37 protein-coding genes, 13 pseudogenes and 1 riboswitch (1 of these 51 running past the window's edge) are annotated in these 57,671 nt (G+C 62.4%); of the genes and pseudogenes, 27 read left to right on the top strand and 23 right to left on the bottom strand.

Going from position 1 to position 57,671, the window contains the following annotated elements; translation table 11 throughout:
• Positions 1 to 132, bottom strand: partial view of a carbohydrate kinase family protein gene (locus tag YO9_RS0109440; RefSeq protein ID WP_016997251.1) — the beginning only. Its footprint begins 798 nt before the window's first position; only the first 132 of its 930 coding nucleotides appear in the window; it begins with the start codon at positions 130 to 132; its stop codon lies beyond the left edge, outside the window.
• 215 nt (positions 133 to 347) lie between these two features.
• Here YO9_RS0109440 and YO9_RS0109435 point away from each other — a divergent pair.
• Positions 348 to 1,761: pseudogene (locus YO9_RS0109435) on the top strand (glyceraldehyde-3-phosphate dehydrogenase).
• Positions 1,762 to 2,008: 247 nt separating this feature from the next.
• On the opposite strand, the gene YO9_RS0109430 reads toward YO9_RS0109435, so the two are convergent.
• Together YO9_RS0109430 and YO9_RS0109425 are read right to left on the bottom strand one after the other, a co-directional pair.
• Positions 2,009 to 2,509: a GNAT family N-acetyltransferase gene (locus tag YO9_RS0109430; RefSeq protein WP_031273006.1), complete on the bottom strand. Its 501-nt coding sequence runs from the start codon at positions 2,507 to 2,509 to the stop codon at positions 2,009 to 2,011.
• Between the two features lie 373 nt (positions 2,510 to 2,882).
• Complete coding sequence (locus tag YO9_RS0109425; protein WP_016997247.1) at positions 2,883 to 3,863, bottom strand: helix-turn-helix transcriptional regulator; 981 nt, start codon at positions 3,861 to 3,863, stop codon at positions 2,883 to 2,885.
• A gap of 95 nt (positions 3,864 to 3,958) precedes the next feature.
• Here YO9_RS0109425 and YO9_RS0109420 point away from each other — a divergent pair, with 95 nt between their 5' ends.
• Positions 3,959 to 4,276: a VOC family protein gene (locus YO9_RS0109420; RefSeq protein WP_317259805.1), complete on the top strand. Its 318-nt coding sequence runs from the start codon at positions 3,959 to 3,961 to the stop codon at positions 4,274 to 4,276.
• A gap of 115 nt (positions 4,277 to 4,391) precedes the next feature.
• On the top strand, positions 4,392 to 5,378 hold the full coding sequence (locus YO9_RS0109415; RefSeq protein WP_016997246.1) for an IS481 family transposase: 987 nt from the start codon (positions 4,392 to 4,394) through the stop codon (positions 5,376 to 5,378).
• Positions 5,379 to 5,467: 89 nt separating this feature from the next.
• Here YO9_RS0109415 and YO9_RS0109410 read toward each other — a convergent pair whose 3' ends face one another.
• From YO9_RS0109410 to YO9_RS0109395, 4 genes and pseudogenes are all read right to left on the bottom strand, one after another.
• Complete coding sequence (locus YO9_RS0109410; RefSeq protein ID WP_016997245.1) at positions 5,468 to 6,739, bottom strand: acyl-CoA dehydrogenase family protein; 1,272 nt, start codon at positions 6,737 to 6,739, stop codon at positions 5,468 to 5,470.
• A 103-nt stretch (positions 6,740 to 6,842) separates the two neighbouring features.
• Positions 6,843 to 6,934, bottom strand: a riboswitch (SAM riboswitch).
• A 52-nt stretch (positions 6,935 to 6,986) separates the two neighbouring features.
• Positions 6,987 to 8,234 (bottom strand): annotated as a pseudogene (locus tag YO9_RS0109405) (M18 family aminopeptidase).
• 88 nt (positions 8,235 to 8,322) lie between these two features.
• Positions 8,323 to 9,591, bottom strand: a complete 1,269-nt coding sequence (locus YO9_RS0109400) for a CPBP family intramembrane glutamic endopeptidase (protein WP_223286349.1) — start codon at positions 9,589 to 9,591, stop codon at positions 8,323 to 8,325.
• Positions 9,592 to 9,662: 71 nt separating this feature from the next.
• Complete coding sequence (locus YO9_RS0109395; RefSeq protein WP_016997242.1) at positions 9,663 to 10,313, bottom strand: glutamine amidotransferase; 651 nt, start codon at positions 10,311 to 10,313, stop codon at positions 9,663 to 9,665.
• A 282-nt stretch (positions 10,314 to 10,595) separates the two neighbouring features.
• Between YO9_RS0109395 and uraD the strand changes: the two genes are divergently transcribed.
• The 7 genes and pseudogenes from uraD to YO9_RS0109365 all read left to right on the top strand — a co-directional run bounded on the left by uraD (position 10,596) and on the right by YO9_RS0109365 (position 18,499).
• On the top strand, positions 10,596 to 11,090 hold the full coding sequence (gene uraD / locus YO9_RS0109390) for a 2-oxo-4-hydroxy-4-carboxy-5-ureidoimidazoline decarboxylase (RefSeq protein ID WP_016997241.1): 495 nt from the start codon (positions 10,596 to 10,598) through the stop codon (positions 11,088 to 11,090).
• Positions 11,087 to 11,413: a hydroxyisourate hydrolase gene (gene uraH, locus YO9_RS0109385; RefSeq protein WP_016997240.1), complete on the top strand. Its 327-nt coding sequence runs from the start codon at positions 11,087 to 11,089 to the stop codon at positions 11,411 to 11,413. Before uraD ends, uraH begins: the two co-directional genes overlap by 4 nt.
• Before the next feature lie 76 nt (positions 11,414 to 11,489).
• A pseudogene (pucL, locus tag YO9_RS0109380) lies at positions 11,490 to 12,373 on the top strand (factor-independent urate hydroxylase).
• Positions 12,374 to 12,460: 87 nt separating this feature from the next.
• Complete coding sequence (locus tag YO9_RS0109375; RefSeq protein WP_016997239.1) at positions 12,461 to 14,011, top strand: nucleobase:cation symporter-2 family protein; 1,551 nt, start codon at positions 12,461 to 12,463, stop codon at positions 14,009 to 14,011.
• A 148-nt stretch (positions 14,012 to 14,159) separates the two neighbouring features.
• Positions 14,160 to 16,898, top strand: a complete 2,739-nt coding sequence (gene aceE, locus YO9_RS0109370) for a pyruvate dehydrogenase (acetyl-transferring), homodimeric type (RefSeq protein WP_031273001.1) — start codon at positions 14,160 to 14,162, stop codon at positions 16,896 to 16,898.
• Between the two features lie 267 nt (positions 16,899 to 17,165).
• On the top strand, positions 17,166 to 17,606 hold the full coding sequence (locus YO9_RS17795) for a twin-arginine translocation signal domain-containing protein (protein ID WP_223286348.1): 441 nt from the start codon (positions 17,166 to 17,168) through the stop codon (positions 17,604 to 17,606).
• Positions 17,555 to 18,499, top strand: coding sequence for an aminotransferase class V-fold PLP-dependent enzyme (locus tag YO9_RS0109365; RefSeq protein ID WP_262925644.1), 945 nt, complete (start codon positions 17,555 to 17,557; stop codon positions 18,497 to 18,499). The genes YO9_RS17795 and YO9_RS0109365 overlap by 52 nt, the downstream gene beginning before the upstream one ends.
• 41 nt (positions 18,500 to 18,540) lie before the next feature.
• Here YO9_RS0109365 and YO9_RS17790 read toward each other — a convergent pair whose 3' ends face one another.
• The 7 genes from YO9_RS17790 to YO9_RS17770 all read right to left on the bottom strand — a co-directional run bounded on the left by YO9_RS17790 (position 18,541) and on the right by YO9_RS17770 (position 26,256).
• Positions 18,541 to 18,918: a hypothetical protein gene (locus YO9_RS17790; protein ID WP_223286346.1), complete on the bottom strand. Its 378-nt coding sequence runs from the start codon at positions 18,916 to 18,918 to the stop codon at positions 18,541 to 18,543.
• A complete protein-coding gene (locus YO9_RS21910; protein WP_223286356.1) occupies positions 18,915 to 19,184 on the bottom strand; it encodes a CDP-alcohol phosphatidyltransferase family protein in 270 nt (89 codons plus the stop codon). Before YO9_RS21910 ends, YO9_RS17790 begins: the two co-directional genes overlap by 4 nt.
• A 93-nt stretch (positions 19,185 to 19,277) precedes the next feature.
• Positions 19,278 to 20,657 carry a DUF1972 domain-containing protein gene (locus YO9_RS0109355; RefSeq protein ID WP_223286345.1) on the bottom strand — a complete coding sequence of 460 codons (1,380 nt, stop codon included), beginning with the start codon at positions 20,655 to 20,657 and terminating at the stop codon, positions 19,278 to 19,280.
• A 188-nt stretch (positions 20,658 to 20,845) separates the two neighbouring features.
• Positions 20,846 to 21,976 (bottom strand): glycosyltransferase, encoded by a 1,131-nt coding sequence (locus YO9_RS0109350; RefSeq protein WP_262925647.1) that lies wholly within the window; start codon positions 21,974 to 21,976, stop codon positions 20,846 to 20,848.
• Positions 21,977 to 22,041: 65 nt separating this feature from the next.
• Positions 22,042 to 22,827 carry a hypothetical protein gene (locus YO9_RS17780; protein WP_223286344.1) on the bottom strand — a complete coding sequence of 262 codons (786 nt, stop codon included), beginning with the start codon at positions 22,825 to 22,827 and terminating at the stop codon, positions 22,042 to 22,044.
• Positions 22,713 to 25,337, bottom strand: coding sequence for a PKD domain-containing protein (locus YO9_RS17775; protein WP_223286343.1), 2,625 nt, complete (start codon positions 25,335 to 25,337; stop codon positions 22,713 to 22,715). Before YO9_RS17775 ends, YO9_RS17780 begins: the two co-directional genes overlap by 115 nt.
• Positions 25,338 to 25,533: 196 nt before the next feature.
• On the bottom strand, positions 25,534 to 26,256 hold the full coding sequence (locus YO9_RS17770) for a hypothetical protein (protein WP_223286342.1): 723 nt from the start codon (positions 26,254 to 26,256) through the stop codon (positions 25,534 to 25,536).
• 275 nt (positions 26,257 to 26,531) lie between these two features.
• Here YO9_RS17770 and rfbA point away from each other — a divergent pair, with 275 nt between their 5' ends.
• Both rfbA and YO9_RS0109325 read left to right on the top strand, forming a co-directional pair.
• The gene (gene rfbA, locus YO9_RS0109330; RefSeq protein WP_016997233.1) at positions 26,532 to 27,410 is read left to right on the top strand and encodes a glucose-1-phosphate thymidylyltransferase RfbA; all 879 of its coding nucleotides are present in this window, start codon (positions 26,532 to 26,534) and stop codon (positions 27,408 to 27,410) included.
• On the top strand, positions 27,407 to 28,036 hold the full coding sequence (locus YO9_RS0109325) for a YveK family protein (protein WP_016997232.1): 630 nt from the start codon (positions 27,407 to 27,409) through the stop codon (positions 28,034 to 28,036). The genes rfbA and YO9_RS0109325 overlap by 4 nt, the downstream gene beginning before the upstream one ends.
• A 4-nt stretch (positions 28,037 to 28,040) precedes the next feature.
• Here the strand turns inward: YO9_RS0109325 and YO9_RS0109320 are convergent, their stop codons facing one another.
• The 6 genes and pseudogenes from YO9_RS0109320 to YO9_RS0109290 all read right to left on the bottom strand — a co-directional run bounded on the left by YO9_RS0109320 (position 28,041) and on the right by YO9_RS0109290 (position 35,316).
• Complete coding sequence (locus tag YO9_RS0109320) at positions 28,041 to 29,507, bottom strand: O-antigen ligase family protein (RefSeq protein ID WP_223286341.1); 1,467 nt, start codon at positions 29,505 to 29,507, stop codon at positions 28,041 to 28,043.
• 6 nt (positions 29,508 to 29,513) lie between these two features.
• Positions 29,514 to 30,455, bottom strand: a complete 942-nt coding sequence (locus YO9_RS0109315) for a glycosyltransferase family 2 protein (RefSeq protein ID WP_223286340.1) — start codon at positions 30,453 to 30,455, stop codon at positions 29,514 to 29,516.
• A 3-nt stretch (positions 30,456 to 30,458) separates the two neighbouring features.
• Positions 30,459 to 31,538 (bottom strand): glycosyltransferase family 4 protein, encoded by a 1,080-nt coding sequence (locus YO9_RS0109310; RefSeq protein WP_016997229.1) that lies wholly within the window; start codon positions 31,536 to 31,538, stop codon positions 30,459 to 30,461.
• A pseudogene (locus tag YO9_RS0109305) lies at positions 31,535 to 32,974 on the bottom strand (lipopolysaccharide biosynthesis protein); the annotation flags it as partial. The pseudogene YO9_RS0109305 and the gene YO9_RS0109310, both read right to left, overlap by 4 nt.
• A gap of 243 nt (positions 32,975 to 33,217) precedes the next feature.
• Positions 33,218 to 34,309 carry a right-handed parallel beta-helix repeat-containing protein gene (locus tag YO9_RS0109295; protein WP_223286339.1) on the bottom strand — a complete coding sequence of 364 codons (1,092 nt, stop codon included), beginning with the start codon at positions 34,307 to 34,309 and terminating at the stop codon, positions 33,218 to 33,220.
• A 243-nt stretch (positions 34,310 to 34,552) separates the two neighbouring features.
• Positions 34,553 to 35,316: pseudogene (locus YO9_RS0109290) on the bottom strand (IclR family transcriptional regulator).
• A 200-nt stretch (positions 35,317 to 35,516) separates the two neighbouring features.
• Here YO9_RS0109290 and YO9_RS0109285 point away from each other — a divergent pair.
• From YO9_RS0109285 to YO9_RS0109270, 4 genes and pseudogenes are all read left to right on the top strand, one after another.
• Entirely contained in the window at positions 35,517 to 36,908 is a 1,392-nt protein-coding gene (locus YO9_RS0109285; protein ID WP_016997225.1) for an NAD-dependent malic enzyme, read from the top strand.
• Between the two features lie 138 nt (positions 36,909 to 37,046).
• A pseudogene (aceB, locus tag YO9_RS0109280) lies at positions 37,047 to 38,653 on the top strand (malate synthase A).
• Positions 38,654 to 38,745: 92 nt separating this feature from the next.
• Positions 38,746 to 40,088: pseudogene (locus tag YO9_RS0109275) on the top strand (DUF6986 family protein).
• Positions 40,085 to 40,942, top strand: coding sequence for a bifunctional allantoicase/(S)-ureidoglycine aminohydrolase (locus tag YO9_RS0109270; RefSeq protein WP_016997224.1), 858 nt, complete (start codon positions 40,085 to 40,087; stop codon positions 40,940 to 40,942). The pseudogene YO9_RS0109275 and the gene YO9_RS0109270 overlap by 4 nt, the downstream one beginning before the upstream one ends.
• Before the next feature lie 115 nt (positions 40,943 to 41,057).
• Here the strand turns inward: YO9_RS0109270 and YO9_RS0109265 are convergent.
• Both YO9_RS0109265 and YO9_RS0109260 read right to left on the bottom strand, forming a co-directional pair.
• A pseudogene (locus tag YO9_RS0109265) lies at positions 41,058 to 41,775 on the bottom strand (aspartate/glutamate racemase family protein).
• Positions 41,776 to 41,794: 19 nt separating this feature from the next.
• A pseudogene (locus YO9_RS0109260) lies at positions 41,795 to 43,339 on the bottom strand (NCS1 family nucleobase:cation symporter-1).
• 215 nt (positions 43,340 to 43,554) lie between these two features.
• Here YO9_RS0109260 and YO9_RS0109255 point away from each other — a divergent pair.
• The 10 genes and pseudogenes from YO9_RS0109255 (at position 43,555) to YO9_RS0109215 (ending at position 55,279) form a co-directional block, all read left to right on the top strand.
• Positions 43,555 to 44,339: pseudogene (locus YO9_RS0109255) on the top strand (hydroxypyruvate isomerase family protein).
• 85 nt (positions 44,340 to 44,424) lie between these two features.
• A pseudogene (locus tag YO9_RS0109250) lies at positions 44,425 to 45,307 on the top strand (2-hydroxy-3-oxopropionate reductase).
• A gap of 54 nt (positions 45,308 to 45,361) precedes the next feature.
• A complete protein-coding gene (gene gcl, locus YO9_RS0109245) occupies positions 45,362 to 47,137 on the top strand; it encodes a glyoxylate carboligase (RefSeq protein WP_016997219.1) in 1,776 nt (591 codons plus the stop codon).
• 94 nt (positions 47,138 to 47,231) lie between these two features.
• Positions 47,232 to 48,384, top strand: a pseudogene (locus YO9_RS0109240) (glycerate kinase).
• Positions 48,385 to 48,813: 429 nt separating this feature from the next.
• Positions 48,814 to 50,164 (top strand): annotated as a pseudogene (gene allB / locus YO9_RS0109235) (allantoinase AllB).
• A gap of 200 nt (positions 50,165 to 50,364) precedes the next feature.
• Positions 50,365 to 51,165 (top strand): metal-dependent transcriptional regulator, encoded by an 801-nt coding sequence (locus YO9_RS20820; protein ID WP_016997216.1) that lies wholly within the window; start codon positions 50,365 to 50,367, stop codon positions 51,163 to 51,165.
• A 221-nt stretch (positions 51,166 to 51,386) separates the two neighbouring features.
• Positions 51,387 to 52,652: a M24 family metallopeptidase gene (locus YO9_RS0109225; RefSeq protein ID WP_016997215.1), complete on the top strand. Its 1,266-nt coding sequence runs from the start codon at positions 51,387 to 51,389 to the stop codon at positions 52,650 to 52,652.
• A gap of 123 nt (positions 52,653 to 52,775) precedes the next feature.
• On the top strand, positions 52,776 to 53,408 hold the full coding sequence (locus YO9_RS19940) for an aminotransferase class I/II-fold pyridoxal phosphate-dependent enzyme (protein WP_262925643.1): 633 nt from the start codon (positions 52,776 to 52,778) through the stop codon (positions 53,406 to 53,408).
• A gap of 4 nt (positions 53,409 to 53,412) precedes the next feature.
• The gene (locus YO9_RS19935) at positions 53,413 to 53,940 is read left to right on the top strand and encodes an aminotransferase class I/II-fold pyridoxal phosphate-dependent enzyme (RefSeq protein ID WP_262925642.1); all 528 of its coding nucleotides are present in this window, start codon (positions 53,413 to 53,415) and stop codon (positions 53,938 to 53,940) included.
• Positions 53,941 to 54,337: 397 nt separating this feature from the next.
• Positions 54,338 to 55,279: a M20 family metallopeptidase gene (locus YO9_RS0109215; protein ID WP_262925641.1), complete on the top strand. Its 942-nt coding sequence runs from the start codon at positions 54,338 to 54,340 to the stop codon at positions 55,277 to 55,279.
• Between the two features lie 17 nt (positions 55,280 to 55,296).
• Here YO9_RS0109215 and YO9_RS0109210 read toward each other — a convergent pair whose 3' ends face one another.
• Positions 55,297 to 56,688, bottom strand: a complete 1,392-nt coding sequence (locus YO9_RS0109210; RefSeq protein WP_031272991.1) for an MFS transporter — start codon at positions 56,686 to 56,688, stop codon at positions 55,297 to 55,299.
• 170 nt (positions 56,689 to 56,858) lie between these two features.
• On the opposite strand from YO9_RS0109210, the gene YO9_RS0109205 reads away from it, so the two are divergent.
• The gene (locus tag YO9_RS0109205) at positions 56,859 to 57,521 is read left to right on the top strand and encodes a GntR family transcriptional regulator (RefSeq protein ID WP_016997211.1); all 663 of its coding nucleotides are present in this window, start codon (positions 56,859 to 56,861) and stop codon (positions 57,519 to 57,521) included.
• The last annotated feature ends 150 nt before the right edge of the window (positions 57,522 to 57,671 follow it).

The following is a 57,671-nucleotide window of genomic DNA, read 5'->3' as shown; positions in this document are numbered from 1 at the left end:
GAACTGCACTTCTTGGTCCAAGCGGGCGAGACCCACGGCCACATTCATGGGGCTTCCGCCCACGTGCGCGCGGGGTGCTTCACCGTCACGCGAGACCACATCCACGAGAGCTTCACCGATCACCGTCAACATGGCACCACGTTAGCAAAGGCGACCGACAAGAATACGGTGCCGGAGCGGCGTCGTCACCTAATGAGATACGCGCGCGAGGGGTGCGCGAGCCACGTACACTGGCCTACGACGAGCCGCCTCAATCTCTGTGCGGCGCCATCACGCTAGACCGCACAACGAAGCGCGGCACAACACGGCCCTCACGACGAAGTCCGGGTCGAGGAAGAAGGATGCTGATGAGCACCACCTGGTCCGATCGAGAAGCACTTGCTGAAGCACTGGTCCCCCTGGTGGGCCGTTTGCACCGCGAGAACAAGGTGGTCACCACCGTGTTCGGCCGGTCGCTGGTTCACAAGTCCGTTACCGAAATCATCAAGGCGCACCGCTTCACCCGCCGCATCCTGGGCGAAGAGCTGCCGCTCAAGGACACCCTGGAGATCGTCGAAGCGCTCACCAAGCTCAAGCTGGGTACCTGCAACATCGACGTGGCCAAGCTGGCACAGGGCTACAAGGAATCCGGTAGCAACGACCTCGAGGCGTACCTGCGTGAACAGCTCGCATCCGTGGTCGATCACCAGGGCGAGAACGAGCCCGAGTCCCAGGACGTGGTGCTCTACGGCTTTGGCCGCATCGGACGTCTGCTGGCTCGCATCCTCATCAACCGCAACGACGGCACCGGCCTGAACCTGCGCGCCGTGGTGGTTCGCAAGAAGCCGGGCAACGACCTGGTCAAGCGCGCTTCTCTACTGCGCCGTGACTCCGTGCACGGTTCCTTCGACGGCACCATCACCGTGGACGAAGACAAGAACATCATCACCGCCAACGGTGTGGACATCCAGTTCATCTACGCCGGCTCCCCGGCCGAGGTGGACTACACCGAGTACGGCATCGACAACGCCTGGTGGTCGACAACACCGGTGCTTGGCGCGACGAAGAGGGACTCTCCCAGCACCTGCAGTCCAAGGGTGTTGCCAAGGTCCTGCTGACCGCTCCCGGCAAGGGCGACCTCAAGAACATCGTGTGCGGCGTCAACGACAAGGACATCCTGCCCGAGGACAAGATCCTCTCCGCAGCGTCCTGCACGACCAACGCCATCACCCCGGTCGTCAAGGTCCTCAACGACCAGTACGGCATCAAGCAGGGTCACGTCGAGACCGTTCACTCGTACACCAACGACCAGAACCTCATCGACAACTGGCACAAGGGCGACCGCCGCGGCCGCTCCGCAGCGCTGAACATGGTCATCACCGAAACCGGTGCCGCCAAGGCTGTGGCCAAGCTCTGCCGGAGATGAAGGGCAAGCTCACCGGCAACGCCATCCGCGTGCCAACCCCGGACGTCTCCATGGCCATCCTCAACCTGCAGTTGGACAAGGCACCCGAGTCCGCTGACGAGGTCAACGAGTTCCTCAAGGACATCTCCTTGAACTCCGCGATGCGCAAGCAGATCGACTACGTGGACTCCCCGGACGTCGTCTCCACCGACTTGGTCGGCTCCCGCCGCGCCGGCGTGGTGGACGGCCTGGCCACCATCGTCAACAACAACTCGCTCGTGCTGTACGTCTGGTACGACAACGAGTTCGGCTACTCCTGCCAGGTGGTGCGCGTGCTCGCACGCATGGCAGACATCTCCATGCCGCAGCTTCCGTAAGCTGCGCAGCCAGTACGACGCCGCCCCGGCACCTTCCGCGTGAAGGTGCCGGGGCGGCGTCGTTGGTCGTTGCGAATGCATGTAAATACTGTGCCGCACGGAAGGTCGCGCGCCTCATGTGGCGTAGGAACCTGCTGCGCACTTGGTGCGCCGTTAGAACCTTCTTAGGCTTTGCCAGGGGTTCTAACGGCACATGAGATGTACGCGAGGGTCCTAACGACCCTTGAGGTGCGTCTTTGCGGGGCGTTCAGACGTCAGTGGGGTCGTGCATTGCCCAGACGACCTCGCCATCGACCAGTTGTGCGGTGGGATGCAGGCCTAATTTCTGCGCCACCCGTTCTGACGCGTCATGGCCAGGGGAAATATGGGCGGTGAAGTGGGCGACGTCGTCTTCCCGCAGCAATTCCACCGCCGACGACGCCGCCTCCGTCGCGTAGCCGCGCCCCCACCAGCGGGTGCCGATCACCCAGGCAAGATCCGCTGAACGGGGTTCACTCCGGATGGTGGCCTGCACGTAGCCGATCGTTTCGGAAGTTGCCGCTGATCGCACGATCCAGTTTCGCCATTCTTCGGTGCCGTCTGATGAAACTCCCCTGATCTGGGACACGTGCCGCGCGGAGAGTGCCTCGAGTGTCGGCGGCTCACCACCCGTGAACTCGTACAGCGCCGAATCTCCGAGTACGTCGACCATTTCTACGGCGTGATCGACGCGCAGCGGTTCCAAGATCAAGCGGGCAACTCTGCTCATGGCTCGTTAGAACCTCCCATTCCACGTGATGCGCCGGTAGAGCCATTCCTACATTGGCGTGCGGCAGGCCCCCAGCATCTCAGGCGAAGTTAGCGCCCCGCCAGGCATCTGGTGCGTCGGCAGAACCTTTTCGAGGGCTGCCAGAAGCTCTAACGACGCATGAGGTGCGCACGAGGGTTCTAACGACGCTCGGGGCTCGCAGTCGCAGCATCTTCACCGCCGACGACGCCGCCTCCGTCGCGTAGCCGCGGCCCCACCAGCGGCTCTCGCATCTCAGGCGAAGTTAGCGCCCCGCCAGGCATCTGGTGTGTCGTTAGAGCCTTTCTGGGCCATGCCAAGGGCTCTAACGACGCATGAGGTGCGCACGGGGGTTCTAGCTGTACTGACCGGAGACGTTGATTGAGCCTGCCGGGTTGTGAGCTTGCATCAGTTGGTTGGCGAGGTCATGGACGCGCTGCACGGCTTCAGGTGGGTCGAGGACTTTGATGTGGTCCCCGAATTGGAGGAGCTGGCGAACTGACTCGATGTCGGGATAGGCCACGGTGATGGTGAGCCACTCGTCGACGGGATTGGACACGTCGACCAGACGGCTCCCCAGGATCCTGGCGGCGAGGTCCAGCCGGTTGGCCCGCAGGTGAGCGTTAATCTCCACGCTCGCGTCGGTGGTGAACGCGCCGACCAACTGATCCCAGACCTTCTCCAAGGGCTGGCCGGGCCGCAACACGGCCGGTTCGTCCATAGCCTTGTGTGTCACCAGGCGATTGGTGTTGAACATGCGCGGCGTGCCGTCCACGTCACCAACCAGATACCAGGCGGCCTGCTTGCTGACCAGCCCGTAGGGGTCGACCTGGTAGGTGTCGGCAGTGGCGTGTCCGCTGTGGCGGTAGGTGACGACGAGCCGGCGGCCCTGCCGGGCCGCAGCCAGCAAACTCGACAGGTCCCGGGTCGTGGCAGGCGTGAACCATCCGGCAGGGTCGATCAATAGGACATCGGTCAGAGGCGGTTCGCCTGGGCCCCAGCGACGGGTGGCTGCCGTGAGCTTGGCGCGGGCGTGTTCACCTACCTCTCCCAGGCCGATCTGTGCGAGCTGGTCGGGGCTGAGGCCGACTGCCGCGAGGAGCTGCAGCTCGGAGGGATCGAGCCGTGACAGGTCCAGACGGGAACGCGCGTCGAGCACGATCGCGCCATGACGGCCGCGTTCTGCATGGACTGGGACACCGGCAGCGGACAGGGCTTCAACGTCGCGCAGGACCGTCCGGGTAGACACCTCAAAGCGGTCAGCGAGCTGCTGGGTGGTCATCCGTCCGTGCACTTGGAGCAGCAGGACGATCGACAGCAGACGAGAAGCCTTCATGCCCTCATTTTCACAAAAAACATGACAGGAACTGTCGTGTATCGGCGATGTGCTGGGAGACGTTCACACGCCAGCCCAACCCTTGGAGGCCCGCCATGACGGCACCCAACCTGTTCCTGACCTACGTGACCGACGCCCAGCGTTCTACCGCGTTCTACAGCGACCTGTTCGACATCGAGCCCACCTTCACCAGCCCCCGCTATGTCGCTTTCGAGGTCGCGCCCGGTGTCCTGTTCGCGATCTGGACCGGCCACAACGAACACACCACCCTGGAGACGCCGCGCACCGGCGAGCTCGGACTGATGCTGCCCGGCGGGGGCGACGCCATCGACGAGGTCTACCAGCAGTGGGTCGCCAAGGGCATCCGGGTGTCGAGGAGCCCCACGACGACGTGTTCGGCCGCACCTTCGTGATCGCCGACCCAGACGGCAACCTCATCCGCGTCAGCCCCGTCGACTGACATCCCACCCCATCCCCTGCGTGGCGGCGAGCAGCAGCTCGCCGCCACGACTCTTTGTCGAGGAAACCATGTCACACCCCAACGCTGCCCTCACCCCACGCCACCGTCTCAAGGTGGCGCAGCTCGTCGTCGACGAGGGCTGGCCGATCAGCGAGGTGGCCGCCCGCTTCCAGGTCTCCTGGCCGACAGTGAAGCGCTGGGCCGACCGCTACCGGGCAGGCCAATCAATGCAGGACCGGTCCTCCCGTCCCCATCGCTCGCCGAACCGCACCAGTCCAACGACCACCCGGCGCTGCATCAACCTGCGACTGCGCCTCCGCGAGGGGCCAGTCCAGTTGGCCTGTCGACTGGGCATCGCCCCGTCGACCGTCCACCGCATCCTGGTCGCCGCACACTTGAACCGGCTGTCCCATGTCGACCGCGCCACCGGCGAACCCGTCCGTCGATACGAACACGACCACCCCGGATCGATGCTGCACGTGGACGTGAAGAAGCTCGGCAACATCCCCGACGGAGGCGGCTGGCGCTACGTCGGCCGACAACAAGGCGACAAGAACCGAGCCGCCACACCGGACAAGCCCAGAAACAAGCACCACGACCCGTTGATGGGCAAGGCCTACGTCCACACCGTCATCGATGACCACTCCCGCGTCGCCTATGCGGAGATCCACGACGACGAAACCGCGCAGACCGCGACTGCCGTGCTGGTCAGGGCTGTCGAGTGGTTCAACGCCCGCGGCGTCACCGTCGAGCGGGTCCTGTCCGACAACGGCGGCGCGTACCGCTCACACCTGTGGCGCGACACCTGTGCCGAACTCGGTATCCGGCACAAGCGCACACGGCCCTACCGGCCGCAGACCAACGGGAAAATCGAGAGATTCCACCGCACTCTGGCCGACGGCTGGGCGTACGCCCGCTGCTACACCTCCGAGGCCGAACGGCGGGGCGAGCTCGACGGCTGGCTGCGCTACTACAACCATCACCGGCCCCACACTGCCTGCGGGAACCAGCCGCCCTTCTCACGATTGACCAACGTCTCCGGTCAGTACATCTAGCGGCCCTCGAGGTGTGCCGACATCGCGGCGAGGGGCGCGTTGGAAGGCACGAAAGGCGTTCAGGCCTGCCCCCGCCGCGTCATGCAGGTCTACTGGGGCTCACTCGACTGCTTAACCTCGCCAATGGCGTTGAGCCCGAACATCGGGGTCCCGTTGACGCGGTAGTCGCCCACGATGCGGGCCTTGTAGATCGTGGGGTTGTGGGTCGCCACGGTGCGGGCGTTGCGCCAGAAGCGGTCCAGGGACTTGGACCTGCCCACGGCGGAGGCGCCGAGCAGGTCGAAGATGCCGTCGGTCACATCACGCACGAGTTCCGGAACCACCACCTGGGCGTGTGCCACGGGCAGTTCGCACGCGTTGGTCAACTCCTGGGGGTTGTCGAGAAGGGGGTCTCCGCCGAGGACTCCGATGGCGGCGTCGAGCTCGCGGGCCGCCTGCAGAACGATGGCCCGCGCGGCAGCTGCCTTGGCGCTGAGCTCGCCCACGCGCTGCAGCACCTGCGGATCCTCGCGTGCAACCGAGCCGGTACCGGTGTTGAAACCGCGGGTGCGTGACCGCACCAGGTGCACGCCCTCGTCGATTGCGGCCTTGGCGATCCCCGCTTCGACAGCCAGCAGCACGAGCTGGAAGACAGCGGTCTCCTGGGTGGCGCGGCCGTCGCGGTTGCGCACGTTGGCCGCCGGAACCTTGACCCCGCGGAAGTGCGTGGTGCCGGTTCCGGTGAGTTGCTGGCCGAAGCCGTCCCAGTCGTCGACCAGCTCGATACCGTCCCACGAGCTCTTCACCAGCGCGTGGGAACGCGCTTCCTGACCGGGAATCTGAGCGGTCACCTGGATCCAGTCGGAGAAGATCGACCCGGTGGAGTAGTACTTGGTGCCGTTGAGTTCCCAGTCGCCGTCGGCGGTCTGAGTGAGCGAGGTGGCCGCAGTACCCAAAGCAGCGCCGGAGCGCTCCGTCGCGGCATTACCCACGGTCTCACCGGCGGCGATCCGCGGGAACCATACGTCGGACTCCTCGGAGCTGAGGCTCGCGATGAATCCCAGGTGCGAGCGGTACACGTGCGCCACGTTGGAGTCCGCAGAGGCCAGGGCAATCAGCAGTTCCGCCACCTGTTCCAGCGTTGCGCCGTAACCACCCCGCGAGCGCGGAACCGTGAGCGCCCCGAAGCGACGTTCGTTGAGCCACGTGAACTGTTCGAACGGCAGAATCCGCTGCTGTTCGCGCTCCACGGCACCGGCAGCGATCCGGTCGAACACCGGTTGGAACACGTCGAATAATTCGCGGGTGCTCAGCGATCGCTGCGGATCCCCGTGAAGGGCTGGGGTGTCGAACTGTTCCTTGATCCCGGTGTCAGTGCTCATGTTCTCGGTAGTCCCTCGCGTTCAGTCGCGGTGCACGCACCCGACCGAGAGGAACACAGCGCGTGCACGGGCTTGACCGTGAGAACCGCAGGAGCTGAAAAGCTGTCCATCGGTCGTGGCGGAAGCACCGTCCCGGTATCCGGGTGGTTGCTGCGGCGTTGACGAGCCACGTCTCTCGGCCGCTCTTGATGGCGTTACGGATTCAGGGCATCACGCGCCCAACGTGAGTGTCAACGCGCGTGACGGTTTATGACCGCCAGAACGCTCCGGTCACCTGGGACAGCGCGTGCAGGTCGTCCACGTGAGCGAGTTCGCGGGCGGAGTGCATCGACAGCAGCCCCACACCCACGTCCAGGGTGCGCATGCCCAGACGAGTGGCCGTGATGGGCCCGATGGTGGATCCGCAGGGCACGTTGTTGTTGGACACGAATTCTTGATAGCTCACGCCGGCGCGCTCACACGCCTCCGCCCATAAACCGGCGCCCATGGCATCCGTGGTGTAGCGCTGGTTGGCGTTGATCTTGAGCAGGGCCCCGCGCCGGGCTCGGGAGTGTTCACGGGGTCGTGATGACCGCGATAGTTGGGGTGCACCAGGTGACCGGCATCCGCCGACAAACACACGGATTCAGACAGCGAGCGCCGGTAGTCATCCTGCGATTCGCCCTGCGCGGCGCTGATCCGCACGAGCACGTCCTCCAGGAACGGGCCCGCCGCACCGGAACGCGTCGCGGAGCCGACCTCTTCGTGATCGAACGCAGCCAACACGGACATCTGTGACGCGGATTCGAGCTCCTCGGCGTGCTCGACCAGCGCGTGCAACCCCGCGTACACGGAGGACAGATTATCCAGCCGCCCGCTCGCGAGCAGTTGCCGCCGCTGGCCGATCAGTTCGGGTTTCTGGGTGTCCGCGAGCACCACGTCGAAGCCCACGATGTCTTCCGGAGCCACCGACGCCTCGGCCATGTCCGCGAGCAGTCCCAGCACGTCAGCGTCCTGTGCGGACCCGGTTCCCCAAATCGGTTGCACGTGCTGCTGCTTGTCGAGCTTGAGTCCCTCATTCGCGCCACGGTCCAGGTGGATGGCCAGCTGCGGAATCCGGGCGACGGCCTCGGTCGCGCACAGGTGCTGCGTGAGTTCGCCGCTCTCACCGCGCACCACGATGCGTCCGGCGAGTCGCAGGTCCCGATCCAGCCACGAGTTCAGCAGCACCCCGCCGTACACCTCCACACCGGCCTGGTACCAACCGTTGGAAACCGTGGTGGGCTTAGGCTTCAGCTTGAACCCGGGCGAATCCGTGTGTGCGCCCAGAATTCGGGCTCCGGCGCGCGCGATACCCGCGCGGGGCTACCCAGGCGATCAGAGCGCCGTCGCGAATCGTGAAGTGCCGCCCGACGACGTCGCTCCAAGCCTCCGATTCGCGCAGTTCCGTGAATCCCGCCCCGCGCAGCAGCTCCGCCGCGGCCGCGACCGCGTGGTACGAGCTGGGCGAGGCCATGACGTAATCGCCCAGGGCTCGGGCGTAGCCGAACGGGGCGCGGTGGGAATCCAAGTCAGAAACGCTGTGATGGGCCATGCAGGACAGTCTAGGGAGTGCGGTTCGAGTTCGTGTCCGAGCCGGTCTTCCGCACGTCCAGCAGACCCACGGGACGACCCTGCCCGTCCCGCACCGTGTACGGGCCGTACTGCTCCGGCAGCGAGAGGTAGTTCTGAGTGCGCGGATCCACCACGAATGCCGCGAGGTGGGAGCCATTCTGGCCGACCACGCGCTGCCGTTGCGCGAGCGCGGGCAAGCGCGGCGGAGGCGGCAGGATGATGGTGCGGGAGGTCGCGATCCGAGTCTTACGGGCCATCCGGAACACCACCAGCAGGAAGATCCCGTTGATGGCCAGGGTGAACAGCACCTCGATGGGCCCGCCACTCGTATCGTTCAGGTCCGCCAATCCGACCATGGCCATGAGCGTCACCGTGCAGTTGTTGACCACGTGCAGGGCAACGGCCGCTTCCAGCCCACCGGTGCGCCACGTGATGACACCCATAGTGATCGCCATGATGGCAATGGAGGTCTGCCCCCACACGTCGTAGAGGTGTCCTGCAACGAACAGCGGAACCGGCAGAAGAATGGCCCACGCCGGGTGCTTCAACCAACGGCCCACCGTCTGCATCAGGTAACCCCGGAAGACCAGTTCCTCCGCGAAGCACTGGATGGGCACCAGCAGGATCACCATGAGCAGCAGCCAGCCCCACTGGGGCGCCAGGCTGAACTCGATCGCCTCGCCGCCGGTCATCAGATCGAACAAGATGGACAGGCCGTTGATCACCACAAAAATGGCCAAGGCCGCGAGCCCGCACTGGAGCATCCATTTCCAGCGCAGCCGTCCCGTGACCGAGTGCAGCAAGCCCAGCGGCCGCGGCCCCATGATCTTTCTGGCCAGGTACGCCGCCGGAGCCATCAGCGCAATGGACCCGAACAGGAAGAAGAAGATCAGCGGGTCCAGCTGGTTCATGGTGGCCACGTTGTCCAGGTCCATGGGGTTGTCCATGAACAACAGGACCGGGATGGTGAACAGCACCGACAGCACAACGAAAAAGAAGAACAGCAGGGCACCCTCGACCAGGGGCTTCCACCATTCGTGCCGGGGATCCGCGAACCCCAGGCGGTGATACGCCAGCGTGCGCATCCGCTCGGGCGGCACCTGGGACGGCCCGTGAGCCGGCACGGGCGCGGGTACAGGACCGCCGTTCATGGTCGACGACGCCGCTCCCCGACCTTCACCTCTTGCCTCACCGGGCCGCGTGGCTGGGTTCGAATTCGATGCGGGCGGTCGGTTCCAGGGCGCGGGGTGCTGGCTCATGCCTCCACGCTATCGGTCGCGGGACCGCGCCGTGGTGATTGTGGAGTGTGTGTACCGCGGGCCGTGCTCCCTTAAACCGCGTAGCGGTCCACGAACGCGGCGAGAATCTTCTTGGGCTGGTCCACCTCGGGGCCGTCCTTGACGCGATCGATCACGGTTTGGGTGTCCTCGGGCCGGAAGTAGCCCAGGTCCTTGTACGCAATCACTCGGTTGATCAGTCCGTCCGGATCGAGTTCCGGGTGGAACTGCGTCGCATAGAGGTTCTGCTTGACCCGATACATCTGGACTTCGCACACGGTTCCGCTGGCCAACAGCACGGCACTGGCGGGCAGCGACCGGGTGCCTTCTTTATGACCGACGTACGCGGTGAACTCCCCCGGCAATTGGGACAGCAGCGGGTCCTTGGCACCCTCGTCGGTGACCGTGACGGTAATGGGTCCCACCTCTTCACTGCGGGTACGGTCCACCACCGCACCCTGGTGGATTCCCAACGTGCCCACGCCGTAGCAGGCCCCGAGGAACGGGAAGTCCCTGGCCACGACCTCGTCCAGGATCGTGCTGATCCACTTCTCGGCACGGTGCTGGGTGGCCGATTTCTCCTCGGCAGGGTCGGACGAGTTGAAGGGTGAACCGCCCACGATGATTCCGCTGTACCGGTCCAGTTCCAACTGCGGAACGGGGCCCTTCTCCAGCCGCAAGTGTTCGAGCTGGGACTCCTGCAAGCCTCCGAAACGCCGGACGCGTCGTATTCCTCCAGGGCCACATCGTCTTCGGGCCGGGTGGCCAGCAGTACAAACGGTTTCATGACCTCATCGTAGGCACCGTTACAGCGGCCAAAGTTCGCCTCCCACTGTGCGTCACACCACGTCACGCATTACAGCAGCATGACACTTGGTTTCAGTTCTGAAAACTCCGGCTCGACCCCCTTGACTTCCGCCCTGTGATCCAGTTCACTATCTTTATATGGAATTTAGATTTCACATAGCGAAAAAGTCAGGGAAGCAATGACGCTCAGCGAGTTCAACGAAACGGATCGACAGACGGCGGTGGAAACCGTGCGCCCCGCTCTGGACATCCAGCGCTGGATCGAAGAGATCGTGGACGGTCGCCCGTACGAAAACACCGAGGACGCGCTGGCCGCCGCACGCGATGCAGCCAACCCTTTCACGGATGCAGAGGTCGACCAGGCTTTGTCGCACCACCCCAAGATCGGCGAGCGCGCCGCCGGGGAGTCCAAGGAAGCAGACCTCTCCCGCAACGAGCAGGCCGGTCTGGGTGAGTCCACGGACGACATCAAGGCGGAGCTCGCCAAGGGCAACGCCGAGTACGAAGAGCGCTTCGGCCAGGTCTTCCTGATCCGCGCCGCCGGCCGCTCACTGCCCGAAATTTTGTCAGAGCTGCAGCGTCGTCTGCAGAACACCCCGGAGAACGAGCGCACCGAAGTTGCCGATCAGCTTCGTCAGATTGCACTCCTCCGCATCGAAGGGATCCTGTCATGAGCTTCATTTCCGCACACGTCCTTGATTCCGTGCACGGCTGCCCAGCCCAAGGAATCGACGTCACGCTCCTCACCGGTGAGGGTCAAGAACTTGGCACCGCCACCACCAACGAGGACGGCCGAGTCACCGAACTCGGCCCAGAGACCCTGGAGTCCGGCCATTACCGGATCATCTTCGCAACCGAGCAGTACTTTGCCGGGCGCGATCTTGAGACGTTCTACCCGTTCGTCTCGGTGGATTTCTCGGTGCGACAGGAGCAGGGCCACTACCACGTGCCCTTGCTGCTGAGCCCGTTTGCGTATTCCACATACCGCGGCAGTTGACCCAGGAGCCGACCCAGTCGACGATTGCCGATCCACTCAGACAGCACACCAAATTTCTACATAGGAGTAGAGGAAAATGACCGAAGTAGTTCTCGGAAATAACCAGTACGGCAAGGCGCAGAACCACGTGGTGCGCATCAACCGTGACAACGACCGTCACATCATCCGCGACCTGGTGGTCACCTCCCAGCTGCGCGGTGACCTGACCGAGGTTCACACCAAGGGCGACAACGCCCACTGTGTCCCCACCGACACCCAGAAGAACACCGTGTTCGCGTTCGCTCAGCAGTACGACATCAAGTCCCCCGAGGATCTGATCCTCAAGCTCTCCGATCACTTCACCAGTGAGTTCGACTGGATCTCCGGTGGCCGTTGGGCGGCCGATGAGTACCGCTGGGATCGCATCAACGACAACGATCACTGCTTCGTCCAGAACAAGCAGGAAGTCCGCACCTCCGTGCTCGTCACGGACGGTGACAAGAAGACCGTGATCTCCGGCTTCAAGGACCTCACCATCCTGAAGTCCACCGAGTCCGGCTTCGAGGGTTACCCCAAGGACAAGTACACGACCCTGAAGGAAACCACGGACCGCATCATGTCCACGGACGTGCGACCCGCTGGCGTTACAACACCACCGATGTCGACTTCGACGCCGTGTACGACAGCGTCAAGAACATCATCCTCACCAAGTTCACCGACCACTACTCCCGTGCGCTGCAGGAAACCCTGTACCTCATGGGCAAGGCCGTGATCGAGGCGCACCCGGAGATCGACGAGATCAAGTTCTCGTGCCCGAACAAGCACCACTTCGTCTACGACTTGAGCTTCTGCGATCTGGGCAACAACAACGAGACCCACTACGCGGCTGACCGTCCCTTCGGCCTGATCGAGGCCACCGTGCAGCGCAAGGACGCTGCCGAGGACGAGCACGCCTGGATGGGCATCACCGGCTTCTGCTGAGCCATCTGCTCTACCGCCGATGTGTCCCCGCCTCTTGAGGCCGAGGCGGGGACACATCAGCTCATTCATTCTTAGGAAGGCTTCCCAATGTCACAAACCGCTACGACCGAGGTCAAGCGGACCGAGGACGAGTACCTCGGCGCGGGTCCGAGCTTAGGCTACGGATTCCAGCACGTTCTGACCATGTACGGCGGCATCATCGCTCCGCCGTTGATTGTGGGTGGTGCAGCTGGTCTGTCCACCAACGACCAGGCTCTGCTGGTCGCCTGCTGTCTGTTCGTCGGCGGTCTGGCAACCATGCTCCAGTCCTTCGGCATCAAGTTCTTCGGTTCCCAGTTGCCCTTGGTCCAGGGCACCTCGTTCGCCGGTGTGGCCACCATGACCGCGATCGTCAATGGTGACGGCGGTATCCAGGCGGTCTTCGGCGCGGTGATGGCATCTGCCGCCATTGGGTTCCTGATTGCACCGTTCTTCGCGCGCATCATCAGGTTCTTCCCACCGGTGGTTACCGGTGTGGTTATCACGACCATTGGTCTGTCCCTGTTCCCCGTATCCGCGCAGTGGGCCATGGGTGGCGCCGCCGTCGCGAATGCCGGGGATGAGAACGCGATCTTCAAGAACGTGCGTCTGGCCGGCGCAACGCTGCTGATCATCATGCTCCTGTCCAAGGTGGGCAGCGCGATCATCTCGCGGCTGTCCATTCTGTTGGGCATTGTTCTGGGCACGGTCTTCGCACTGGCTATCGGCATGGCCGATTTCTCTCAGGTCATGAACGGCGCGATCTTCGCCTTCCCCGAGCCCCTCGCGTTCGGCCCGCCCACCTTCCAGCCCGCGGCCATCATCTCGATGACCATTGTGGTGCTGGTGATCCTCACGGAAACCACCGCTGACATCATTGCCGTTGGTGAGATCGTGGACACCAAGGTTGATCGTCGTCGTATCGCTGACGGTCTGCGTGCCGATATGGGCGCTTCCTTCCTGGCCCCGCTGTTCAACGGCTTCACCCAGTCCGCGTTCGCGCAGAACGTTGGTCTGGTCGCCATCACGGGCGTGAAGAGTCGCTTCGTGGTGACGGCCGGCGGTCTGATCATGCTGATCCTGGGCCTGTTGCCCATCCTGGGTCGCGTGGTCGCCGCAGTTCCCATGCCGGTTCTGGGTGGTGCAGGCATCGTGCTCTTCGGCACCGTGGCCGCTTCCGGTATCCGTACCCTGGGCAAGGTCAAGTACCAGGGCACTCCGAACCTGGTCATCGTCTCCACCGCGATCGGCATCGGCATGCTCCCGATTGCCGCTCCGGACATCTACAGCGGCTTCCCCACGTGGTTCGAGACCATCTTCCACTCCGGTATTTCTTCCGCCGCCGTGGCAGCCGTTCTCCTGAACATCCTGTTCAACGAGATCAAGCTGGGTAACCCGCCCAAGGGCGAAGGCTCGGTCTTCACTGCCGCCCCACCTCGCTACGTTCGCCAGGAATCGCTCGAGCACCTGCAGGGATCCCTGCGCGAGGGCGACACCATCAAGAACGGCAAGCTCGTGGATGCCGACGGCAAGGAAATTCCAGCGATCACCGCGGCGGGCGAGGTCGTCCAGGCTCCGGTCGTGGAGAATCGCTCCGGGTCCTCGAACAGCGACCACTAACGGGAACGACGCCGCTCGCGACCTTCGAGCGCGAGGGCACCGAGCGACGTCGTCACCCTGACAAGAACTCGCGGCTGCCAGGCCCCCACCGGAGCCTGGCAGCCGCACTGCCACATCGGTGAACCACCGTGACACTGCAGGAGAAACTGTGCAGCCTTCAAGCAATCACCATATTTTGAGCGGGTTGACCAACAACCTCAAAGACGCCAACTCCGAGGAAACCCAGGAGTGGATCGAGTCCTTCGACGGACTGATCGAAGCCCAAGGCACAGAACGCGCGGAGTACATCATGCGCGCGCTGCTGCAGCACGCGGGCACTCACTCCGTGGGCGTGCCCATGGTGACCACCTCGGATTACGTCAACACCATCCCGGTCGATCAGGAGCCGGAATTCCCCGGTGACGAGGAGATCGAGCGCCGCTACCGTGCCTACCTGCGGTGGAACGCAGCGGTCATGGTGCACCGCGCGCAGCACCCGGAGATCGGTGTGGGCGGTCACATTTCCTCGTACGCCGGTGTGGCCACGCTCTACGAAGTGGGTCTGAACCACTTCTTCCGCGGTCCCGAGCACCCGGGCGGCGGCGATCAGGTGTTCTGGCAGGGTCACTCCTCCCCCGGTAACTATGCGCGCGCGTTCCTCGAGGGTCGCATGACCGAGGAGGACCTCAACGCGTTCCGCCAGGAGAAGACCAAGGCTCCGCAGGGACTCTCGTCCTACCCGCACCCGCGATCCATGCCGGACTTCTGGCAGTTCCCCACGGTGTCCATGGGTCTGGGCCCGATGAACGCGATCTACCAGGCGCAGTTCAACCGCTATATCCACAACCGCGGCATCAAGGACACGTCCGACCAGCACGTGTGGGCGTTCCTCGGTGACGGCGAGATGGACGAGCCGGAAAGCCGCGGTCTGCTTCAGTTGGCCGCCAATGACAAGTTGGACAACCTGACCTTCGTGGTCAACTGCAACCTGCAGCGTCTCGATGGACCCGTGCGCGGCAACGGCAAGATCATCCAGGAACTTGAGGCCTTCTTCCGCGGTGCCGGCTGGAACGTCATCAAGGTCGTCTGGGGTCGCGAGTGGGACGCACTACTCGAGAAGGACAAAACCGGCGACCTGGTCCGCATCATGAACGAGACCCTGGACGGCGACTACCAGACCTACAAGGCCGAGAACGGTGCTTTTGTCCGCGATCACTTCTTCGGCAAGTCACCCGAAACCAAGGAACTCGTGGCGGAGATGTCCGACGACGAGATCTGGAAGCTCAAGCGCGGTGCCCACGATTATCACAAGGTCTACGCGGCCTATAAGGCTGCCATGGAGCACAAGGGTCAGCCCACGGTGATCCTGGCGCAGGCTGTGAAGGGCTACGGTCTGGGTACGCACTTCGAGGGCCGCAACGCGACCCACCAGATGAAGAAGCTGACCCTGGACGACCTCAAGGTCTTCCGCGATCACCTGCGCATCCCCATCAGCGATGAGGAACTTGAGAAGGACCTCTACAACGCGCCGTACTACCACCCCGGACCGGACTCCCCCGAGATCAAGTACCTCCTGGAGCGCCGCAAGGAACTGGGTGGATTCGTGCCGGATCGCCCGCACGAGCAGAAGGACATTGCGCTGCCCAGCGACAAGGCCTACGCCTCGGGCAAGAAGGGTTCCGGCAAGCAGATGGCCGCGACCACCATGGCCTTCGTGCGCATCTTGAAGGACCTCATGCGCGAGAAGGAATTCGGCCACCGCATTGTGCCGATCGTTCCTGACGAATCGCGCACGTTCGGTATGGACTCGTTCTTCCCGACGTCCAAGATCTACAACCCCAACGGGCAGAACTACCTGTCCGTGGACCGCGAACTCATGCTGGCCTACAAGGAATCTCCGCAGGGTGTGCTGTTGCACCCGGGCATCAACGAGGCCGGTGCGACCTCCGCGTTCACCGCTGCGGGCACCTCTTACGCCACGCACGGCGAGGCAATGATTCCGTTCTACGTGTTCTACTCGATGTTCGGTTTCCAGCGCACGGGTGACTCCTTCTGGGCCGCAGCGGATCAGCTGGCGCGTGGCTTCATCATCGGCGCAACCGCCGGTCGCACCACGCTCACCGGCGAGGGCCTGCAGCACGCGGACGGCCACTCCCCGTTGATCGCGGCCACCAACCCGGCGGTCATCCACTACGACCCCGCCTACGGCTACGAGATCGCGCACATCATCAAGCGCGGCATCGAGCACATGTACGGGTCCAAGGATGAAGACCACAACGTGATGTACTACCTGACCGTCTACAACGAGCCGATCCGCCAGCCAGCGGAACCCGAGAACGTGGACGTCGAGGGCATCATCAAGGGCATCTACCTGCTCAAGCCCGCCGAGACCGAGGGCCCCAAGGCCCAGCTGCTCGCCTCCGGCGTGGGTGTCGCCTGGGCTCTTGAAGCTCAGCAGATCCTCGCCGACGAGTGGGGTGTTTCCGCTGATGTTTGGTCGGTAACTTCCTGGACCAACCTGCGCCGCGACGCCTTGGCCGCCGAGCGGGACGCGTTCCTCAACCCGGGAGAGGCTCGTCGTGTGCCGTACGTAACCGAGAAACTGGGCGCGACCCAGGGACCGGTCGTGGCGACGTCGGACTTCGCCTCCGATCTGCAGGACCAGATCCGCCAGTACGTGCCCAACGAGTGGGCCTCGCTGGGTGCGGACGGGTTCGGCTTCTCGGACACCCGCGCCGGTGCGCGCCGCTTCTTCAACATCGACGCCCACTCCATGGTGGTGCGCACGCTGGAGATGCTCGCGGAAGCCGGTGAGGTGGACGCTGAGGCTCCCAAGCAGGCCATCGAGAAGTACGACCTGCTCAACCCGAACGCCGGAACCTCCGGCAACGCCGGCGGAGACGCCTGATTCCACCCGGTACAGCTGGCCCCCGCTCCTTGTCGGACGGGGGCCACAGCTGTGTCCGAATCCATTCGTCTGCACTGACTGCTGCAAGAATGGGCGTAGCTGTGGCTGCCTTCGGAGCACCCGAAGATGTCACCTGGCGCAACAGCAACGTCGTCACCTGAATTTCACCCGAGGCTCCCCTACCCGCAAGTTGTAGTCCGACCAGGCGTGATGTCAGACCACCAGAGTGTGCTCGACAGCAACACTCTCGGGGGAAGGCAGCGGACCGTGGAACTCAATCGTAGAAATTTGGTCAAGGGAACTGCGGGCCTGGGCACCCTGGCGGTCGGCGGTCTCGTGGCCTCCCCCGCCCACGCCCACGAGGGCCGCGGCCACGAAAGAGGTGGTCCCAAGCTGCCCAACGCACCCCGGACTCCGGCGGATCGGCTGGCTCGTGACGAACGTTATTGGCGCAGCGTGGCCCGGCACTTCCGCATGGACATGCCCGTGATCAATTTCGAGAACGGGTACTTCGGCGCGAACCCGCAGATCGTGCGCGACACCTATGCGGAGAAGAACCGGATCATTCAGGAGCAGAACTCCTGGTTCCTGCGCAATGACTACGAGGAACACATCACCGAGGTGCGTGCCGGTTGGCCAAGGCGGTCGGGTGTTCCGTGGATGAAATTGCCATCACCCGCGGGGCCACCGAGGCGCTGCAGGTCATGATCGGCGGGTACAACAAGCTCAAGCCCGGGGACGCCGTGGCCTACGCGGACCTCGATTACGACTCCATGCAGTACGCCATGAACTGGCTCAAGGACCGCCGCGGCGTGGAGGTGATCACCACCGCGATTCCGGAGCCGGCCACGTACCAGAACGTGATCGATCACTACACCAAACTGCTCGCGGACAGCCCTCGCATCAAGCTGCTTCTGCTGACCCACATCTCGCACCGCACCGGCCTCAAGGTCCCCGTTGCCGAGATCTCCCGGATGGCTGCCGAGCGCGGGGTGGACACCGTTGTGGATGCCGCCCACTCGTGGGGTCACGTGGATTTCGACGTCAAGGACCTCAACAGCCCGTTCGTGGGATTCAACCTGCACAAGTGGATCGGCGCACCGCTGGGGTGTGGCTTCCTCTACATCCAAAAGGACCGCTTGGGAGACATTGATCGGCACTTCGCTGACGAAGACTTCGACGCCGACGACGTGCGGTCCAGGATTCACACCGGCACGGCCAACTCGGCCAATTACCTGTCCATCCCCGCAGCCTTGGACTTCCACCACGCGGTGGGTGCCGCCAACAAGTTCGCGCGACTGCAGTACCTGCGCGACCGTTGGGTCCAGCAGGTTTTGGACGTGCCCAATCTGACCATCATGACGCCGGAGGATCGCCGCATGTACGGTGCGCTGACTTCGTTCCGGATCGACGGCAACACCACCCGAGACCAGAGCGTGGCCATCACCGATTACCTCACGAACGAGTGGGGAGTGTTCACCGTGCGACGTGGCGGGGTGACCAAGGGCGAAGTCATTCGTGTGACACCGGCCCTGTACAACACCCCGCAGGACAGCGACCGGCTGGCGCGGGCATTGAAGGCCGCAGCGAAGCGGTTCTAGTCGATCCGGCCCTCAAAATACACCCGACTACCAATGATCGATCAGCGTTTAGACGGAAGCGCTTCCATATCGCGGTACCACTTACGGAGCGCCAAAACCAAGTGACCCAAGCTGCCGATGAAAAGTAGCGCGTAAAAGCCGAGGAACAGTGGCAAGGCTCCGAGCAGGACAAAGCTCAGGCACAAGATGCCGTAGTCCGTGGGCAGAGCCATAACAGATCGTTTCCAGTTGTACTGCCCCGGTTTCCGCAGGGCCACACCGTGGATCTGCTTCAGCGAGTCGTTGAGGATCATCGTGAAAAACGAAGTGTTACCTACAACAAGGAACGCCAAGGGAATGGCTGCAGTCCAATTCGACCAGACGTCCTGGTTCAGCCACACTCCCGCGAAGATTCCAAGGTGAACCGCGTTAATTTTCACGCAATCCACCACATGGTCCAACCATTCGCCGGCGGGCTGCCGCCACCCCGGAGTCGAGCCACTTGACCGTCTGCCGAGTCGAAAGCGTAGCCCAGGGCAAGTAGGAACCACACAAGAATTCCACTAACCCAGGATGGGTCCATTGCGAGCAGTACAGCAACGCCTATGGCGGAGCACAGTGCGCTGATACCCGTGACTTGGTTGGGTGTCAGACCAGCGCGGTAGCAAGCCGCAGCCAGCAGACGGCCTACCGGCCGATTCACCATCACGGAATATAGCGGGGCACCGGATGCCTTGCCTTTTTGCGCGGCAGCCAGTGACCTGACGGTCTCCCGATAGCTACTGGTCGATGCGTTCATTTACCGTTCTTCCCGTTGGGCCGACCGCACGAACTGGCGTATAGAACGCCGCGTTGGCTTCTCCTGGCGCTGGTGCTCTCTCTCGGACACCGGCACCCGGACATCCTGAATCTGAACTGAACGGCTTCCCACACTCGAGGTGCGAATCCGGTCCTGCCATTGGACACCGTCTCGACGCCGCTTTCGGACGCCAGACCGTTCAAGACCATCCCCCGCAGCCAATGAATACGCAAGTTCTTCGTATCCATCAGTCACAAGATCCCAATCGTAGTTTTCACGTGCTCGCAGTTGGAGCCTTTGCCCGGCACGGGACATGGTCTCGGGAGATGTCTCCACTTCGTCCAATTGCGCCGCCAGGTCATGGGCATCCTGGAAAAACTGACCTGAGTTCCCGAGAACTTCCCGGTTGAATACCACGTCATAGGCAATGGTCGGGGCTCCTGCGCCCATGGCACGCAAGAGTGACGGGTTGGTCCCGCCTACCGAGTGCCCATGGAGATAAGTCATTGAGTGGGCGTAAAGCTGGTCCAACAGATCCTGATCCCAAACTCCACCCAGGAGCTTGATGCGCTTGTCACTGGCCGCGATCTGGTTAATCCGAGCGACGTGATCCGACTCGTAGGGCGCGCTCCCCACCACCACTAGCGGGTATTTCGCCTCCGACCGTGAATAGGCCTCCAAAATCACATCGACGTGGTTTTCAGGTTCGAAGCGAGCGACTGCGAGGTGATACTGGCCTGGATTTACTCCAACCTCAGTCAACCGTTCAGGGCGGAGGTCCTCCATGATCGGCGCCCCGTAAGCGATGAGACGCGTAGGGACGGAGAACTCATGCTCGTAGTAGTCAGCGATCCCCTGGGCATCGGCAATCAGCGCATCTGCCCAGCGAACAGACAGTTCTTCTGCCGTCCGATAATACTTCTGTCCAACCGGGCCCCACTTGGCCCTTTTCCATTCCAGCCCGTCCACGTGGACAGCGACTCCGGCACCTCCTCGGCGAAAGGCGGGCACAAATGGTGCATTCGCAGCATTAAAAACCAACACTGCGTCCTGTCGCCCTTTCACAACATGGTGAAGCGCAGAAAATGCGGTATGACTCAGAGTCTCCAGGGACTTTCGCCGCAACGCGGGCAGGTGAACGAGCCTCATCCCGTGGTGGATCTTAGGATCCGTGGCAGCTTCATTTCCGCTTCTCTTCGCATGGTTGCCCCGTCGACAATAAACGGTGATCTCATGACCACGCGCAACTAACCTGGAGCCGATCTCTTCAATAGCAGTCTCGAACCCGCCATAGGCAGCCGGAACACCTCGCGTGCCCACCATTGCGATGGACAGTTTGCCGTTGTTTTTGACCGAAACCGATTTGTCGCGTGATCGCATTATTCCCCCATGCAGCAGAGCTGACGGGTGAATTAGAAAAACCGAAACGAAAACGCAGTAACCCCACCCCCTGGATGGGACCGCTGCCGCATAGTGCGTAGCCCCTACGCCACTGTGCTCGACTCCCCCAAGTTCACCCTCAGTTCAAGTGACAGTAACCCCTAGTTGGCTCAAGACTATCAAAAGTCCTAATGCGGGTTTGCCATCGTGATGCAGTCTGCGGCCATTTTCGAGATCGTTATCGGATCGTGTCTCAGCTTCAGGGTCTGTTGATCGGATTCGATGAGTTGTTGGTAGTCTTCCCACCGCTCCCACAAATCCGTGATGGCATCCGCCCACGCCACAGGCGTCATATCACTCACTCGAAGCGCAGCAGATAGGTCGTTCGTCACCTCATGCAAACCGGTGTGATCGGCAACCGCCACGAACCGACCGGCCAAAGCCGCTTCGGCTGCCACGTTTCCGTACGATTCTTCCCGCTGAGAAGGCACCATCACCATGTGGTTCTCAGCCACAAAAGAGCCCACATGAGGAACAAATCCCTGGAATCGAATTTTGTTGTCAACCTTGTTGATAGCAACCAGTTTTCGCAATCCGATTTCGAAATCCTCATTGCCCCGGAACGCACTACCCACGATTGTGAGCTGGACGGGTAATCCCCGGTTCAAGAGTTCAATAACGGCTCGGACCGCCAGTTCGACACCCTTCCGCTCCGACAATCTGCCGAGGTACAACAACTTCAGCTCTTCCGGGCGCCTACTCGGTAGGGCCATTGGCATGGGGCTTGGCACGTCAATCGGGTTGTAAACGACTTCGACCTTGTCCTTGAGGTGCGGCCAAGAATCGAGAAGTACATCTTTGGTGAACCTGCTGTTTGCAATCACTGTGTTGGCACACAGCGCGGACGCAGACAGTACCGCGCGCACGAGCCTCGGGCGGGAGATCTCCGCCTCATGCACGTGGAGGACTGTGTGCCTGCCAGCTAGTCTCGAAGCAATTACTTGCGAGGGCATGGTGAGCGTGCTGATGTAGCGCGCGGGGCCACGGCCCCGCTGACGATCCTTCAGACCCTGTCCCAGGTCATGAATTATGTCCCGCAAGAATCCTGGTAGTCGTCTCGGCCTAAGAATCTCACCGCGCAATACCGGCATGGGTATGAGCTCGTACTCCAAGCCGCGTCGTGTCAGCTCGCCCTCCAGCGGTCCGGCTTCGCCAAGAGCCAATGAGACTCCGTGGCCCTTGCGAGCCCATGCCGTCACTAGCTCAAGCATGACTCGGTCGGAACCATAGAGTTCACCACCAGGATGCCGGACTTCCACCTCTGTCGCGACGGCATGACCCCTGTGCCGCCCCTTTGATAGCAGACGCTTTCGACCGCGGATTCTCACGGAGCAGCTCCCTCATCAGCTGCCGCTGCCCCGTCCACTGGTTGCTGGTCTGCTTCTGCTCCCTCGTTCACAGGCTGTGCGTCAGTGTCAGCTTCTGTTCCCGCATCTTCAGGCTCGGGCATAGAGTTCTCGCGCATTTGCTCCGCATTAGTTTCGTCGACGTATGAGTTAGCCACGAAGCTGTCCATCAGGAAAGTCAACGGCAGGTTTGTCACTGATCCGGACATGTACACCATGTACCCGACGGAACCAGTCGCCTGAAGAGCATCGTGAGTGTCCTCGGCGTTGAGCATCCAATCAGTCGGCTCGGTCTGTCCATACTTCCAAACCTTCGCCTTCAGGGTGGTGGGAGATGTGCCATCCACAACCAAGCGCATGGCGAGCCGCTCGTTGGCGGCAAGCCGCAGGTCATTGATCTGCTGTGTGGCAAGCGTGGTGGTCTGCGATCCGTTGGCACGGATCAGGCTGACAACCGCATTTCCGTTACTGAGCACCCTGGCCGTCAGTCGATAGTCACTATTTCCTACGCGGCGCCCTTGCATGGATATAAAAGTGCCACCACCGTTGGGCAACTTGTCCAATGCAACGCTGGATCGAAGATCCGTGGATGTCGTGGAGGGGATGAGATAGGCCGCTGAGCTCACACCGGCCCTACTGAATTCGGCAGTCATCGCGCCATCTTCGACATCGAGTTCAGCGTCGCGATACGTGACCACCCAATCGCCACCGATATCGGCCGCGCCCAAGCCACCATCAATATTGCGCGTGAAATTGTCTTCCACGAACACCTGAGGTTCCTCCACGACATCAGCGCGACCACCGTAATAGATTCGGTGGAAGTCGCGGTGTCCCCCTTGTCGTCGGTGACGGTCAGAGTCACCGTGTACGTACCTGCTTCCGTGTAAGTGTGTTGAGCTGTAGCACCGCTCGCCACGGTCCCATCGCCGAAGTCCCAACTATGGGAAGCGATTTCCCCGTCTGCATCGGTCGAGCCTTGCCCATCCGCAGATACGGTCAAATCTTCAATTGCCAGAGACAGGACCGCTTGCGGAGCCTGATTCGGTTCAGGCTGTTCCTCTTCTTCCAGCTGACCCGGATCGGTTCCAGCAACGTAATGACGGGCAATGGTCTCGGCACTCAAAGCCTGCGGGTAAATCGCAATCTCATCGAGGTCTCCGTTGAACCAGGCGTTACTGCTGCGCATGCCCCAGCCGGTGACCACGTCACCACCCACTCGCCAATAGCCGTTGTACGCTTGGGCGGAGGTCGTCGCAGCGTCGTACGCCACTCGCTCCCCGTCCACGTACATGGCATATCCGTCAGAAGACAACGTGGTGGCGACGTGGTGCCACTGACCATCGTTGTACGCCTGAGGAGACGTCAGCTTCCGAACACTTCCCGGGAAAACACCCGCGACCAGGGTGCCGTCGCTGTCCATCATGATTTTCCGGTCAGTACTCGACGAGTTACCCGAATTCCGGTTGCCGTAGCCGATCAATTGGCCACCACGAGTTGAGCTGGACTTGAACCACAATTCCGTAGTGAATTCCTGGGGCCCTGGCTCCGACTTTGCTGATACGGAGCCTGCGGATGCGAACCATCCCGGATTCGCATACGAGGTTGCCAAGTCTGCGTCCTCTGCCAGCGCACCGGTTGCTCCCGTGGTTACGGCGGAGTTGTGGGAGAGATTATTGTCTCTAACCACGTTGTATCCGGTACGGGACCGGGAGGAGTCGCCCATGCGCCAGTAGTCCCTGGGGGAACCCTTCATCACCTCTTGGCCGTATCGGCTGTCCAGATCGCCCACTGCGCCGGATGAAGTAGCTGACACAGTGCTCGAACGGACTGATGTCCCGTTCGGATCTTTCACCTTCACCTGGTAACTATTGGTCCCCTCTGCCGTGAGGTCCCGATAACTGAAGTTTGGGACGAACCAGGAAGTCGAGTTGGCGGTCTGTACATCGATCGGGTTAGCTTCATCGCCATTGCGGATGAGCTCATAGGTCAGATTACGACTATCCCTGTCCCAACTTCCCCGCCAGGTGAGGTCGATACCACCACGTGAATTGGGAGTCGCAGTCAGCTCGAGAGCAGACCCCTGCAAGAAGGGCGGATAGGTATCCGACTGCTTTTTCGCGGGAAAGCGAACAATGCCTTGCTGTTGGCGACCATTCACAGACATGAACTCGCCACCGTAGATCAAGTAGTCACCGTTGGACTCGACGTTCCATGAAGCCTGATTGGAATTGGTGTAAGTACCAGCGATGAATGTCGGCTCCCACGAGCGCACAGTGGGTGCCGGCTGGCCAGCGAAATTCCAGTAGCCGTTGTTGTCGGCCAATAGAGTTCCGGTAGCTTCGGTCGTCATTGCCAGGGTGTACCGATAAGCCGTGGTGTCATCCCACTCACCCAAAGTCGAACAGTCGTGGGCGTGGTTGGAGACGTAAACAGTATTTTCAACGGCCACATTGTCGTAGCTGTCACCGTGGCAGTCGTTCAACCAGATCATGGATCCGGTACCAGCGTCGGCTGCGAATGTCCCCTCGAAATTGTTCCCGTTGCGGGAGTACATGTAGCCGTTTCCATAAACCACACCATCGCGGATCTTCAACGAGGTGATTGCGCCGTTGACACCACCGTTACGAACCACCGAGTTAACTGACCAGGGCTTGATCGAGCCATCCGCACCCTGCAACCTCGCCATCCCGTAACCCGGGTTGCTTGAACCATTGACCGAAGTAAAAGCTCCGCCGATATAAACATCTCCACTGGAGTCGTCGACGGCGACCGACCACACTGCACCTCCAACCACATTGGGCGCAAAAGGCCTGAGTGCGCCCGTGTTGGCGTCGACGGCAGCCACTCGTGTTCTGGTCGTCCATCCGACTTGGCCGAAGACTCCGCCGTAGTAAACAGTGTCGTTGGCAGCAACAGCGATGGAATTGACGGTGGCAACCGGATTGCTTCGGAACCGGGTGTCTTGCGTACCGTCTGAAGTGGAGATCTTGGCCATACGGCTGACCACTTGACCATTGAGTTCAGTGAAGGATCCACCGATATAAAGGCTTTGTCCATCCGCCGATGCTTCAATCGCCTTAACCTGCGCGTTCACCGATGGCGCCCAGCTGTCAATCATGACACCTGTAGTGATGTCGTAGGCCAGTAGATTCGCCCTCGGAGTTTCTCGCTGCCCGAGAGGAGCCCCCGCTGGCCTGGCCGACGAAAAATCTCCGGCCACGTAGACAGTGTTTCCGACGATGGCCTGGTCCCACACCACCCCGTTGACCTGCACGGTGCTGAGCTCCTGCGCAGAGAAGGACCATCCTCCGTTGCCTTGGCCTGACCAGTCACGACAGCAGCCTCCGCGGAAGGAGAATTCATGGCAGTCAACCACCCTAATGCCAGGGCAAAGGTGAGAATAAAGACTAAACCCTGATATGCGCTGCGGGCCCTCGAGGTCTCACTTGATGAAAAATTTCGCGTAAACATTAGCGGACCTCGAATTGAAGTAGTTCTTGATCGGGTGTGTATCCGAAAATAATCTTCGTAATTTCATCTGGAGAACCGGCGAAGACAAATGAAAGGTTGCGATTCTCGCCCGGCTTGAGCGGGGAGCCGAAGTCGCCTTCACGGCGACCATCACGTTCCACTGCAGGTTCGCCCTCGTCACCCTTTTCAGCTTGGGCAAAGGCTTGCTCCACAGACACCTCCTCATTGGTGTCATTGCGAAGTTGGATCTCGACTGCTGAGGAGGGTCCAGCAACTTCGCCGGGGATCGAGTCATCCAGTTCTACTGACTTGAGGTCGCCAACACCAACGGTGAGTTCTCCGGACCTGACATCTTTGGACGCCTCCACAGGCTCCGCCAAAGGCGGGGGAGTTCGTCCGTCCCCATTTGACGCGTGAACGGTAGGTCCCCCACTGGCCTCACTGCCCTGCGCACTTGTTGATCCCTCGGCATTGTCCGCATCAGCGGTAGCCGTAGTTTTTGACTCGCCCGGTGAAGAAGTTGGTGATTGATCAGCCTGAGTTTCCTGCTGCTCTGTGGCAGTGGACGCCTCCGGCGCACCAGCACCTGAGGACTCATTCCCTGTTTCAGGGGATGCGCTACATGACACCAACAGCAGACCACAGGCAAAAGTGGAGACCGCGAATTTGGCGACACGCCAATGGCGACCTACATTCGTCCCCTCTTGAATGGACAAACTCATTTGATTACTCCCCCAGTATTTAAGTGACTGGTGGAGATAAAGAGATGCCCCATGCATCCCCTGGCCCAGATTGGCTAGTAGGCCCGCTCTCCCCTGTCACTCCGAGATTAACGACGAATTAATCCCGGCCCCTATCTTGGATCACAGCTATCGGGTGGTTCTTTGCTGCCCAGCAACCCCTCGAACGCCCCGTAGATGTGTCCACAAGATATCAGAAACAAGACCGAAAGGAAGCCCTACGCGCTTCCAGACGGCTTTACTGCAACAATGGAGGCATGAGGGGAATCATTCTTGCCGGCGGCACGGGCAGTCGCCTACATCCGATCACCATGGGCATCAGCAAGCAGCTGGTCCCCGTGTACGACAAACCGATGATCTATTACCCCCTGTCAACGATGCTTTTGGCGGGTATAAAGGACATCTTGATCATCACTACACCGCAGGACTCTGAACAGTTCCAACGGTTGCTTGGTGATGGAACTCGATTCGGAATCAACATCTCGTACACAGTTCAACCCACACCGGATGGATTGGCCCAAGCATTCACACTTGGCGCTCAACATATTGGCGACGAATCCGTCTGTTTGATCCTGGGGGACAACATCTTCTACGGTCCTGGACTGGGCACAAAGCTGAGGCGCTTCGAGGATATTCAAGGCGCAGCTGTCTTCGGGTATCGCGTCGCGGATCCCACGGCATACGGCGTGGTGGAGTTCGATGAAACGGGCAAGGCAATCTCCTTGGAAGAGAAGCCCTCCCACCCCAAGAGTCCATTTGCTATCCCTGGGCTCTACTTCTACGACCAGCATGTGGTTGACTACGCGCGTCAGCTGAAGCCATCAGCACGTGGAGAACTCGAGATCACTGACTTGAACCGTATTTACTTGGAACAAGGTCAGCTGCAGGTCGAAGTCCTTGATCGAGGAACTGCGTGGCTCGACACGGGTACGTTCGACTCACTCGCCGACGCGACCAACTTCATTCGCACAGTGCAAGCCCGCCAAGGGCTGTCCATCGGCTGTCCAGAAGAAGTTGCGTGGCGCGTGGGTCTGCTCACTGATGAGGAGCTGCGGTCACGTGCGGAGCCACTTGTGAAGAGTGGTTACGGACAATATCTCCTCGATTTACTGGACCACAGTGGGGAAGACCGATGACACTCATTGACCTGCTGACAGCTCTGCGGAACCGCTGGAAAATCGCGGTGGCCATTTTTCTTGCCGTCATGGCAGCAACGGTGGGGCTGACCCTTCTTCAGCAACCTAGTTACCAAGCAAGCTCCCGAGTTCTCATCGCTCCTGCCCCGAGCAATGACGCAGACACGTTGAACCGACGCCTCCAATATCTCCAGGGGAGCCTGGGCACTTACAGTGAGCTAGTTTCGTCTGAAGTGGTTGCTACACGTGTCGCGGACAATCTGGACAGCGAATCCCTGACTCCCGACCAAATCAAGAAGCAGATTAGTGGAAAGCACGAAGTCGAGGTCAACCTCGTTCAGATAGACGCCGAGGGATCATCGCCCGCGCAGGCTGCAAAGTTAGCTAATACCACCGCAGATGTCCTTGGCCAAGTCATCGAACGACCCGAGCCAACCGATGAGGGGTCGGAGGTACCGGTGTCAGTTATTACCGTCGACAACGCGAAAGAACCTACGAGTCCTGTCTCTCCCCGCTGGCCCGTCAATCTCCTGGTGGGCGGCGTACTGGCTCTCGTCATCTCGATTTCAGCTGCGGTTTTGCTGCACTTCCAACAGCTTTCGCGGACTCGACGCAGTGGTCACTAGATAACTAGTCGACTTCCCACTTATCTTTCTTCAAGGAGTCGTGGCGGCTTGTTGGGCCCCAACCACGATCTGCGTCTTGTATGGCCGCGGGCGTGAGTCGGCGGCTCCACGTATTCGCGCCGCCAATCTCTGTACGAGGGTTCAGGCCCCATGCAAGGGCCAAGGCCATAAGCACTGTTGTAGCTGGCCAAGTAGAGAGGTCGAAGAGAAAAAACTGCGAGGCAATGATGACCACGGCGGGTAGGTCCCTCAGGTCCGCTCTAAGAATTGCCACCAGCATCAATCCGACCAACAGGAGTATCGCCACGATTCCGCCGTGGGCTAATGCTGTGACGATCTGATTATCGATGACGGTGAAGGTCGAAGACTGAAGAAGACCTTCATCAAATAATCTCGCCGTCGAATCCAGACCGTTACCGAGCAAGACTTGCATGAACGGTTGCTCGAAGATCAACTTGCCAAACGCATCCCAGGACTCCAGGCGGTGGCTGACAGACCCGGATGTCGTCAAACGCCCAACAACCTGCTGCATGTAGCTCGATTCGAAAATGAACGGAGACGCCACAAGCACCCCGCTGGTCACTAATAAATAGCGCGGAGTGGAACTCTCCGAGACGACGATCAGCAGCATGAGGACCAAACCCATGGCGGCCGCAGATCTGGTGCCCGAGAGCACAACTCCGGCTAATAGCAGCATTCCCAGTGGGCCTCGGAGGGCTAATGGCAGCCAACCGAATCGACTCGCCAAAAAGCCCATGGCCACGAGAAGCACTAGCGAGAGGATTAGAGGGTGCCCAAAGGTGCCCTCCACTCTCTGTAGTGTCGGTAGAAGGGGACTCGTCATGTCCAAGCCACGGTAATTATTGTTCGTCCGCCAAGGCGCTTCCGGCCCCAATTCGGACTCAATGATTGCTACAACAGCTTGGAAACTTGCGAAGATAATGAAGAAATTGACGACTCGAGTTCTGACCGACATGTGCATTTGGCCAGCTGCAACAAATACTGCAGCCAGAGGCAGTAGCACCGTGGCGCTCCTGACGAGAACTTGCACTAACTCTGCGTTGATCGCAGTGGTACAGAACCAAACAGTGCACAGGGCTACAACGCCGAACGTTCCGACTGGTAGAGCCACCTGCCTGAATCTGGTCATCGAGAAGGTGAGAATTCCGACGGCCAGGGCAAAGATCAGTACATCAGGAGCGGTGAGCCCAAGGAGATTAACCGGTATGAGCCCAACTAGACACAAGAGAACCGTAGCGGACATAACTTGCCTGGTTCCTGCATCAGCTTGGCTCGCCCATAACCACCCGGCGATTAGAAAAGCGATCACCGCCCACATCGGGATGAGCAATCCGTGAGGCAGAAAAAGACTCAAAACCGAGATGAGAATCAGAGCTGCATCCCAACGGCTCGAAACGCCACCCGGCCGCGCACGTGTGTGCCGGAACATTCGAGAGCTGGTTGCAGTCATTACCCTTTACCTTCGGTATTCGCTGTAGTGCTGGCCTAATGCTCCCAGAAGAAGACCCGCCCCGCGACACGCGGTGCGAAGCCCTTTAGCCTGGTGGGTCATGTCCCTGGTCAACAGTCCCAGTAAGGCACGAGTCGAGCCACCCACAAGTCGAATTAGCCCACGGCCGACCAGCCGTGCACGCAATCCGATGTGGGCTCCAGAACCAGCCATGTACAAGGAAACACGGCTCCAACCGTTACCGGATCGGTAGGCCCTTTGAAGTACCCATTTGGCATGAGTTCGCTTGGCAGGCACACGATCGATGACTTCTGCCTCGTCGTTCCAGACCATTCGACCCCCAGCGACGTGCAACTGTCGCGTAAACAGTGTGTCTGAACCACCAGTGACACCAAAGTGATTGTCGAATCTCAAACCGATTGAATTGACCCAGTTCACGTCAAGGAGAAGATTATTGGTGGCCGCTACCGACACATCAGTCCCTGTGGGGAGTCTACGTCGGTCAAAAAAACGACCCGCCTTGACCCAGTCCGTCAAGGGAATTTCATAGTCGGACACAACCGACCCAACAACGGCCTGTGCCCCCGTGTCACGCAGAGTGGTCATGAGAAGTCGTAGCCAATTCGGAAAGGGCGTTTCATCGTCGTCGATGAAGACCAGATACCTCGCCCCTCCCGCTTCTTCCAACGCCTTGTTCCGCGCAGCCGCGATTCCAGGAGTGGGTTCATGAACATATCGGACCAAGTCAGACCCGCCACTGGCCTGCGCTACATCCTCACGAGCTCCACCGTCAGGGTCATTGTCAACCACGAGAACTGACGCCGACGGCGTGATCGACACAGCTTGCTCGATCAATAAGGGGATGATTCGGGCTATGTCATCCGGCCGTTTGAACGTCAAGACGGCGATGACCACTTCAGAATTGCCACGGCTTTCAATATTGTCCACGTTTTATTTCCCCTTGTAGTCACAAACGATCTGTTCGCACAGCTGTCCCCACTGTGGTGCCAGGATTTCCGGCGTAAAGTTCTTGCTCGCGTGTTCGTAGGCGGCAGCACCCAGGGATTCGCGCAGTTCCGGGTCAACCAGGTCTCGCAGTGCTGCGGCGAGCTCGGGGGCAGATCCGGCTTTCACATGAAGTGCTGAGTTCCCCGTCGCCCAGGTGATGGTCGGCAAATCTGAAGCAACAATCGCGCGGCCGGCGGCCATTGCATCAAGAAGCTTGGCGGGTAACTGCGCGCGGGACCATGAATAGTCCTCGCTGGGCACCGCAATGATGTCTGCACCTGAAACAAGTCTCTTGCCTTCAGCGATTCCCGTGGTGCCTAACCAGGTCTCCCAGGCGTGAACTTCTTCGGGGGGATCGTCGGTGATCTCAAGTGTGACCCCAAGATCCGCCACTTCTGAGACAGCCGCACGAAGAACGTCTATACCTTTGTGGCCTCGAACCGATCCGACAAATCGGACGACCGGAGAAGTCCCGGTGGACTCCCTTCGCTCAGGCACTATTTCTCTGACGTGCGGAATGATACTGCCACCGTAGATTCCCTGCAGTACGGGATTCGAGACTGTGATTCCATGTGCCCGAGTCACTTTCTTGGCCAACCCTCTGAGTTGCCGATACTCAGGTTTGGCGATCCATCGGGCTGTTCGTTCCCACCGAGGCTTCCATGTCGTTCTGACTTCGATATCTGGGTCGTCGATGTCGAGGAGGATTGGCACCTTCGCGCGTTCGCTCACTTCTAGGGCGACACCGTAGGAGGTCAAGAGCGGTTTCACCGCCACGATCAAGTCCGCCTGGGATGCAACGCGAACCAGGTCGTCCAGAACTAGGTCTCGCAGTTTGTCGTTGTCCGGGATATGGCAATATTCGGCCATGTCACTATCGGCGAGCGGAGCCCAGATCCGGCGGCCCTTTACACCGTAGATTTCTGCCTGCCATCCGAGGTTCCGTGCCAACATCCAAAGGCACCATGTGCGCCCCAGCGAGTTATTCTCGAAATTGGGGGTAATCATCATGATTCGCGTCATGAGGTAGCTCCCTTATTCTTCCTTCGTGAAAGTCGGGCTTTCAGACCGAGGACCTCCGCAACATCCAGGATTGACCGTCGTGTCGAGGATCGATGAACCAGCGCACTAACCGCCCCCCACATCAGAGCAAAGGTCAGTGAGCCAAGCACAAGGAGTGGAATCCCGGACAACCCCGACCAACGCAGCACGAGATAGGCAAGGACTCCCCAACCACTGGCATGTAGCGCGGGCACCAAGGTGAGGAGCTGACTTCTTATTTGAACTCCCGTGAGTTTTCGTTGCACGAGAAGCATCACAGGTACGAGGGCCATGCCGGCAACTAGATAGCCGACCGCGACACCCATCACGCCGCCAAGGAGTCCGATACAAATACCTGTTACTTGCACTGCGGTGGCGAGAATCTCAATCCGGAGGTTCAATTTCGCGCGACCCAAACCGCGCATCAGTGCCGGTGTTATGTAAAAAATCGTCTCTCGCGCGCCTGCAATGGCGAGGATCGATATGAGCGGGGCTGCAGCCATCCAAGCGTCGCCCAGGATCAGACGGACCGCTTCCGGAGCGGCTACGGCGGCAAGCGCCATGGCCGGTATGGTGACGAAGGCCAACAGTCTTGTGGAGGCCATCAGAAGCTCGCGTACTTCCAGCAGGTTGCCCTGTGCGCGTGAGAAGCGCGGGAACATCACCCGGTTTACCGTTTGCCCGATGAATTGAACCGGGATGACCAGGACTCGATAGGCCATGGCGTAGATGGCCAGCGCATCCAGCCCCAGGAATCGACCCACCAGAATGTTGTCCAAGTTCCGAGAACAGTACGCCAACGTATTGGCCGCGAAGATCCTTGCTCCGAAAGCGACCAAATCTTTGAAAGCCTCGGTCGACCAGCCGGGTATGCCGCTCCTAATTGCTAGCTGCAGCCCCACAACGGTGATGAGGTCGGTAAGCAATACCTGCCATAGCACTGCGTCATAACGGGCGCCTGCGAGTGCAGCAATAATTCCGGCGCTGACACCTACTACTGCCGCTATGGACTCCGTTATCGCTAACGGCTTGAACCTGAGGTTGCGCACGATCAAGCACGCGGGGTAACGGCCAAGCCCTTGAGAATCATCGCAATTCCCAAAATTGCGTATATGTGTTGTAAGGCCGAAGATCCGAAGAACTGTGCAATCCAACCTGAAGATGCCCAGACGGCCCCGCCCAGTATCAGCGCGCTGACCACGTTGATGGTCGTAGTGGTCTTGATGTGATCTTTTCTGAGCTCCGGCCGTTGGATGAGAGCGGAGGACAACCCAAGATCCAAGATCAACGGTGTCAGGACAACTAAAATCATGGCTGCCGAAATCACGCCGAAATCTTCCGGTCCCAAGATCCGCGCAATAACCAGAGCGCCCACGATTTGCGCCACTTGGCGAACACCCATGGAAAAAGTGTTCCAACGAACGGCTACGGCCGTTCTACCGCGCGGTGCCGTTGCGGACTCCTCCATAGAAAATTCCCCCCAAATGCCCAGAGTCGACTCTCCCCAGGTCGACACTCTCTCCTTCCTAAACTACGTCAAGTCAGTGCCGGGCAAGACAACATTCACAAGTGTCATGCGGGCCCTTTTAAGGGGACACTGGGCCCGCATGACATGTTTGATTACTGCCCGCTCGAGCAGGGATCGTCGGGAACGACCCGTCTTAGCTCAGCTTGATCCGCCAAATGGTCACGGGCTTTCCAGCGCCATTCACGTTGCGGCTGATGTGATCAGGACCGGTGGACGTGCGAATCCCGGTGACTGACATGTCCGGGGTGATCACGATTGAACGTGGTTGCTTCGAACCAGCCAAGAAGGTGGAGGGGTTCCCACCCAGGAATCGGTTGCCTTCAATGCGGCCCACGTTGGTTCCGTGGTGGTGACCCCTAATGACATTCACGGACTGCGCACCGTGTTTCATCCAGTTGTCTCGGATCTGACAATTGGTCACCGTCGAGAGAACCGGAGTGATACCAATGCACTGTCCGGGAACCGAATTACTACTAGCGAATTCATTCGGTCGTGGGCTTGCGTTGGCCTTGAGTCCGACCCCCACGGCAGGTGATGGGTTGGCAGACAAATAGTTACCCCGAATCACATCCCAGCTACCACCTTGGTGCTGGATGCAATCGTTATGGGTCCGTCGGTCACTTTGGTGGCTCACGGGCGTGAAGTACGTGAGGTTCTCGATGAGGTTCCCTTCAATGAGGCAAGACGTGGATTTGCGCTCATGAGGGTTCATGATCCCCACCCCATCCACTACTTCGTGGATGTAGCAGCGGTAGACCCGCATATGGTGGCCCTGCACTCCGGCGTAGTAGGCGCTCGGCCAGCGTGCATCGACGAACAACTCACAGAACTCGATACGCGCATCACGGACACTGCGGTGCGTGCAATCGATCAAACCACGCGATGAGTTGATCCCGCGCATACCGCGGACTTTGCAGTTTCGGACCGTGACTCGCGGAGCGCGAATCACAATGTCACCTTCGATGTCGAGGCCCTCAATGACTTGCCCCGGCTTATCCACGTAGATACGGCCTTTGTGCTTGCGCAGTGAAGTTGTACGGGGTCCCACGTTAGATCGAGTGGGCTTTGTGCTACCAAGAGTGAAGGCCGCTGCCGGTGCAGCAGATGCGGCGACGATACCGCCGCCCAGAACCGCAGCCGTGACTCCGAGTGCTGAACGGCGAGTAACCCGTTGCCTGAATAAAGGGGTGCGTTGCTCAGTGGTATTTCCGTAGTGTTCCGTCAATGGGTCTGTCCTTTGCTCTCGTGAACGCAGCCCAGCGGTCTCACTCGTTCTGGATCGAAATAAAAATGCACTCAGGGGGTGAAGACCGCGCACAAGACTACCCAACACGGGCTCAGGGGCGAATAACATGCAGTTCGATCCGTATGTGGGCTACTTCCGACCAGTGCTTTTACTTCACCCACCGAAAACGCCGCGGCCCCGAGAACCGGGGGCCGCGGCGTCGTCGTCAGCTAGTGCAGTGTGTCAGGAACCGGCCGGTGTGAACTGGCTCGAAAGTTCCTGAGCTGCCTTGCGCAGCAGCGGGACGGCGCGATCGCCGAAGTCCCAGTCCACGCGCGTGGTGGGCCCGGAGACCGAGATCGCGGTGGGCGTGGGGGCGTTGGGCAAGGCCATGGAGAAGCAGCGCACGCCGATCTCCTGCTCCTCGTCATCAATGGCGTAACCGCGTTCGCGAATCTTCTCGAGATCGGCCAACAGGTCGTCCACGGTGCCCAAGCTCTTGGGGGTGGGGGTGGTCATGCCCATCGAGTGCACGATGGACACCACTTGCTGCTCCGGGAGCGTGGCCAGGATGGCTTTACCCACGCCGGTGTTGTGCAGGGCGCGCGGCGGCCCACTTCGGTGAACATGCGCATCGAATGCTGGGACTGCGCCTGGCCCACGTACACGACCATGCGGCCGTCGAGCACGGCCATGTTGGCGGATTCGCCCAATTCTTGGACGAGTTGCTGGAGCACGGGCTGCGCGTAGGTTCCCAGCTGCAGGCTGGCGGTGTAGCCCAGGCGAATCAGGCCGGGGCCCAGTGCGTAGCTGCGGTTGGGGAGCTGTCGCACATAGCCCAGTGGCACCAGGGTGCGCAGCAAGCGATGAATGGTGGGCAGCGGGAGCTCGGCCTTGTTGGCCAGCTCGCTCAAGGAGGACTCACCCCCGGTGGCGGTGATGATGTTCAGCAGGTCGAACACTCGCTCGACGGACTGGACCCCTCCCCCACTTTTGCCTTCTGCCATGGTGAAACTCGCTTTCCGTGATCGATGGGAACCCGTTGGGTTGGGGGCCATCGGATGTCACCATGTGAAATAAGTCTCACACGGGTCTTGTCTTTCGCCCTAGACTACATCTACGATTCAAGAAGTGGAAACTTTTTTCCACAATGCGGATAACGAAGTGGAGCGAGGGTTCCGCTCAGTCTGAAAGGAACTTCACACAGATGTCTACTCCCAGCCCCGGTTACTCCATGGTCCTGCGAGTTGAAGCGCCCGCCACGTTCAACTCGACCAGTGAAATCACCACCGCGGCCTCTGCGGCCGGCGCCCAGGTGACCGCATTGGACATTGTCGAATCGCACCCCACCAGCGTGGTCATCGACATCAGCTGCAACGTTTCCAACGCAGAACACCGCGACGAGGTCCGGGACGCGCTCAACGCACTGGACGGCGTGACCGTCCACAAGATCTCCGACCGCACCTTCCTGATCCACCTGGGCGGCAAGATCGAGGTCACCCCGCGCGTCTCCCTGCGTAACCGTGACGACCTCTCCCGCGCTTACACCCCCGGCGTGGCTCGCGTGTGCACGGCCATTGCCGAGAACCCGGAGGACGCTCGTCGTCTGACCATCAAGCGCAACACCGTGGCCGTGGTGACCGATGGCACCGCCGTGCTCGGCCTGGGCGATATCGGCCCCGCCGCCGCTCTGCCCGTCATGGAGGGCAAGGCTGCCCTCTTCAAGGCCTTCGCCGACGTTGACGCCTGGCCCGTGTGCTTGGACACCAAGGACACCGAGGAGATCATCAGCATCGTCAAGGCCATGGCTCCGGTCTACGGCGGCGTGAACCTTGAGGACATCGCAGCCCCGCGCTGCTTCGAGATCGAAGCCCGCCTGCGTGAAGAGCTCGATATTCCCGTCTTCCACGATGACCAGCACGGCACCGCCATCGTGACCCTGGCCGCCCTCTACAACGCACTGCGCGTGGTGGACAAGAACATCGAGGACGTCAAGGTTGTCGTCTCCGGTGTGGGCGCTGCCGGTAACGCCATCATCCAGTTGCTGCTCGCCAACGGCGTGGCCAACGTGATCGCGTGCTCCCGCAACGGCGCCATCCACTCCGGTGAGACCTACACCGATCCCCACCGCACGTGGCTGGCCGAGAACACCAACAAGGACAGCTTCTCCGGCTCGCTCAAGGAAGCCGTGGCCGGTGCTGACGTCTTCATCGGCGTGTCCGCTCCCAACGTTCTGGATGGCAATGACATCGCCACCATGGCCGACGGCGCCATCGTGTTCGCCATGGCCAACCCCGACCCCGAGGTGCACCCGGCCGAAGCCGCCGAGCACGCCGCCGTGGTCGCGACCGGCCGAAGCGACTTCCCGAACCAGATCAACAACGTGCTCGCCTTCCCGGGCCTGTTCCGCGGTCTGCTGGACGCCGGAGCCTCGGACATCACGTCCGACATGCTCGTGGCCGCGGCCAAGGCCATTGCGGACTGCGTGGAACCGGACGAGCGCAACGCGAGCTTCATCGTCCCCAGCGTGTTCGACCCCAACGTGGCCCCGGCCGTGGCGGAAGCGGTCAAGAACACCGCGCTGGGCATCGAAGGCTAGTCACGCGAAAAACCTCAGGAGCGGCGTCGTCGTTCATTCATGACGACGACGCCGCCCACCCGCCGCTTCGAGCGCAACGCAGCGATACCGGCGAGACCAAGCACTACCAGCACTACACGTACTTTCCAGGAGGCAACCATGACCATTACCCACAACAGCCCGCAGAACGTGGCCGCGGCCGGCGAGATCCTCAGCGACGAGGCACTCGCGTTCGTCGAGGCGCTGCACGAGAAGTTCAACGACCGCCGCGAAGAGCTACTGGGCAAGCGCGAGACCGCTCGTGAGCAAGCAGCCTCTACCGGCACGCTGGACTTCCCCGAGGAGACCCGCGAGGTCCGCGAGGGTGACTGGCAGGTTGCCCCGGCTCCCAAGGCACTGCAGGACCGCCGCGTGGAAATGACCGGCCCCGCCTCCCCGGCCAAGATGGCCATCAACGCGCTCAACTCCGGCGCCAAGGTGTGGCTGGCCGACCTCGAGGACGCAGCGAGCCCCAGCTGGGCCAACCAGATCGACGCGATCGCCAACCTGCGCGACGCCGCCCGCGGCACCCTGGCCTTCACATCGCCCGAGGCAAGGAGTACAAGCTGCGCGAGGACGCGCCGCTCGCCGTGGTTGTGACCCGCCCGCGCGGCTGGCACCTTCCCGAGCACAACATCACCGTGAACGGCAAGGAAGGCTCCGGCTCCCTCACGGACTTCGGCCTGCACTTCTTCCACACCGCCAAGCAGCTCATCGAGAATGGCCAGGGCCCCTACTACTACCTGCCCAAGATGGAGTCCTACCTCGAGGCTCGCCTGTGGAACGACGTGTTCACCTTTGCCGAGGAGTACCTGGGCATCGAACACGGCACCATTCGGGCCACGGTGCTCATCGAGACCATCCCCGCCGCGTTCCAGATGGACGAGATCCTCTACGAACTGCGCGATCACGCCTCCGGTTTGAATGCCGGCCGCTGGGACTACCTGTTCTCGATCATCAAGTACTTCCGTGACGCCGGTGACAAGTTCATCCTGGCCGACCGCTCCTCGGTCACCATGACCGCACCGCTCATGCGCGCCTACACCGACCTTCTGGTGCAGACCTGCCACAAGCGCGGTGCCTTCGCGATGGGTGGCATGGCCGCTTTCATCCCGTCCCGCAAGGACGAAGAAGTCAACCGTGCGGCCTTCGAGAAGGTCCGCAACGACAAGACCCGCGAAGCCAACGACGGTTTCGACGGCTCCTGGGTCGCCCACCCGGACCTCGTGCCCGTGTGCAAGGAGATCTTCGACGGCGTACTGAACGACAAGCCCAATCAGTTGGACCGCCAGCGCCCGGAGGTCGAGGTGACCCCCGAGCAGCTGTTGGACGTTCCCTCCGCCGGCGATCAGCGCACCGAGGAAGAACTCAACGCCAATCTTTACGTGGCCATTCGCTACATTGCGGTCTGGTTGTCCGGCAACGGCGCCGTGGCCATTCACAACCTCATGGAGGACGCTGCCACTGCGGAAATCTCCCGCTCCCAGATCTGGCAGCAGATCAAGAACGGTGTGGTCTACACCGACACCGGAAACACTGCAACGCGCGAGCTGGTCTCCGCCGCTCTGGACGAGCAGCTGGAGGTCCTCAAGCAGGAAATCGACGCGAAGAACTACGAGAAGTGGTTCGTCCCGGCCGGAAAGCTCATCTCCGACATGGTCCTGAGCGACAACTACCCGGACTTCCTGACCCTGCCCGCGTATGACCTCATGGAAGGGGCCAAGTGACACAATCCATTCTCGGGGCGCGAGTCGCCTCCGCTGCTCCCGCCGACGTCGCTACCAACGACTCGGCGGGGGCCGTCCCGGCCGGCGCGAGCCTGCCCACCACGTTCTACCAGCGCGCCGACCTGGTGCTCGCCGGCACCGATGCTGACCTCGCACGGTTCTTCCCGGGTGACTCCGGGGTCCGCCAACCCGTACACACGTGCTACGTCCCGGCCGACCTCGTCACCGTGAACACCCCCGCAGAATGGGGCCGCGCCGCACAGGCCGCCGCCGACGAAGCGGGTGGACTCCAGGTGCTCGCCGAGTTGGCGGGACTCTCCGGGGACGGCATGAGCGACGTCGTCGACCGTGTGGCCGCCAAGCTGCAGACCGAGCCGATCGAGGACCTGCGATTGGACCTCGAGGACGGGTTCGGCAACCGCTCCGACGGCGAAGAAGACGCCGCCGCGGCCCAGGCCGCCCGCACCGTGGCGCAATTCGCGATCAACCGGGCCAATGGTTCCGCACCGGCCCCGGCCTTCGCGGGCATCCGATTCAAGTGCTTCGAAGAGGCAACCCGGGCCCGCGGACTGCGTTCGCTCGACGTTTTCGTCACCACCCTGGTGCGCGAGGGCGGCTTGATCGAGGCCGGCGTGAGTTCGGATGGCTTACCCGAGGGACTCGTGCTGACCCTGCCCAAGGTTTCCTCCGTGGAACAGGTGCAGATCATGGTCGAAGCGTGCCAAGCACTCGAGGATGCGCTGGATCTGCCGAACGGCCGACTGCGCTTCGAAATCCAGATGGAAACCGCCCCCATGATCCTGGGGCTGGATGGCACCTGCCTGATCCCCGCGATGCTGCGCGCTGCCGAGGGCCGCGCCACCTCGCTGCACTACGGCACCTACGACTACTCGGCGTCCCTGGGGATCTCCGCGCAGTTCCAGTCCATGGAGCACCCCGCCGCGGACTTCGCCAAGAACGTCATGCAGGTGGCAGTGGCCGGAACGGGCGTGCACCTCTCCGACGGCTCCACCAACCAATTGCCCGTGGGCGATGCCGAACAGCGCCGCGATTCCTGGGCACTGCACGCACGGCTGGTCCGACGGTCGTTGGAGCGCGGTTACTACCAGGGCTGGGATCTGCACGCCCACCAGCTGCCCACGCGCTTCCTCACCAATTACGCGTTCTACCGCGACGGGTTCGACGCCGCCGCCCACCGCCTGGAGGTCTACTCCCGTCGGTCGGTGCCCGGCATTGAAGCCGCCGATGTGGCCGATGAACCCGCCACCGCTCGTGCCTGGCCCGCTACATCCTGCGCGGCACGCTGTGTGGCGCGGTGACCGAGGACGAGCTGCGCGCCTCCGGCTTGACCCCGGAAACGGTGAGCTCGGTTGCGAAGACGGGCGTGGCTGCGGCGTCGAACGCTGAACATTCTGAAACAGGAGACACACGATGAGCGAACGCACGTACTGGGCCACCCACGGTGGCCAACCGCCGCAGACCGACCTGCTGACCGACCGGGCCATGTTCAAGGAGGCCTACGCGGTGATTCCGCGGGGCACGCAGCGGGACATCGTGACGTCGTTCCTGCCGTTCTGGGAGGGCACTCGGCTGTGGGTGCTCGCGCGACCGCTGACCGGTTTCGCGGAGACGTTCTCGCAGTACCTCATGGAGGTCTCCCCCGGCGGCGGTTCGGACAAGCCCGAGGAGGACCCGGATGCGGAATCGGTGCTGTTCGTCATGGAAGGTTCGCTCGAGCTGACCCTGGGTGACGAGCCCGGTGACGATGACATCCACACTCTCAACCCCGGTGGTTACGCATTCATCTCCCCCGGGGAGACGTGGACCGTGCACAACCGCGGTTCCGAGGAAGTCCGCTTCATGTGGGTGCGTAAGCGCTACCAGAAGGTCGCGGGCATCGAGAAGCCGGAATCCTTCGTGACCAACGAGCAGGACGTGGAACCCACGCCCATGCCCGGCACCGAGGGCCGCTGGGCCACCTCGCGGTTCGTGGACCCGGCGGACGTGCGCCACGACATGCACGTGACCATCGTGACGTTCCAGCCCGGCGGGATCATCCCGTTCGCGGAGACCCACGTGATGGAACACGGGCTCTACGTGTTGGAGGGCCAGGCCGTGTACCGCCTCAACGAGGACTGGGTCGAGGTGCAGGAGGGCGACTTCATGTGGCTGCGCGCCTTCTGCCCGCAGGCCTGCTACGCCGGTGGGCCCAGGCCCTTCCGCTACTTGCTGTACAAAGACGTCAACCGGCACGCTCCCCTGTCCCTGGGAGGGCATGCGGGGCGCTGATCTCGACTGCTGACGGTTTGCCGTTGAAGGTTTAAGGTTCCTTATCCCCGATTTCCGCACTGGAATCGGGGATAAGGAACCTTATTCCATTCCCGGGCGAGAGCGCTCAGCTTGCTCAGCTCAGCGGGAAGCCCTTGAGGTCCTTGGGCAGCGGAGATGCGTAGGTGCGGGACTTGGACGTGGTGAGTCCCAGGCGCACGAGGATTGTGCGATGGTCACCGCGGCGGCGACTCCGTCCACCACGGGCACACCGCACTGTTCACGCACGGCGGCTTCCAGTGCCGCCATACCGCCGCAGCCGAGCACGATGACCTCCGCACGATCGTCGTCGATGGCCCGCTGGGCCTCGGCCACGATGGACTGGATCGCGGCGTTCTCATCCGCTTCCAGATCCAGCACCGATGTGTTGGATGCCCGCACGGACGCACAGCGATCCATGAGACCCGCCAGCTGCAGCCGGTCCTCGATGAGGGGAACCGTGCGGTCCAGGGTGGTCACCACCGAATAGCTGCGCCCCACGAACGTCGCCATGGACGCGGCGGCCTCGGTGATGTCCACGACCGGTTGCTCCAACAGCTCCTGTAGGCCTTCGCGGCCGTGTTCGCCGAAACCGGCCTGAATCACGGCGTCGAAGGGCTGGTCGTAGCTGAGCACGGCGTCCATGACGCCCACCGCGGCCAGGTAGGACTCCATGTTGCCTTCACACGAGGGCGCCCGAAACGCGGGGTCAGTCCCACAATCTCGACGCCGGACTCGGCCACTTTTCGTGCCGACTCCGCAATCGATTCCGTCATGGACTCCGTGGTGTTCACGTTGACCGTCAAAATGCGCATGGTGTTCTCCTATTCAAGGTCAGTGGGTGGTGGCCACGGCGATGGCCTCGCCGTGCTGATCGGTGTATTCCACGCGTTTCTTGGCGGTGATCAAGTAGCAGATCGCGCCCAGTGCGGCGCCGATGAACCACGAGAACTCGCTGGCTCCGGCGAAGAACGGAAGCAGTGCCACGGCCAGGGATGCCAGCGATGAGGGGATGAACGCCGCAATCGCTCGTGGATTCACACCCTTGCGGTAGTAGTACGCGCCGTCATTGGTGTCGATGTAGAGCTGCGGAACGTTGACCTTGGAGCGGCGGATGATCCAGTAGTCGACCATGATGATGCCGAACAGCGGGCCCAGCAGGGCACCCAGTCCACCCAGGAAGTACACGATCACCACGGGTGAGTTGTACAGGTTCCAGGGCAGGATGATCAGTCCGATCACCGCGGAGACGATGGCAGCCTTCTAAAAGTTCAACGCCTTGGGGAACATGTTGGTCAGCGCGTAGGTGGGTGCCACGAAGTTGGCCATCAGGTTCACCGCGACCGTGAGAATCAGCAGCGCCAGGGAGGCCAGCACGATCAACGGCACGGAGGGAATCGTCTGAACGATATCCGCCGGTGCCGTGATGATGGTTCCGTCCAACTTCAGCTGCGCACCGGCCAGGGACACCACGATCAGGCCGAACAAGAGCATGTTGATGGGGATGCCCCAGAAGTTGCCCTTCACGATCGCGCCCCTGCTGGTGGCCGAACGCGTGAAGTCACAGAAGTTCAGCACGAACGTTCCGTAGATGGACACCCACAGTGCACCGCCGCCCAGGATGTGAACCCACATCTCCCAGCCGGTCAACGGGTTCTCGGTGGCCCACGCAATGGAGAAGTCCACGCGCCACAGCATCCACACGGCCAACGCCACAAAGGTGACCAGGATGATCGGACCGGCCATGGCCTCGTACCGGCGAATCATCTCCATGCCGTAGCAAACGATGATCACCTGAATGATCCACAAAGCCACAAAGCTGATCCACCCCAGAGTGGAGAGCCCCAGGACGTCGTTGGAGTCCAACGGCGCCAGCCCCGGCCACAGGGCAATGAGCATCACGCGTAGCACCACCGAGGCCAGGTAGGTCTGAATGCCGAACCAGGCAATGGCAACAATTCCGCGCACCGCGGCCGGCAACTGCGCGCCGTGCACACCGAAGGAGATGCGGCTCATCACCGGATACGGAACACCGGTCTTGTAACCCATGAATCCGGACAGGCACAGCAGGAAGAACAACAGCAGCGCGCCAACACCCAAAGCCGTGAGCACCTGCCACGCCCCGAGTCCGAGTGCGAAGAGCCCGATGGCGAATGAGTAGTTGCCCAACGAGTGCACATCGTTGGCCCACAACGTGAAGATGCTGTACGCGTTCCACGTGCGACCTTCCCTGCGCGTGGGGGCCAGATCCACGTTGTAGAGCCGGTCGCTGGTGATGGGCGGCGGTTCGGTCTGAACCGTGCCGGGCGAATATACGTGGTCGAATTCCGGGCGTCCGGCGGCACGTTCGCGTGACAGAGCGGTCTCGTCAGTGGCCATATCCCCTCCTTAGGTGATGAGTCGTTCTCTGGACGCGGCCTGATGACCTGGCCCGATATGTGCTCCACCGGTGGGCGGGAGACGCAGACAGAAACATCTCACACCAAAGGTTGACGTAGGTCACATTCTAACCTAACGTTTTCACCAGATAGAACTTAACTTCCACAATCCGAAAGACGGGCACCCGCGATGGGCCGCCACACAGGAGGAAAACCGTGAGCTACACCGTCAACTCTTCGATCTTGCTGACCGACCTGCCGATCAACGACCGCCCGCAGGCCGTGACCTCCGCAGGTTTCACGCGCGCCGAGTTCTGGTGGCCGTTCCCCACGCCCACCCCCACGGATGCAGAGATCCAGGACTTCGTGGACGCGCTCAAGAACGCGGGCGTCCAACTGACCGGTTTGAACTTCTACGCCGGTGACATGCCCGGCGGCGAGCGCGGTGTGCTCTCCCAGCCCGCGCGTTCGGAAGAGTTCCAGGCCAATATCGACGCCGTGGTGAAGATCGCCCAGGCCACCGGCTGCAAGGCGTTCAACGCGCTCTACGGCAACCGTCTGGACGATGAGGACGCCGCTGAACAAGACCGGATCGGCGTCGAAAACCTGCAGCGCGCCGCGGATGCCGTGGCTCCCCTGGGCGGTGTCGTGCTGCTCGAGCCCGTTTCCGGCACCGAGGCTACCCGCTCAAGACCGCTGCGGACGCCCTGGCCATCATCGAGAAGGTGGGCCGCGACAACGTCAAGCTGCTGGCCGACTTCTACCACTTGGCCGTCAACGGTGACGACGTGGAGCGCGTCATCGAGGACCACGCCGCTGACTTCGGTCACATCCAGATCGCCGACAACCCCGGCCGCAACGAGCCCGGCACCGGCGAGTTGCCGCTCGAGAAGTGGATCGACCGCTCCCGTGAACTCGGCTACGACGGCGTGATCGGCCTGGAGTACAAGGCTTCGCAGGAGGATCCCTTCGCGTGGCTGCCCCGCGAGAAGCGCGCCTGATCCGGCCGCATCGCCCTCGGAAACAACGAACCACAGAACACCAGCTACACCCGCGGATCACCGCAGAACTTCTAAGGAGAACATCATGACCAAGGTTGCTGTTATCGGATTGGGCATCATGGGCCTTCCCATGGCCAAGAACCTCGTCACCGCAGGCCACGAGGTGACCGGTTACAACCGCTCCCCCGAAAAGGCTCAGGAGCTCGCCCAGGCCGGCGGCACCGCTGCCGGTTCCGTGGCCGAGGCCGTCAAGGACGCCGAGGTGATCATCACCATGGTTCCGGACTCCCCGGACGTTCAGGCCGTGTCGAGGGCGAGGACGGCGTGTTCGCCAACGCCCCGCAGGGTGCCCTGTGGATCGATGCGTCCACCATCCGCCCGGACGTGGCCGTGAACCTGGCCGACGCCGCCCGCAAGGCCGGCATCCGCCCCTTGGACGCTCCCGTCTCCGGTGGCGAACAGGCGCGATCGACGCCGCCCTGTCCATCATGGTCGGCGGCGAGGCCACCGATTTCGAGGCCGCCCAGGAAGTCCTCAACGGCGTGGGCAAGACCATCGTGCACGTGGGCCCCTCCGGCTCCGGCCAGACGGTCAAGGCCGCCAACCAGCTCATCGTTGCTGGCAACATCCAGTTGCTCGCCGAGTCGGTCGTGTTCCTGGAGGCCTACGGCGTTGATACGGACGCCGCTCTCAAGGTCCTCGGTGGCGGCCTGGCCGGCTCCAAGGTTCTCGATCAGAAGGGACAGAAGATGCTCGATCGCAACTTCGATCCCGGTTTCCGCCTGGCCCTGCACAACAAGGACATGGGCATCGTCACCGCCGCCGCACGCGAGGCCGGCGTCACCATCCCGTTGGGCGCTGTCGTCGCCCAGTTGGTCTCCGCTCTGGTCGCCCGCGGCGACGGCGGCCTGGACCACTCGGGTCTGTTCAAGCTCGCCAATGAACTGTCCGGCGGCGACAAGAAGTAATTCCCCGGCCCACGCGGGCACGGCGGTCTGACACAAGATTTCAAGGAGAACATCATGACCAAGATGCGTACGGTGGACGCCATTGTCGCCATCCTGAAGAAGGAAGGCGCAACCGAGGCGTTCGGTTTGCCCGGTGCGGCCATCAACCCGTTCTATTCAGCCATGCGTAACGACGGCGGTATCCGCCACACGCTGGCCCGCCACGTCGAGGGTGCCTCGCACATGGCCGACGGTTACACCCGTGCCGCTCCCGGCAACATCGGTATCTGCGTGGGCACCTCGGGCCCCGCGGGCACCGACATGATCACCGGCCTCTACGCCGCGATCGCTGACTCGGTGCCGATCCTGTGCATCACCGGTCAGGCTCCGGTGGCCAAGCTGCACAAGGAAGATTTCCAGGCCGTGGACATCGCCTCGATCGCCAAGCCGGTGACCAAGATGGCCGTGACCGTGCTGGAGCCGGGTCAGATTCCGGGCACCTTCGCGCGAGCGTTCCACGAGATGCGTTCGGGCCGCCCCGGTCCGGTGCTGATCGACCTGCCCCTGGATGTGCAGTTGGCCGAGATCGAGTTCGACATCGACCTCTACGAGCCCCTGCCCGTGGCCAAGCCCGCGGCCACCCGTGCCCAGGCCGAGCGCGCCCTGGACATGCTGTTCGCCTCCGAGCGTCCGCTGATCGTGGCCGGTGGCGGCATCATCAACGCCAACGCCTCCGAAAAGCTGGTCGAGCTGGCCGAGGTGCTCGATGTTCCCGTGATCCCCACCCTGATGGGCTGGGGCGCCATTCCCGACGATCATCCGTTGATGGCCGGCATGGTGGGGCTGCAGACCTCGCACCGGTACGGCAACGAGTCGTTCCTGGCCTCGGACTTCGTCCTGGGTATCGGTAACCGTTGGGCCAACCGCCACACCGGTTCCATCGACAAGTACACCGAGGGCCGCACCTTTGTGCACGTGGACATCGAGCCCACCCAGATCGGTCGCGTGTTCTCGCCGGATCTGGGCATCGTCTCCGACGCCGACGCCGCTCTGACCGTCCTCCTCGAGGTGGCCAAGGAACGTAAGGAAAAGTTCTCCGTCCCCGATTACGGCGTGTGGGCCAAGGAGTGCATCCAGCGCAAGGGCCAGCTCCAGCGCAAGACGCACTTCACCGAGGTGCCCATCAAGCCGCAGCGCGTGTACGAAGAGATGAACTCGGCCTTCGGCCAGGACGTCACCTTCGTGTCCACGATCGGTCTGTCGCAGATCGCCGGTGGCCAGTTCCTGCACGTGTACGGTCCGCGCAAGTGGATCAACGCCGGCCAGGCCGGCCCCCTGGGTTGGACCGGTCCGGCCGCCCTGGGTGTGGTGCGCGGCAAGCCCGGTGAGACCGTGGTGGCGCTGTCCGGTGACTACGACTTCCAGTTCATGATCGAGGAATTGGCCGTGGGCGCGCAGTTCAACCTGCCCTACATCCACGTGGTCGTGAACAACTCCTACCTGGGTCTGATCCGTCAGTCCCAGCGCGGGTTCAAGATGGAACAGAACGTGTCGCTGGCCTTCGACAACATCAACTCCCCGGAGACCCAGGGATACGGTGTGGACCACATCAAGGTGGTCGAGGGCTTGGGCTGCAAGGCCGTGCGCGTGACCGATCCCGACAAGCTGCAGGACGCGTTCTCCGAGGCCAACTCGTTGGCTCAGGAGCACCAGGTTCCCGTGGTGGTGGAGGTCATCTTGGAGAAGGTCACCAACATCTCCATGGGCACCGAGTTGGACAACGTGGTGGAGTTCGAGGAGCTGGCGGCACGCGGTGTGGACGCACCCACCGCCATCGCCCTGCTCGACTGATCACGGACAGTTCTACTCCGTCCGATACCTCGCGGGCCGCTCACGGAATCCGTGCGCGGCCCGCGGTTCAGCTAAAGATTTTCGGGAGGTTCTCGTGCGCATTGTGGTGGCACCAGACAAGTTCAAGGGCTCGGTGAGCGCCGAGGAGGCGGCCGAGCACATCGCTGCCGGGATCCGCGAGGCCCAGCCCGACGCTCAGGTCACGATTCTGCCGTGGCCGACGGCGGTGAGGGCACGTTGGATGCCGCGGTCACCGCCGGCTACACGCGCCACGACCTCACGGTCACCGGCCCCATCGGCGAACCCGTGGTCGCGGCCTGGGCGCGCCTCGACGACACCGCCGTGGTCGAGATGTCCCTGGCCTCCGGCCTCGCGGCACTGCCCCACGACGCGAACGGCGAACCGATCCTCGCTTCTCGCGAAGCCACCAGTCGCGGCACCGGCGAACTGATCGCCGCCGCACTCGACGCCGGCTGCACCCGGGTGATCCTGGGCGTGGGCGGCAGCGCCAACACGGACGGCGGCGCGGGCATGCTCGCCGGCCTGGGCGCCCGCCTCTTGGACGACCAGGGCAACGAGATTCCCGACGCGGCGCCGCCCTCGCACAGTTGGCCTCCGTGGACGTCTCCGGACTGCACCCCGGTATTTCCTCCGCACAGTTCATCCTGGCCGCGGACGTGGACAACCCGCTCACCGGCGAGCGCGGTGCCGCCGCGGTCTTCGGACCCCAGAAGGGCGCCTCCGAGCAGGACGTGTCCGAGCTCGACGCCGCCCTGGGCACCTTCCGCGACGTCCTCGCCGAGGCCTTGGGAGATTCGGCGCGCGACGCCGCGGAAGCCCCGGGTGCCGGTGCCGCCGGTGGCGTGGGCTATGCCGCGCTGGCCGTCTTGAATGCGACGCGAAGGCCTGGGATCGACGTCGTCCTCGATCTGGTCAACCTGGACGATGCCGTGACCGGCGCAGACCTGCTGATCACCGGCGAAGGCAGCCTGGACGAACAATCCCTGGGCGGCAAGACCCCGGTGGGTGTGCTCAAGGTCGGGCAAGCCCATGACGTGCCCGTGATCGCCGTGTGTGGCCGCACCACCCTGGACCGCAAGACGCTGGAAGACACGGGCTTCCGCGCAACTCACGCTCTCTCCGACCTAGCTCCGGACGCTCAGACATCCATGCGTGAAGCACCCCGGTTACTCCGTGAGGTGGGACACACGGTAGCTTCAGAACTAGCCTCGACCTTGAACGGCTGAACGGCCCGCGCCGTCACCGCTCCCGCACACCTCCGAAAGGAACTCCCCGTCATGAACGCAACCCCTCAACAGGGCAACAAAGACTCCGGTAAGAACACCGGCAACGCCAAGAACAACCAGCCCGCTGAGGACAAGAACCAGCGCACCACGGACCCGCAGGTCAACGAGGAGCGCGCCACGGACAGTGTGAAGGCCAAGGTGGCCGAGGCGGCGTCGAACCCCGAGGTCAACGAATCCCCGCAGGACGTGGCCCAGGAGAACTCGCAGCTGGCCGTGACCGAGGACCGCCGCGAAGAGGTCGAGTCCGCTCGCGCCGAGCAGATCAAGCTCGCCAACGAGGTCAACAGTGCCGAGCGCGTGCGCGAACTGATCCGCGCGTACAAGTCGGAGAACAAGCTCAAGGAATCTGACGAGCCCACCGAGGCCCGCATCACCGGTCAGCACGCCGGGAAGTTCGACCTGGTGGTGCGCGGCAAGCAGGTTTCGTGCGGCGATCACTTCTCGCCGCGTGAGATCGGCGTCAAGGACGGCAAGATCGTGGCGATCGAACCGCTCGGCGCGAACCTCGAGGGCGCCAAGGTTGTGGAGCTGGCAGATGACGAGACCCTGATCCCCGGCCTCGTGGACACCCACGTCCACGTCAACGAGCCCGGCCGTACCGAGTGGGAGGCTTCGGTTCAGCAACCCGCGCCGCGGCGGCCGGTGGCGTGACCACCATCGTGGACATGCCGCTGAACTCCGTGCCCGCCACCGTGAACGTTGCCGCGCTGGAGTACAAGCGCCTGTTCGCCCAGCAGAACGCCTTTGTGGACGTCGGATTCTGGGGCGGTGCGATCCCCGGTAACAAGGAGGACCTGCGTCCGCTGCACGACGACGGCGTGTTCGGCTTCAAGTGCTTCCTGCTCCACTCCGGCGTGGACGAGTTCCCGCACCTTGAAGCGGACGAGATGGAAGAGGCGCTAGCCGAGGTCAAGACCTTCGACTCGCTGCTGATCGTGCACGCTGAGGATTCGCGCACCATCGACAAGGCTCCGCAGCCCAACGGTGACGTGTACGAGCACTTCCTCAAGTCCCGCCCGCGCGGTGCCGAGAACATCGCCATCGCCGAGGTCATCGAGCGCACCCGCTGGACCGAGGCGCGCTCGCACGTCCTGCACCTGTCCTCCTCGGATGCGCTGCCCATGATCGCCTCCGCCAAGCGCGACGGCCTGGATATCACCGTGGAGACCTGCCCGCACTACCTGACCCTGCTCTCCGAGGAGATCCCCAACGGCGCCACCGCATTCAAGTGCTGCCCGCCGGTGCGCGAGGTCTCCAACCGGGAGAAGCTGTGGGAGGGCTTGCTGGACGGGACCATTGACTTCATCGTCTCGGACCACTCGCCGTCGACCCTGGACCTGAAGAACCTGGGCAACGGTGACTTCGGCGTGGCATGGGGCGGCGTTTCGTCGCTGCAGCTGGGTCTGTCCCTGATCTGGACCGAAGCACGACGCCGCGGCGTGGGCCTGGACAAGGTTCTCCAGTGGATGTCCACTCGCCCGGCCGAGCGCGTGGGCCTGCGCTCCAAGGGTCGCCTGTCCCTGGGCTACGACGCCGATATGGCCGTCTTCGCGCAGGACGAGAGCTTTGTGGTGGACGCCAAGTCCCTCAACCACAAAAACCCCATCACCCCGTACCAGGCAAGGTGCTCTCCGGTAAGGTCCGCAAGACCTTTGTGGGCGGCAAGGAAGTCGACTACAAGAAGCCCTCGGGTCGGCTGCTCAACCGCGGCCAGGTGTGATTCACACTCGGTAGGGGCTGGTAGTGGCCTATGAGTGGCTTGCCCGGGTTTCACGGTTCATACTGTGAAGCCCGGGCACACTATTGATATTTTTCACGTATGACTTGCCCGGGTTGGCCCGCCTGAGGTGGCCCGCCCGGGTTGGCCCGCCTGACAGGTTCGGATACGGGAAGGAACGGTTCCGCAGCTAGGAGCGCACCATGACAGATTTGATCGATACCACCGAGATGTACCTGCGCACCGTGCTGGAGCTCGAAGAAGAGGGCATCCCAGCCCTGCGCGCCCGCATTGTGGAGCGCCTGGGCCACACCGGCCCCACCGTGTCCGAAACCGTCCAAAGACTGTGCCGCAAGGGGCTCATGGTGCTCTCCGAGGGTGACATCCGCACCCGCACGGTGTCCCTGACCCCGGAAGGGCGCGAGCAGGCCACCTCCGTGATGCGCAAGCACCGCTTGGCCGAGCGCTTGTTGGCGGACGTCATCGGGCTGGAGCTGCCCTACGTACACGAAGAAGCCTGCCGCTGGGAGCACGTCATGAGTGATCGGGTGGAAGTGCTGCTCGAGAAGCTTCTATCCTCGCCAACCACCTCCCCCTACGGCACCCCGATCCACGGGGCATTCACGCAGAACCCCGAGGGTGTCTCGCTGTTGGATGCGGTGGCGCAGGCGGGTGCTGCTTCTGGTGGTGCCGAGGCGGATACTGCTGGTGCTGATTCGGTTCGGCCCGGTGGCGCTGGCACGGGTGCTGGAACTGGCGCGGATGCTGCCGAAGCTGGTGCACCCCACTCCAACGGCGAGCGCGAATACACCTTGGAGCTGATCTCGGAGTCTGTTCAGACCCACGCGGAGTTGCTGCGCTCCCTCTACGACGCGGGCTCATGCCGGGTGCACCGTGGTGGTCAGCAGCTCAGCCCCCGCCGATGCGGATGCCCACTCGGCTCACCCCGGACCTGTCACGCTGCGCCGCTCGGACGGCACGGAGGCCGTGGAAATCCCCGCTGATTTGGCGGCGTCGATCTTGGTGTCCTGATGTGAGGAACCTGCAGCACGGCGGCCTCATGTGATGAAGATGTAGAAAAGGTGCCCACTATCTGCATTTCCCTCCCCTGAGACTTCGCGACTGTCGTTCCCTCACATGAGGCTCCCGCCCGGCCATCCTGCCCCGCCTTTTCCCTGGATCGCTTGATTGTTGACAATAGGCGGATTTCCTTCAATCATGAACCATGAGCACATGGGACGTGTCTGAGGGTTATCCCTCCCCCGATCCGGCCCCCGCAACGGAGGCCGTGCCAGACCCTGCGGATGTCCGTTCGCCGCTCTTCACGGCCCTGGAGTACGAGCAACGGTTGCGGTGTGTCCGCGAGAAGATGGCACAGCAGGGACTGTCCGCGCTGATCGTGACGGATCCGGCCAATCTCTTCTACCTGACCGGCTACGACGCCTGGTCGTTCTACGTTCCGCAGATGCTGTTCGTTCCCGCCGAGGGAGATATCCTGCTGTTCCTGCGCGAAATGGATGCCCAGGGAGCGTTCCGCACCTCGTGGCTGCCTCCTCATCAAATCATCGGCTACCCGGAACGCTACGTTCAGCGCCCGCACCTGCACCCCTTCGACTGGGTGGCCTTCGCCCTACGACGGCGCGGTCAGGTCGCCCCGGCCGCCCACGGCTGCGTGGGTTTGGAAATGGACGCGCACTTCTTCTCCCCCAAGGGCTATCGCTCCCTGATCAACGCCCTCCCCGAATGGCTCCTGGTCGACTGCTTCGAGCTGGTCAACTGGGTACGCTCCGTGAAGTCGGAGGCCGAGATCTACTACATGCGTCTCGCAGCGAGGGTAACCACCGCGGCCATGCAAGCAGCGATCGATGCCATCGAGCCCGGCGTCCCCCAGAACACAGTGGCCGCCCGAATCGCCGCGGCGCAGGCTGAGGGCGACGACGACGCCTGGGGTGACTTCCCGGCGATCGTTCCTATGATGCCCACCGGCGCCTCCGCAGACACACCTCACCTGACGTGGTCGGACAGGATCTTGAAATCCGGCGACGCCGTGGTGGTCGAGTTGAGCGGCGTCCATCGGCGCTACCACGTACCCCTGGCCCGCACCGTGACCCTGGGCGAACCCAGTGCTGAGATGCTGCGGCTGGAAGATGCAGTGGCCGCAGGTTTGCAGGCCGTCTTGGACGCCATCGCCCCGGGGGTGCCCGTCCGCGAACTGGCCAGTGCCTGGAACTGGAAACTGGCCGCTTACGGGCTCGAGAAACACAGCCGCCTGGGCTACTCGGTCGGCATCGGTTACCCGCCCGACTGGGGCGAACGGACCATCAGCATTCGCTCCGAGGACGAGACCATCCTCGAAGAAAACATGACCTTCCACCTCATCTGCGGCATGTGGATGACGGGGTACGGCTACGAAGTTTCGGAGACCATCCGAGTGACCAGCACGGGGGTGGAAACGTTCACATCCTTCCCCCGCCAGATCATCAGGAAGTGAGCTCATGACCAGCACCACGCCACACATCACCACCGTCCGTTCCTTGGATCCCAACCCCACCGCGGGTATCTCGGGCCCGGCGTCCGAGGGCTTGTTCCCCCTGGCCTCCCGCGCCGACGGCTCGTGGGGTCTGTCATCGACTCCTCAACCTCCCTGCTGGCGGCCCAGACCCACGACATTGTGCGCTTCGCGATGGGCGCGCCCGCCGCGGAAGTGATTCCCACGGAAGAGTTCCGGCAGATCGCTGGCGAGGTGCTCACGGACGCGAGCTTCACCTACGGTGCCACCGAGGGAGAACCGGAGCTGATCACCACGGTCACCGAGCAGTTCTCGAGTGGATCCACCGACCCCGAGCGCATCGTGATCACCTCCGGTGGCATGCAGGGCCTGGACCTGGCGTTCAAACTGTTCACGGATCCCGGTGACCTGGTGGTCGTGGAGAGCCCCACCTACACCAACGGCTCCGGCACCGCGCTGAGCTACGGCGCAGACGTGTTGGAAGTCCCCGTTGATAACAACGGCATGGACATCGACGCGCTCGAGACCCTGGTCGCGGAGACTGGCCGCACGCCCCGCATGATCTACACGATCCCCAACTTCCAGAACCCGTCCGGCACCACCCTGAGCGAGGATCGACGACGCCGCTTGCTGAACCTCGCGCACCAATGGGGCGCCATGATCCTCGACGACGATCCGTACGGCGCCTGCGCTTCTCCGGCGATCCCGTTCCCGGCTTCCGAGAGATCAGCCGGATGACCCCTTGGTCTTCTCGGTGCGGACCTTCTCCAAGGTCCTGGCCCCGGGCCTGCGCGTGGGCTGGATCAACGCGGATCCCCGCCTGCGCAATTTGCTGATCGCCGGCAAGCAGGCCATGGACACGTGCGCCAACGTCCCGGCCCAGCACATCATCAACGCCTACATCGCGCGCGGTGGCTACGGCGAGCACCTGGCCGGCCTGCGCACCGAGTACAAGCGCCGCAAGGAAGCCATGGACGCATCCATCGCCAGGCACCTGGGCGATCGCGTGCGCACCACCGATCCCGACGGCGGCTTCTTCCTGTGGGTCACCCTCCAGGGCGACGACGTTCGGGTGTCCTCCTCGCGCTTGTTCGAGATTGCGTTGGCCGAGGGCGTTGCGTTCATCCCCGGTCCGGCGCTGTCGCCTTCGGGTCAGTTCGAGGACGCGTTCCGCTTGTGCTTTGCCTCGAGCACCCCGGAACGCACGGAAGAAGGCTTGCAGCGACTCGCTCGAGCTCTCGACATCGCCCGCCAAGAGGTCGACGGGTAAACCTGACCCGACCGCTCACAGGCAAACCGCCGCCGTGACCGGGGCCGAGCGCGCACGGAACCAAGGATCCGCAGGACCGAGAATCAGCGGCCCTGAACAGGCACCACACATGAACGGAGATCCTCATGACCAGTGACGATGTTCAGTGCACCCCACAGGAACGGGCCGTGCTCGATCTCATCGACCCCGATGAGCTGGTCGCGCTCACGTGCACCCTGGTGAACACCGCCGGTGAGAATCCCGGGGGCAGTGAGGAACCGACCGCCCAAGCCTTGGAGCGGGCAGCCGAGGAGCGAGGGTTACTGGCCCGCAGCGACGTCGTCGCCCCTGGGCGACCTAATGTGGACGTGGACCTGCCCGTGGGCGGCCCCGTGCAGATGGGCCGGGGTTGTTGTTCTTGGGCCACTCCGACGTGGTGCCCGCCGGGCCCGGGTGGACGCGGCAGCCCTACAACGCGGAGGTCGAGGGCGATCGGCTGTACGGCCGCGGCGCCACGGACATGAAGGGCGGGCTGGCTGCGGTACTCGTCGCGATGGATGCGCTGCGCCGTTCGGGTGCGAAACTCTCCGGACCGGTGCGGTTGTCGTCCACCGTGGATGAGGAGGATCTGGGCCTCGGAATTCGTCACCTCACCGCGCGCGGGCTGGGACGTGAATTCCGCGGCTGCATCGTGGCCGAACCAACCGATTTGCAGACCGTGATTGCGTGCCGCGGGGATTCTTACCTCGAGGTTGAGATCACCGGCGTCCCCGCCCATTCAGGGCGGCCGGCAGACGGACGCAACGCGATCGACGCCGCCGCGGCCCTCCTCACGCTGATCAAGCAGGACCACGAGAAGCACATCCGCGAGCTGGATCCGCTACTGGGATCCCCCACCTGGAACGTGGGCAAGATCGAGGGTGGCCGGGCCACGTCCATGGTGGCGCCGTCGTGCCACGTGTGGCTGGACCGGCGACTCATGCCGGGTGAGGACCCGGAGCAGATCGTCTCCGAACTCCGCACCGCCGTGGACCAGGCCGGAATCACCGGCGACGGGATTTCCATGGACATCGAGATCACCATGTCCATGCCTGGCTTCCGCACTGATCAGGATCATGTGCTGGTCAGCACCGTGCACGGAGCGGTCGCGGACGTGGGCGGTGCGGCATCGATCGGCGGCTGGACGGCCGCGTGTGACGGCGGATTCATCGCCCGCGACCACGGGGTACCCACCGTGGTCATGGGCCCCGGCGGGCTCAATGACCAGGCCCATCAGGTGGATGAGTCCGTGAGCGTTCGCGAGTTAACGCAAGCGGCCAGGGCATACACCCTGGCCGCGTTGCGATTGCTGTCGCGCTGATTTCTCCGCGAGAGCGCTTACCTGTTGACCACGGGCATCTTGCCCGTCTCCGGGATCTCCGTGCCGCGCAGCGACGCGCCCACGGTCTCCTTCATGAACTTGGCGGCGATCAAACCGATCACACACGCGCCCATCATGTAGAAGGCGGGGATCAGCGGGTTACCGGTGGACTCGATCAGCGCCTCGTTGACCAGTGGTGCCGTGCCACCGAAGATCGCGGTGGACACGTTGTAGGTGATCGCGAAGCCTGCGTAGCGGACCTGCGTGGGGAACATCGCCGGGAAGGTGGCCGAGATGCAGGCCAGCTGCGGGATGTAGAGCAGCCCCAGCACCGCGAAGCCCAGCAGCGCCCACCAGAAACCGTTGGCCATGAGCATGTACATGGGGATCGACATCACGATCAGGCCGATGAGCGAGAAGTACCACATGGGTTTACGTCCGAACTTGTCGGACAGCGTTCCGGCGAACGGAATCACGAGCATCATGGCGAACTGCGCGATGAACATGATGGTCAGCACCGTCTGCGCGGACATCTCCGTCTGCCCCTCCAGGTAGGTGGGCATGTAGCTGAGCAGGGTGTAGTTGACCACGTTCACGGACACGACCAGTCCGGCCATGATCAGCATGGGCTGCCAGTACGTGGTGATGAGTTCCTTGAGGGCCATGCCCGCGGATTCCTCCGAGTGGCCAGCCTCTTCCAGCTCAAGGAACACGGGCGAGTCGGCCAGCTTGGACCGCAGGTACAGACCGATCAGACCCATGGGTCCAGCCAGCAGGAACGGAATGCGCCAGCCCCACTCCATCATGGCCTCGTTGCCGAGGATGACCTCGCCCATCAGCACGATCAGCGAACCAAGGGCGAAGCCACCCAGGGTGCCGAACTCCAGGAAGCTGCCCAGAAAGCCTCGCTTCTTGTCCGGGGCGTACTCGGCCATGAACGTGGCCGCACCGCCGTACTCACCGCCGGTCGAGAAGCCCTGGATCACACGCAGCAGCACCAACAGGATGGGGGCCGCCAGGCCGATGGTCGCGTGAGTGGGCAGGATGCCGATACAGAACGTGGCACCGGCCATCAGGATGATGGTCAGCGCCAGGATCTTCTTGCGGCCCAACCGGTCACCGAGCGGGCCCCAGAACAAACCACCCAGGGGGCGGACCAGGAAGGACAGGGCGAACGTACTCAGCGCCAGCAGGGTGCCGGCTTCACCCGGGAAGAAGTTCTGGGTGATGTAGACGACCGACACTGCATACACGCCGTAGTCGAACCACTCGGTGGCGTTACCGATCGCAGAGGCAGCCACCGCACGGCGAACCGTCTGGGCGTCCGGTTCCGGGTGGTGGGCGGCTCCGTCTGGAGTATTGGCGCCGCGTGGATCGTGCGGCGGATCAGCCTGGTGTTGCGAATTCATGGAACCCTCCATGGTGAATTCAGCGGGCACCTGATGGCGCACCGGCGCTCTACGGCCGTGACGCAAAAGACGCCCAAACCGTTTGATTGTCGACAATCCTACCCCTAGGCTTATCGGTACGTAAGACGTTGACCTGCAAACCTTGTGTTTGCCCCGGACCGGAGGCCGCCATGCCCGGCAATCTGCTACGACCCGTGGTGCAAGAAACCACACCGTCACTGATCGCCCGGCAACTGCGACGAGCCATCGGTGACGGCGAACTGGCACCCGGCCAGCAGCTCAATGAAATGGAATTGAGCCGCTCCCTGGGCGTGAGCCGCGGCCCACTGCGCGAAGCCATGCAGCGCCTCACACAAGAAGGTCTCCTGCTCAGCGTGCGTAACCGCGGCGTGTTCGTCATCGAGGTCACCGACGACGACGTTCGCGACCTCTATCTCGCTCGGAACGCCGTGGAGCGCGCGGCCGCCGCGCGGGTCATCGCGGGCGACCCCGAGGCCGGTGCGGATCGACTGCTGGAAAAGGTCGACGAGATGTCCGCGGCCATCGAACGCGGAGACACTGCCGCGTTGACCGAGGCGGACGTCGCGTTCCACGAACTGCTCGTGGAGCTGTCCGAAAGCCCCCGTCTGATTCGAATGCACGACACCCTCATGGTGGAAACGCGCATGTGCATGACCGCGCTCGAAACCCGGTACGCGTCCCACAGTTTCCGCCTGGACGAGCACCGGGAGATCACCGAAGCCATCCGCGCGGCGGACGAGGCCCGCGTGGATCTGCTCCTGCTCGATCACATGCGTGACGCCGTGATGCGCCTGACCACCGAGGACGCGTAGCTCGCAACCCCAGAGGCGCTCACCACGCACAGGAGCTGCGCCACCAATCCACGCATGACTCAGCGCTGCGCCGCGGCTCCGGGGCCCAGTGCCCCGGAGCCGCATCGCACGAGCCTCAGCTGCGCGGCACGGCCACGTACTTGTACTCCA

Origin of the sequence: Kocuria atrinae C3-8 (assembly GCF_000286355.1) — a bacterium.
GTDB classification, from domain to species: Bacteria; Actinomycetota; Actinomycetes; order Actinomycetales; family Micrococcaceae; genus Kocuria; species Kocuria atrinae_A.
Note: the sequence above shows the minus strand (reverse complement) of the source record. Positions and strands in the feature narration are given on the sequence as shown.

What these genes read in the sequence shown, in the direction of transcription:
- YO9_RS0109375 (WP_016997239.1), top strand. Translation starts at nt 12,461, where the DNA reads ATGTCACAAACCGCTACGACCGAGGTCAAGCGGACCGAGGACGAGTAC.
- YO9_RS0109400 (WP_223286349.1), bottom strand. Translation starts at nt 9,591, where the DNA reads ATGAGCCAGCACCCCGCGCCCTGGAACCGACCGCCCGCATCGAATTCG.
- YO9_RS21910 (WP_223286356.1), bottom strand. Translation starts at nt 19,184, where the DNA reads ATGGTGAATCGGCCGGTAGGCCGTCTGCTGGCTGCGGCTTGCTACCGC.
- YO9_RS0109420 (WP_317259805.1), top strand. Translation starts at nt 3,959, where the DNA reads ATGACGGCACCCAACCTGTTCCTGACCTACGTGACCGACGCCCAGCGT.
- YO9_RS20820 (WP_016997216.1), top strand. Translation starts at nt 50,365, where the DNA reads ATGACAGATTTGATCGATACCACCGAGATGTACCTGCGCACCGTGCTG.
- gcl (WP_016997219.1), top strand. Translation starts at nt 45,362, where the DNA reads ATGACCAAGATGCGTACGGTGGACGCCATTGTCGCCATCCTGAAGAAG.
- uraH (WP_016997240.1), top strand. Translation starts at nt 11,087, where the DNA reads ATGAGCTTCATTTCCGCACACGTCCTTGATTCCGTGCACGGCTGCCCA.
- YO9_RS0109210 (WP_031272991.1), bottom strand. Translation starts at nt 56,688, where the DNA reads ATGAATTCGCAACACCAGGCTGATCCGCCGCACGATCCACGCGGCGCC.
- rfbA (WP_016997233.1), top strand. Translation starts at nt 26,532, where the DNA reads ATGAGGGGAATCATTCTTGCCGGCGGCACGGGCAGTCGCCTACATCCG.
- YO9_RS0109310 (WP_016997229.1), bottom strand. Translation starts at nt 31,538, where the DNA reads ATGACGCGAATCATGATGATTACCCCCAATTTCGAGAATAACTCGCTG.
- YO9_RS0109205 (WP_016997211.1), top strand. Translation starts at nt 56,859, where the DNA reads ATGCCCGGCAATCTGCTACGACCCGTGGTGCAAGAAACCACACCGTCA.
- uraD (WP_016997241.1), top strand. Translation starts at nt 10,596, where the DNA reads ATGACGCTCAGCGAGTTCAACGAAACGGATCGACAGACGGCGGTGGAA.
- YO9_RS0109410 (WP_016997245.1), bottom strand. Translation starts at nt 6,739, where the DNA reads ATGAGCACTGACACCGGGATCAAGGAACAGTTCGACACCCCAGCCCTT.
- YO9_RS17770 (WP_223286342.1), bottom strand. Translation starts at nt 26,256, where the DNA reads ATGAGTTTGTCCATTCAAGAGGGGACGAATGTAGGTCGCCATTGGCGT.
- YO9_RS0109355 (WP_223286345.1), bottom strand. Translation starts at nt 20,657, where the DNA reads ATGCGATCACGCGACAAATCGGTTTCGGTCAAAAACAACGGCAAACTG.
- YO9_RS0109270 (WP_016997224.1), top strand. Translation starts at nt 40,085, where the DNA reads ATGAGCGAACGCACGTACTGGGCCACCCACGGTGGCCAACCGCCGCAG.
- YO9_RS0109425 (WP_016997247.1), bottom strand. Translation starts at nt 3,863, where the DNA reads ATGAAGGCTTCTCGTCTGCTGTCGATCGTCCTGCTGCTCCAAGTGCAC.
- YO9_RS0109225 (WP_016997215.1), top strand. Translation starts at nt 51,387, where the DNA reads ATGAGCACATGGGACGTGTCTGAGGGTTATCCCTCCCCCGATCCGGCC.
- YO9_RS0109430 (WP_031273006.1), bottom strand. Translation starts at nt 2,509, where the DNA reads ATGAGCAGAGTTGCCCGCTTGATCTTGGAACCGCTGCGCGTCGATCAC.
- YO9_RS0109415 (WP_016997246.1), top strand. Translation starts at nt 4,392, where the DNA reads ATGTCACACCCCAACGCTGCCCTCACCCCACGCCACCGTCTCAAGGTG.
- YO9_RS0109285 (WP_016997225.1), top strand. Translation starts at nt 35,517, where the DNA reads ATGTCTACTCCCAGCCCCGGTTACTCCATGGTCCTGCGAGTTGAAGCG.
- YO9_RS0109325 (WP_016997232.1), top strand. Translation starts at nt 27,407, where the DNA reads ATGACACTCATTGACCTGCTGACAGCTCTGCGGAACCGCTGGAAAATC.
- YO9_RS0109320 (WP_223286341.1), bottom strand. Translation starts at nt 29,507, where the DNA reads ATGACTGCAACCAGCTCTCGAATGTTCCGGCACACACGTGCGCGGCCG.